The sequence below is a fragment of the Fibrobacter sp. UWB11 genome, from assembly GCF_900143015.1.
GTDB lineage: Bacteria > Fibrobacterota > Fibrobacteria > Fibrobacterales > Fibrobacteraceae > Fibrobacter.
The window spans coordinates 1-57671 of record NZ_FSRT01000004.1 but is presented as its reverse complement, the minus strand read 5'-3'; the positions used below and the strand labels follow the sequence as shown (position 1 = coordinate 57671).

At 47.1% G+C, this 57671-nt stretch carries 46 protein-coding genes, 4 tRNA genes and 1 rRNA gene (1 of these 51 running past the window's edge); 15 read left to right on the top strand and 36 right to left on the bottom strand.

The genetic code is table 11. The annotated features are described in order from the left end of the window. Positions 1–4044: the 3' portion of a hypothetical protein gene (locus BUQ91_RS14380; protein ID WP_254842385.1), read on the top strand. It extends 30 nt beyond the left edge of the window; only the last 4044 of its 4074 coding nucleotides appear in the window; its start codon lies off the left edge, out of view; it ends in the stop codon at positions 4042–4044. A gap of 83 nt (positions 4045–4127) precedes the next feature. Here the strand turns inward: BUQ91_RS14380 and BUQ91_RS14375 are convergent, their stop codons facing one another. After that, positions 4128–4529 carry an SPOR domain-containing protein gene (locus BUQ91_RS14375; protein ID WP_072830111.1) on the bottom strand — a complete coding sequence of 134 codons (402 nt, stop codon included), beginning with the start codon at positions 4527–4529 and terminating at the stop codon, positions 4128–4130. Positions 4530–4590: 61 nt separating this feature from the next. Further along, the gene (locus tag BUQ91_RS14370) at positions 4591–9276 is read right to left on the bottom strand and encodes a fibro-slime domain-containing protein (RefSeq protein WP_254842384.1); all 4686 of its coding nucleotides are present in this window, start codon (positions 9274–9276) and stop codon (positions 4591–4593) included. A gap of 357 nt (positions 9277–9633) precedes the next feature. Between BUQ91_RS14370 and BUQ91_RS14365 the strand changes: the two genes are divergently transcribed. Together BUQ91_RS14365 and BUQ91_RS14360 are read left to right on the top strand one after the other, a co-directional pair. Next, positions 9634–10512 carry a GGDEF domain-containing protein gene (locus tag BUQ91_RS14365; RefSeq protein ID WP_072830108.1) on the top strand — a complete coding sequence of 293 codons (879 nt, stop codon included), beginning with the start codon at positions 9634–9636 and terminating at the stop codon, positions 10510–10512. Positions 10513–10596: 84 nt separating this feature from the next. Further along, complete coding sequence (locus tag BUQ91_RS14360) at positions 10597–11982, top strand: MATE family efflux transporter (protein WP_072830106.1); 1386 nt, start codon at positions 10597–10599, stop codon at positions 11980–11982. A gap of 31 nt (positions 11983–12013) precedes the next feature. On the opposite strand, the gene BUQ91_RS14355 is transcribed toward BUQ91_RS14360, so the two are convergent. Beyond that, the gene (locus BUQ91_RS14355; RefSeq protein WP_254842383.1) at positions 12014–12811 is read right to left on the bottom strand and encodes a hypothetical protein; all 798 of its coding nucleotides are present in this window, start codon (positions 12809–12811) and stop codon (positions 12014–12016) included. Positions 12812–12829: 18 nt separating this feature from the next. Beyond that, positions 12830–14080 carry a Rossmann-fold NAD(P)-binding domain-containing protein gene (locus BUQ91_RS14350; protein WP_254842382.1) on the bottom strand — a complete coding sequence of 417 codons (1251 nt, stop codon included), beginning with the start codon at positions 14078–14080 and terminating at the stop codon, positions 12830–12832. 177 nt (positions 14081–14257) lie between these two features. On the opposite strand from BUQ91_RS14350, the gene BUQ91_RS14345 reads away from it, so the two are divergent. Next, positions 14258–15574, top strand: a complete 1317-nt coding sequence (locus tag BUQ91_RS14345; RefSeq protein ID WP_074209767.1) for a polysaccharide deacetylase family protein — start codon at positions 14258–14260, stop codon at positions 15572–15574. 137 nt (positions 15575–15711) lie between these two features. Here BUQ91_RS14345 and BUQ91_RS14340 read toward each other — a convergent pair whose 3' ends face one another. The 4 genes from BUQ91_RS14340 to BUQ91_RS14325 are packed head-to-tail and all read right to left on the bottom strand — an operon-like array spanning position 15712 to position 19240. Continuing rightward, complete coding sequence (locus BUQ91_RS14340) at positions 15712–16578, bottom strand: hypothetical protein (protein WP_074209766.1); 867 nt, start codon at positions 16576–16578, stop codon at positions 15712–15714. Positions 16579–16589: 11 nt separating this feature from the next. Then, positions 16590–17507 carry a hypothetical protein gene (locus tag BUQ91_RS14335; protein ID WP_074209765.1) on the bottom strand — a complete coding sequence of 306 codons (918 nt, stop codon included), beginning with the start codon at positions 17505–17507 and terminating at the stop codon, positions 16590–16592. Between the two features lie 17 nt (positions 17508–17524). After that, a complete protein-coding gene (locus BUQ91_RS14330; RefSeq protein ID WP_072830092.1) occupies positions 17525–18412 on the bottom strand; it encodes a hypothetical protein in 888 nt (295 codons plus the stop codon). Between the two features lie 12 nt (positions 18413–18424). Then, on the bottom strand, positions 18425–19240 hold the full coding sequence (locus BUQ91_RS14325; RefSeq protein ID WP_072830090.1) for a TIGR02147 family protein: 816 nt from the start codon (positions 19238–19240) through the stop codon (positions 18425–18427). A 233-nt stretch (positions 19241–19473) separates the two neighbouring features. On the opposite strand from BUQ91_RS14325, the gene BUQ91_RS14320 reads away from it, so the two are divergent. After that, a complete protein-coding gene (locus tag BUQ91_RS14320) occupies positions 19474–20046 on the top strand; it encodes an NUDIX hydrolase (protein ID WP_074209764.1) in 573 nt (190 codons plus the stop codon). Then, positions 20013–21059 (top strand): SDR family oxidoreductase, encoded by a 1047-nt coding sequence (locus BUQ91_RS14315; RefSeq protein ID WP_074209763.1) that lies wholly within the window; start codon positions 20013–20015, stop codon positions 21057–21059. The genes BUQ91_RS14320 and BUQ91_RS14315 overlap by 34 nt, the downstream gene beginning before the upstream one ends. On the opposite strand, the gene BUQ91_RS14310 is transcribed toward BUQ91_RS14315, so the two are convergent. From BUQ91_RS14310 to BUQ91_RS14300, 3 genes are all read right to left on the bottom strand, one after another. Continuing rightward, a complete protein-coding gene (locus BUQ91_RS14310; protein WP_074209762.1) occupies positions 21030–23459 on the bottom strand; it encodes an HD domain-containing phosphohydrolase in 2430 nt (809 codons plus the stop codon). The two genes, BUQ91_RS14315 and BUQ91_RS14310, sit on opposite strands and share 30 nt — an antisense overlap. Positions 23460–23575: 116 nt before the next feature. Further along, positions 23576–24370, bottom strand: coding sequence for a tRNA (N6-threonylcarbamoyladenosine(37)-N6)-methyltransferase TrmO (gene tsaA / locus BUQ91_RS14305; protein WP_254794465.1), 795 nt, complete (start codon positions 24368–24370; stop codon positions 23576–23578). Between the two features lie 153 nt (positions 24371–24523). Continuing rightward, a complete protein-coding gene (locus BUQ91_RS14300) occupies positions 24524–24898 on the bottom strand; it encodes a DUF805 domain-containing protein (protein WP_072830081.1) in 375 nt (124 codons plus the stop codon). 151 nt (positions 24899–25049) lie between these two features. Between BUQ91_RS14300 and prfA the strand changes: the two genes are divergently transcribed. Then, a complete protein-coding gene (gene prfA / locus BUQ91_RS14295; protein WP_072830079.1) occupies positions 25050–26117 on the top strand; it encodes a peptide chain release factor 1 in 1068 nt (355 codons plus the stop codon). A gap of 20 nt (positions 26118–26137) precedes the next feature. Then, positions 26138–27094: a peptide chain release factor N(5)-glutamine methyltransferase gene (gene prmC, locus BUQ91_RS14290; RefSeq protein ID WP_074209761.1), complete on the top strand. Its 957-nt coding sequence runs from the start codon at positions 26138–26140 to the stop codon at positions 27092–27094. A 70-nt stretch (positions 27095–27164) separates the two neighbouring features. Here prmC and BUQ91_RS14285 read toward each other — a convergent pair whose 3' ends face one another. From BUQ91_RS14285 to BUQ91_RS14220, 14 genes are all read right to left on the bottom strand, one after another. Continuing rightward, complete coding sequence (locus BUQ91_RS14285) at positions 27165–27401, bottom strand: hypothetical protein (RefSeq protein ID WP_072830075.1); 237 nt, start codon at positions 27399–27401, stop codon at positions 27165–27167. A 195-nt stretch (positions 27402–27596) separates the two neighbouring features. Next, the gene (locus BUQ91_RS14280; RefSeq protein ID WP_072830073.1) at positions 27597–28022 is read right to left on the bottom strand and encodes a septal ring lytic transglycosylase RlpA family protein; all 426 of its coding nucleotides are present in this window, start codon (positions 28020–28022) and stop codon (positions 27597–27599) included. Between the two features lie 7 nt (positions 28023–28029). Beyond that, positions 28030–29946 carry a tetratricopeptide repeat protein gene (locus BUQ91_RS14275; protein WP_074209760.1) on the bottom strand — a complete coding sequence of 639 codons (1917 nt, stop codon included), beginning with the start codon at positions 29944–29946 and terminating at the stop codon, positions 28030–28032. A 26-nt stretch (positions 29947–29972) separates the two neighbouring features. Continuing rightward, positions 29973–31694, bottom strand: coding sequence for a tetratricopeptide repeat protein (locus BUQ91_RS14270; protein ID WP_074209759.1), 1722 nt, complete (start codon positions 31692–31694; stop codon positions 29973–29975). 24 nt (positions 31695–31718) lie between these two features. Continuing rightward, positions 31719–32567 carry a sigma-70 family RNA polymerase sigma factor gene (locus tag BUQ91_RS14265; protein ID WP_072830344.1) on the bottom strand — a complete coding sequence of 283 codons (849 nt, stop codon included), beginning with the start codon at positions 32565–32567 and terminating at the stop codon, positions 31719–31721. A 57-nt stretch (positions 32568–32624) separates the two neighbouring features. Beyond that, the gene (locus BUQ91_RS14260; RefSeq protein WP_072830067.1) at positions 32625–32921 is read right to left on the bottom strand and encodes a DUF971 domain-containing protein; all 297 of its coding nucleotides are present in this window, start codon (positions 32919–32921) and stop codon (positions 32625–32627) included. After that, positions 32918–34045, bottom strand: a complete 1128-nt coding sequence (locus tag BUQ91_RS14255) for an Mrp/NBP35 family ATP-binding protein (protein ID WP_074209758.1) — start codon at positions 34043–34045, stop codon at positions 32918–32920. Before BUQ91_RS14255 ends, BUQ91_RS14260 begins: the two co-directional genes overlap by 4 nt. 149 nt (positions 34046–34194) lie before the next feature. Further along, positions 34195–34782, bottom strand: a complete 588-nt coding sequence (locus BUQ91_RS14250) for a DJ-1/PfpI family protein (RefSeq protein WP_072830063.1) — start codon at positions 34780–34782, stop codon at positions 34195–34197. Positions 34783–34910: 128 nt separating this feature from the next. Next, entirely contained in the window at positions 34911–35279 is a 369-nt protein-coding gene (crcB, locus tag BUQ91_RS14245) for a fluoride efflux transporter CrcB (RefSeq protein ID WP_072830061.1), read from the bottom strand. Positions 35280–35304: 25 nt separating this feature from the next. Then, complete coding sequence (locus BUQ91_RS14240) at positions 35305–36768, bottom strand: ATP-binding cassette domain-containing protein (RefSeq protein ID WP_074209757.1); 1464 nt, start codon at positions 36766–36768, stop codon at positions 35305–35307. Positions 36769–36825: 57 nt separating this feature from the next. After that, positions 36826–38217 carry a hypothetical protein gene (locus tag BUQ91_RS14235; protein ID WP_074209756.1) on the bottom strand — a complete coding sequence of 464 codons (1392 nt, stop codon included), beginning with the start codon at positions 38215–38217 and terminating at the stop codon, positions 36826–36828. A gap of 2 nt (positions 38218–38219) precedes the next feature. After that, positions 38220–39545, bottom strand: coding sequence for a hypothetical protein (locus BUQ91_RS14230; RefSeq protein ID WP_074209755.1), 1326 nt, complete (start codon positions 39543–39545; stop codon positions 38220–38222). A gap of 96 nt (positions 39546–39641) precedes the next feature. After that, entirely contained in the window at positions 39642–41081 is a 1440-nt protein-coding gene (locus BUQ91_RS14225) for an esterase (protein ID WP_074209754.1), read from the bottom strand. A gap of 244 nt (positions 41082–41325) precedes the next feature. Next, positions 41326–42105 carry a transporter gene (locus BUQ91_RS14220; RefSeq protein ID WP_072830051.1) on the bottom strand — a complete coding sequence of 260 codons (780 nt, stop codon included), beginning with the start codon at positions 42103–42105 and terminating at the stop codon, positions 41326–41328. A gap of 56 nt (positions 42106–42161) precedes the next feature. Between BUQ91_RS14220 and BUQ91_RS14215 the strand changes: the two genes are divergently transcribed. Beyond that, positions 42162–43196 carry a CofH family radical SAM protein gene (locus tag BUQ91_RS14215; protein WP_074209753.1) on the top strand — a complete coding sequence of 345 codons (1035 nt, stop codon included), beginning with the start codon at positions 42162–42164 and terminating at the stop codon, positions 43194–43196. Positions 43197–43291: 95 nt separating this feature from the next. Here BUQ91_RS14215 and BUQ91_RS14210 read toward each other — a convergent pair whose 3' ends face one another. Continuing rightward, a complete protein-coding gene (locus tag BUQ91_RS14210; protein WP_175566647.1) occupies positions 43292–43633 on the bottom strand; it encodes a hypothetical protein in 342 nt (113 codons plus the stop codon). A 488-nt stretch (positions 43634–44121) separates the two neighbouring features. After that, positions 44122–44784 carry a DNA alkylation repair protein gene (locus tag BUQ91_RS14205; protein ID WP_072830045.1) on the bottom strand — a complete coding sequence of 221 codons (663 nt, stop codon included), beginning with the start codon at positions 44782–44784 and terminating at the stop codon, positions 44122–44124. Positions 44785–44933: 149 nt separating this feature from the next. Here BUQ91_RS14205 and BUQ91_RS14200 point away from each other — a divergent pair, with 149 nt between their 5' ends. After that, positions 44934–45575 (top strand): hypothetical protein, encoded by a 642-nt coding sequence (locus tag BUQ91_RS14200; protein ID WP_074209751.1) that lies wholly within the window; start codon positions 44934–44936, stop codon positions 45573–45575. A 137-nt stretch (positions 45576–45712) separates the two neighbouring features. Here BUQ91_RS14200 and BUQ91_RS14195 read toward each other — a convergent pair. Further along, positions 45713–45785 (bottom strand) — tRNA-Cys (locus BUQ91_RS14195). A 117-nt stretch (positions 45786–45902) separates the two neighbouring features. Between BUQ91_RS14195 and BUQ91_RS14190 the strand changes: the two genes are divergently transcribed. After that, the gene (locus BUQ91_RS14190; protein ID WP_254842381.1) at positions 45903–46448 is read left to right on the top strand and encodes a lysophospholipid acyltransferase family protein; all 546 of its coding nucleotides are present in this window, start codon (positions 45903–45905) and stop codon (positions 46446–46448) included. After that, positions 46445–47092, top strand: coding sequence for a 3'-5' exonuclease (locus tag BUQ91_RS14185; protein WP_014546603.1), 648 nt, complete (start codon positions 46445–46447; stop codon positions 47090–47092). Before BUQ91_RS14190 ends, BUQ91_RS14185 begins: the two co-directional genes overlap by 4 nt. A gap of 194 nt (positions 47093–47286) precedes the next feature. Here the strand turns inward: BUQ91_RS14185 and rpmB are convergent, their stop codons facing one another. The 5 genes from rpmB to BUQ91_RS14160 form a co-directional block, all read right to left on the bottom strand. Further along, on the bottom strand, positions 47287–47508 hold the full coding sequence (gene rpmB, locus BUQ91_RS14180) for a 50S ribosomal protein L28 (RefSeq protein ID WP_072830039.1): 222 nt from the start codon (positions 47506–47508) through the stop codon (positions 47287–47289). Between the two features lie 67 nt (positions 47509–47575). Further along, positions 47576–48508: a 4-hydroxy-3-methylbut-2-enyl diphosphate reductase gene (gene ispH / locus BUQ91_RS14175; protein WP_072830037.1), complete on the bottom strand. Its 933-nt coding sequence runs from the start codon at positions 48506–48508 to the stop codon at positions 47576–47578. Positions 48509–48520: 12 nt separating this feature from the next. Continuing rightward, a complete protein-coding gene (locus BUQ91_RS14170) occupies positions 48521–49699 on the bottom strand; it encodes a glycosyltransferase N-terminal domain-containing protein (protein WP_074209750.1) in 1179 nt (392 codons plus the stop codon). Beyond that, complete coding sequence (locus BUQ91_RS14165; protein WP_074209749.1) at positions 49692–50330, bottom strand: methyltransferase family protein; 639 nt, start codon at positions 50328–50330, stop codon at positions 49692–49694. Before BUQ91_RS14165 ends, BUQ91_RS14170 begins: the two co-directional genes overlap by 8 nt. Next, positions 50323–51882, bottom strand: coding sequence for an ABC transporter ATP-binding protein (locus tag BUQ91_RS14160; protein ID WP_254842380.1), 1560 nt, complete (start codon positions 51880–51882; stop codon positions 50323–50325). The genes BUQ91_RS14165 and BUQ91_RS14160 overlap by 8 nt, the downstream gene beginning before the upstream one ends. Positions 51883–51964: 82 nt before the next feature. Here BUQ91_RS14160 and BUQ91_RS14155 point away from each other — a divergent pair. Together BUQ91_RS14155 and BUQ91_RS14150 are read left to right on the top strand one after the other, a co-directional pair. Continuing rightward, a tRNA-Glu gene (locus BUQ91_RS14155) sits at positions 51965–52037 on the top strand. A gap of 221 nt (positions 52038–52258) precedes the next feature. After that, positions 52259–52331, top strand: a tRNA-Glu gene (locus tag BUQ91_RS14150). Between the two features lie 880 nt (positions 52332–53211). Here BUQ91_RS14150 and BUQ91_RS14140 read toward each other — a convergent pair. After that, positions 53212–53296: transfer RNA gene (locus BUQ91_RS14140), tRNA-Ser, on the bottom strand. A gap of 364 nt (positions 53297–53660) precedes the next feature. Here BUQ91_RS14140 and BUQ91_RS14135 point away from each other — a divergent pair. Beyond that, on the top strand, positions 53661–56084 hold the full coding sequence (locus BUQ91_RS14135) for a DEAD/DEAH box helicase (RefSeq protein WP_074209747.1): 2424 nt from the start codon (positions 53661–53663) through the stop codon (positions 56082–56084). A gap of 387 nt (positions 56085–56471) precedes the next feature. On the opposite strand, the gene BUQ91_RS14130 is transcribed toward BUQ91_RS14135, so the two are convergent. Then, complete coding sequence (locus BUQ91_RS14130) at positions 56472–57392, bottom strand: hypothetical protein (protein ID WP_074209746.1); 921 nt, start codon at positions 57390–57392, stop codon at positions 56472–56474. 174 nt (positions 57393–57566) lie between these two features. After that, a 5S ribosomal RNA gene (rrf, locus tag BUQ91_RS14125) occupies positions 57567–57671 on the bottom strand; the annotation flags it as partial.

Sequence of the window (57671 nt, the reverse complement as noted above, 5' to 3'; positions counted from 1 at the left end):
GAAGCAGCAGCCTTTGAAACCAAAGACCGACTCCTCAGCTTCTCGCAAAAAAACAAGTTTCAATCCCCGCTGCTGTTAGACAACGGAGACCTATTTTTTGAGACTTGGCAAAATGAATCCAAGCCTCGCACTCTCGCGCATTTTTTCCCTGTTTCTGCCAAATATAACGAAGAAAGGCAAACAGCAGATCTCGAGACTTTCCGTAAAATTCTAAAATCAAAAGTCGAAGACTTTTGCAACCAAGACCTGTACATGGCAACGGGATTTATCAAGTGCGGCGAAAAGATGCTCGCCCCAGCAATCCTTATCCCGCTTACCTACGATACCGAGCACGATACATTAACCATTTCAGATTGTGCACCTATCGAAAATATCGCGCTCCAATCGCTCGATAAAAACATCAAGTTCCCAATAGCCTCGGATTTCTACAAGAACAAGACGTTCAACATCCAAAAATTTTTCGACACGCTCGAAAAAAAGATTGCAGCTAAAACAGATTGGAAGTTTACACGCAACGGCTATTGCATCACGTTTTACAGCACAAACAAAATTCTTCTCAAAAAGAAACTCACAAGCGAGTGCTGGACAACCGCAAAAGCAGCCAATAACGAATTTTTCATTGCGACTATCGGAAACGAAGGATTCTTGCCGCAGCCATCGCTCTTTGACGAAGAACCTTACGACCACGTTTTCAATCCAGCGGAACACTATTTTCCATACATTACGGATTCGCAAACAAACAAGGCTGTCATCGATGCACTAGATGAAAAATATTCAGCTTATGCCATCCAAACGCTCCCAGGAGCAGAAAAGGCTAAAGCCGCTGTAAACATAACCGCAGAGCTCATCCAGCAAAAGAAAAAAGTCTGTGTGATTAGCCGTAGGGCCATCACTAAGTTTAACTTTGAAAACGCCTGGAAGCCGCCATTCCGATCGTTTCAAGGTCCCGACCGTGATACGATTAAAAGCACGTTGAGCGAGCTCCGTGCAAAACTCGTCACGTACTACGATTCCGTCAACTTTCCGCTCAAACCCTGCGGTGCAACACTCACGGAATTGCTCGACGAAATTACAAAATTAAAAAACGTCAAGTCAAAATTCGCAAGTGACTTATTCAAGAACATTGCAGATGTCCGTTATGACAAATTCAAGGCAATACATTCAAGCCTTGAAGAAATGACTCAGCTATTTTTTGAACAAAACGGAATAGAAGTCTACAACGCATTCCAAGGAATAACGTTGCCGGCTGTTTCGAAAGAACGCAAAAATTTGATTGGCGAAGAGCTTTCTCGAGCAAAAGACTTAATCGAGACCATCAAGCCATTCATCGAGAGCGTCGTCAAATCTAAGCTCTATCTCGATGGATTCAATCTTTCGGACATTCTTACTTTGATAAATGTCTTCAAGAAAAATTTCGACAAGGATATGCCGGGCCTTGAAGACTGGAATCTCCATTCAAACGGATGGATAGCCTACCAAGATGACCTCAACGATTTGCCAAGTGCAGGCGCCCGTTGGTCTAGTTATCGCCGCAAGGGCTCCGACATCTTTTTGGAAGATGCCATTGACGTAAACATTGTTGCAGCCCGCAACGAATTTTACGATAGTCTCAATTCCGCACTCAAGTCGCTCTCGGATCACTACCGCAGACCCAAGCGCATTTTGCTTAGCGTTTTCAAGAACCCAAAGAGCATTACCTCCGATGACATGCTTATCGAGCAAATCGACAAGCTTATCGAAATGCAAGAATACAGACGCAAGTACAAAGATTCCTCTGTACTTGCCACGCGTCTGTTCGGTAAAGACTGGAAATACGAAAAGACCGACTGGAATGATTTAGCAAACAAGATCCGCCATTACTACGTGTTCCGCGCACGAATCAAGAACAGCGACCAGCATGATTATCTGATGCAGTTGCTTGCAAAATGGCACTTGTTCAAACCGTTTGCCGAGAATTTAGACAAAATCCAGGCTAGCGTCGAAGAACTGCTAAAGGCGCTCCAGAGCATCAGCAAATCGCTCAATTTAAGCGAATCCTTGGAATCGCAAAATATTGATTTGTGGACAGATAAAATCGAGCGTTGGTCCACCCAGTGGGACAAGCAAGACGTTTACTTGCAGATTTGCGAGCACATCGAAAACATCAACGATTCGCCATGTGAAAATCTTGCGCAATTCGTAAAGGATTCCAAGAACGCTAGTAAAGACGTTGCAATGGCATTTGCCCGTTCATGGACAAACAGCCAAATGCAAGCGGCTACCGCAGAATGTCCGGAATTGTTCAGTCCGTCTTCGAAGAACCGCAAGCAACAGGGCAAGCAATACAGAACATTGCTAGACCAATTCTCGAACGCAAACTTCCGTGCCATGCACGAAACGGTCGAAAAAAATCCCGCCCGATTGCAAATCGTTACTTTATCACAATCATACCATCCAGACTTTGAATCATTTGATGTCGCATTGCTATTGGATGCCGATTGCATGACGATAGCCGAAGCCATGCCAGGAATTTTCAATTCCAAGAAAGTCATTCTATTTGGAAACCCCTGCGAGCCAACGCTTGAGGCGCTCCCCATGGACGCCTGCAATATGGAAGTTTCTTCACAATCGATTTTCTTTAAAGACAACGTGCTTTCTGCAGCGCTTCGCAAGGGAATTCCTACACGCGTTATCAGTTATACAATGCAATACGCAAACCCGGCGTTGTTCCGTTTTGCAAATAACAAAATTTACAACAACGAAATTGCGCAATTCCCGAATTCAACGATTACAACAGGCAAGTCTCAGACCGTAAAAGTCGTTCACGACAAGATTTCGGCCATTGCAGAAAAGGCTATCCAACATGCGACAAAGAATCCGAGCCAAACACTTGGAATTGTAGCTTCTAGCCAGGCTCTTTGCAAAGAAATCGAAGTCGCACTACAAAATCATTTAGAAAAGAATCCCAACGTTGCCAAGTTCTTTACTCAAGGAACTCTGCAAAACAAGTTCTACATCAAAACCATTGAACGCGCTGTAGATTTATACCGTGACGAAATTCTGGTTTGCGTAGACATCGACGATGTTTCGAATGCTACAGAAAGCCGCAAACTCGCCATAGGCTCCACACTTGCAAAGCAGAGCCTTTGCCTGTTCTTGAACAACGAAGAATCAGACAAGTTAACAGAAAAAGAAGGTCTATTCCAAGAATGGGTTGTTTCGCTCAAGAGTAAGTCCACAAGCGAAAATGCAACGGGCACCACCAACGTCATCGACACACCGTTCAGCAAACAAATTAAAGAAGTTCTCAAGGCAGAATCCATTGCATTTAAGGACTACATAGCCCCATGCAACATACCGGTGGGGCCGGTCATCGTTGACGCCAACAATTCCAAGCGTTTCCTTGCGGTAATCGAAAGCGATTGCAGCTACGGACTATACAACGAGTCGATTGAAGATCGCGAATACACTCGTCCGAATGCATTTACGAGACTCGGCTGGAAGGTCCTCCCCATGTGGCTTCCGCTCTGGAACATTTCGAACGCAGACGAAAAAGAAAATCTGATTGCCACCATTGCAATTGAACAGAGCGTCGCACCGCCACCGCAAGAAGACCTTTCTATTGACGATGCGGAACAGAACAGCGATATTCAAGCCGAGCCTTACAATGTGGTCCACTTTGCAAAGGAAGGCTCCGGAGACGATTTGCCCATTCAAGAGCTCCCGGTGGACAAGCTTATCGAACAGCTAAAGTTCTATGTCGATAGCGAATCCCCGATCCATGGAGAATTATTGTTGCAGAGACTTCTGGAATTGCACAACGTTGAACACGCGACACCCAAGATTACTGCCGTATTAAGCGATGCCATCAAGCAAGCGCTGCACCAAAAGCAATTTGTCAAGACAGGCCCATTCTTCTACTCGCTCAAGAACAAAGCGATAGTGCTCCGAGACCGCACCAAGAGGCCCGACAACGAGCGCAAGATGGCTTACGTGCCCCCAGAGGAACGTGCGCTGTTAAAGCTAGACGACCACAGCATCAAGCAGATTCTTGGCGTGCTGTAGGCGCCTACGGCGCAATTCTGAATTAAAAAACAACAAGAGCAGGCCTAGCCTGCTCTTTGTGCGTTTAGCGCTTTTATACGCGCTTATCGGATCTTTACAACAAAGGCGTTGATATTGTACGCGGAGAGTTCGCGAGCCTTGTCCTCAGCGACCTTGCGTTTGTTCCATCCACCGCCGCGAAGCTTGTAGAACGGTGTATCGAACACGACCTGGATGGTATAGCCGGTGCTAGCGGAGAGCTGAGCCTTGCGCCTCTGAGCGGCGTCAAAATCGCCTACAGCTTCGAACTGGAGCATGTAGAACCCATCACCCTTGTCATTCTTGCCAGAGACCTTGGCAGGTACTGCAGAATTGCTTGTCGTATCGCGGAGCGATGCACTAAGCGTCGGCTTGTACTCGTTTCCGCGGAAAAGAGAGTCCATATCAGTTGGCGATCCGGCCCAAGCCATAGCGCATAAAGAAGCTGCAATTATAAACTTTCGCATGTATAGAAATATAGAAAAAGCCTCCCCGAAGGGAGGCTTTCTGAAACCTTAAAGATCTCTATTACGGATTGGCCTTGTAGACCGGGAAGCTGCCAATCGTCTTAGCGTTATGGCGGACGCCCCACATTTCGGTCTTGTCGAACTTGTTCTTCTTACCGTGGTTATCAAGCTGGACGTAAGTCTTGAGCTTGGTGATGAAGGCGCCAGAACCAACGAGGCGGTTCTTGTCGGACTTCATGTTCCACACGATGTAGAAGTTCCTACGGGTTTCAACGCAGTTGTGACCTGCACCACCGAAGTAGTACTTCTGGTTGACTTCAAAGTTCTTGTCGTCATCGCAGAAGATGCGGCCCTTCTTTGTTGCCACATGAGAGCCCAAGTTCGTGAAGAAACTGAGTTCGTAATCAAAGAACACGTTCTTCTTGTTGGAGTTGACAAAATCTTCCTTGGATTCGATCATGGCACCCATATCGGTCTTGACATACCAGCCATGCGGAATAAAGCCATACTTTTCAAATTCGCCCTGACCAGCAAGGATGTCTGCTCTGAAGTTGTCGTCATCCTTGTTTGCGTCGTAGGTAAAGATGTCGAACGCATCAAGGTTAGCGGCTTCAGCCGGAGTTCTCGGAATGCCACCCATTGCGGACGGAATGATTCTGACAGCGTAGGCACTCACATCACCAGAGATCAATACCCACGGAGACGGGAGACGTCCACTTGCATTATAGCCCGGAGCAATGTTCCAACCATAAGTAGCATCATCAGCCGGACGGAGAGTATCGCCACCAGGATAAGTTGCATAGTCAGACTGGTCCGTAAAGAGGCCCACACCTGCAATGCTACCGAAGTGGATATAGTCACCAGACTGCGGGAACAAGCCATTTGCGCTGTAAAGCAAATTCATGGTGTTCGAGTTCGTAGAAGGCGGAATCGAAGAACCCGGGTTCAGCGGTATATATTCGGTAAACTGCGGCTGCTTTCCATTGTTAATGTAGAAGGAAAGAACTGCATCACCCTTAGCATCGCCTTCGGTCGTTTTCTGAACAGGTTCAGAGAATTCGATCTTGAGCTTAGCCAAGTCAACACCGCCCATAGTTTCGGTCATAGCTCTTGCAGAGACGATGATCGGGGCAATGCGGTCATAAATTGCGCAAGAGTAGAAGTTCGTCACAACAGTACCGCGAGCCGTGTAAGTAGCCCAAGACTTGAGCTTACCCTTACCAGAGGTCTTCACATTCTTGGAGAGTTTCTTGCCACCGAGAGTGATTCGCGGCAAGCAGAGAGAATCAGGCAGAGATGCAGCAGCACCGCAAACAGTACCAGCCTTAATTTCAGCCTTTTCAAAGACCACAGAATCCTTTTCATCTTCATCCCAGAAGACTGCAATCTTATTCGGGAGGGAGTCTTCGTGGTTGATAAACGGACGGTAGTAGTAAATAGCAAGGGAGTCACCAATACCATCGAGGTATTCCGTCTGCATGCTGAAGTATTCAGCCGGGATGTTCATCGAAGAAGCCGGAAGTTCGCCATGGACGTCGAAGATATCGGCCAAGAGCGGTGTCGGAACCGGCGGTTCAATAAACTGCAAGTTGACAACCTTAGCCTGCATCATAGTAGCACTCGGGCCCTTCACATGGAGAGTTGCAGAAGAAGTCGGCAATTCATAAACCATAGAAGACTTGACGGTAACCGTTGCACGACCATTCACAACGTGAACGGTGGAATCAGGACCATAAAGGATTTCCAAGCCCTTAGAGAGTTCAGAACCAGCAGTCACCTTAAAGTTGCAAGCATCACCGCACGGAGAGTTATTCTTAGTCGGGTCAAGAGCGATCAAGTAGAAGTCAACTTCTTCGGACTTCAAGTGAGTTACGTTATCCGGTTCCGAAGTCTTAACAGTCAAAGACGTTTCAGATTCAACGAACGCAATCGTCGGCACGAAGAACGAGAGCGTAGCCTTATAAGGACTATCCTTTACACTGATGACCACAGTCTCATTTTGAGATGTCGTGAACTGGTTGAACGGGATAGTTGCATAAAGGGTATCAACACCACCGGCACCAATCTTACGATTGTACTTGACCGGGTCAACCATTGAAAGTTGTCCGTTTTCCAACTTGTAGAAGGTAACCAGAGTAGAAGCATTGCCTGCAGCGTCCTTAACATCCAAGGAATATTCAGAACCAACAGCAGCGCTCAACTGGACCGGCTGGGTGCAAGTAGCAGAAGGTGTACCACCACACGGATCCGTAATCGGAGCAATGTAGAGCGGGATAAGCTGGTCAACCGTAACATCGGCTGCATTTGTAGCCATTGCAGAACTCTTGAACGGCATCACCGGGCTCTTGTAACCAGTTGCGTCAACAATAACGGCATCACGGTTAGCAACAGCAACGCTACCCTTAATTTCCCAGGACATAATATAGACATCAGTACCAATCGTAATGCGCAGATAGTACGTATCCGGAGTAAGTCTCTTCTTCAACTTGATTTCGTTAATCATCGGTTCACCCGGTTCTGTGACATCGATGATGCCATCTAACTGAACCGGATTAGCTTCGAATTCTTCTGCAGAAATAATCGTCTTGGTCGGGTCAGAACCACTCTTATCAGTGGTGAGCGTATAAGTAATCTTATAGCCTGCATCCGTAATCTGTTTGCCTTCCAACACGACTGCAGTACCTCTTGCAGCAGCGCAGCTACCACCACCAGACTGAGAATACTTCAGCTTGAACTTGTTGTTACCACCAGTCAGCCTATAGTCTTCATTGCTATTCTGGTGACCTTCGGCCTTAATACCCACGGTCTGTTCAATGAACATGTTCGTCTTGATACGGACGTTACTCATCGTAGTACGACGGTCGCAGAAGAAGATATCGATATCATAGGTGGAATCAGCCTTGCCATTGGGCATAAACGTATCCAAGTCCACATAGCCCGGAGCAGCGAGGTGAGTACCACCAAGGTCCACAGCAAGCTTGTTATCAATATAAACCCAAATGTCATCGTCACCACGGAAGCTGAACTTGAGTCCCTTCTTGAAGCGGAATTCAGCATGGGATTCGAAGCAGAAATGCTGGTTACGACCGGCATTGCCCTTACCGCCTTCTTCGGACTTCCAACGCGGGCTACCCGAAGCAGCAGAAGTTTCAGTTCCATCCACAAAGAATGCCCAATTTGCAGGAGCCTTATCCGGGCAGCTCCAACCAAAGACGCAAGCACCAGTGTTAGCCGGGCTAAGGCCAGTATAGAAGGCTTCGGTGCCATCGCCATCAGCGAAGAGACCATCGCACTTATGACCGCCCTTCCAACCCGGGCCATTGCAAATCACGTCAATCATCGGAATCTTTTCAGTCGGGTGAAGTTCACGAAGATTCGGACCATAGAACACAGGACCTTCTGCAGTACGCTTTGTACGAGCTAACGGAGCAGCTTGCTGCGTAGAGTCAGCATCCTTGAGTTTCTTTTCATCGGTAGCTTCAACCGGGTAGAAACCACCCTGAACAGGGGTTTCAAGACCAGGGCTTGTATAGAAGTCAGAGTCAAATTCCCACTTGCCATCGTCAGCACGGGTAAACGGCATATCAAAGCAAGTCACTTCGTTCACACCAGGAGTGTAATTGAAAAGCATGTTGAAATACTTCTCATCAATAAAGCACTTTTTACCAGCAGCCGTGAGCTTCGGCTTCTTAGTGGCGCGGTCAAGAGTCGATTCCACAATGCCCGGAGTCACACCGATACAGTCATAAATAGCATTAAGAGCGACAGTCGGATTTGCACCAGCAGCAGCATTCGTTTGGTCTACTTTCTGGCAACCGTCATTAGCCGGGCCATCACCAGGACCACTATAGCAAGAGAATGCCGGATGCAACTTAGCATCGGAGTCATAAATACGAGCTGCAAGGTTATAGGAGCAGCTACCATTGATAGCCGGTCTTTCAACATACCACCCAGACATTATGCTGGGAAGTTCAGCAGCCTTCTTCTGGTCAGCAACAAAGAACAATGCGCCACTATAGCCCGGTTCGCTATTGAAAACACCATTAAACAAACCGTCCAAGTCAATCTTTTCAAGCGTTTCAGCACCTTCACCTTGCATACCGATGGCATACTGCAACGTTTCGTCATCATCTCTATGGATGAAGACTTCCGTCGGAAGGGCTTCATCGACATAACGTCTGTAATACCAACCGCAGTTATCGGCATCGATATCCATTTCTTTATCTTTGCCGTTTTCGCTAATCATCGGCACAGAGCTCTTCCAAACCTTGTCATCCGGCAAGAACACGTAGAAATACTTTACGTCTGGAGGATCTCCCTTGACATAAGGCTTGGTCGGATCCGTGAAATCCTGTTGGATCCAAAGTTCATTCGTCTTTGAGCCAAAATCGGCGCAAGAGAAGCCCTTGCCATTAGCAAATTGAACATTGGCACCAATCTGAGTCGGAGTAATACCACCCGTCTGGCCATAGTCATTCAAAGCCTTCGAGATGTAGAAATCAGTCGCTCCGTTTGTACCACCGATTTTAGCAGTGCTAATTTCATACCAGCCGGTATACTTAGTGCTCTTCGAAAAAGCAACAAACTGACCACCAGCAGCGGAATAAGCGGCAGTCCATCCATCAGGAAGCTTTAGATAAACGGTTCCCTCACACCCGGTCAATGTTGCCGATGCACTTTGCACACCTGCAATGAGCATAGCACAGCCCAATACCCATAGTTTTAAGGATTTAATTGTGTTCTTCATTGTGTTTCTATCCATTTTGGTTCTCTCTGACCACGCAGAACATCAAGAAGAAGCCCTCCTTGATATACTACACCGCATGAAATCTACTTTTTTAATTGAAAAAAGGAAATTTTTTCTATTAAAGATATGTGAAAAAAAATTTATGTAAGCCAATCCGTGCTTTTATTCACACTTTTTCAACACAAAACTTACGTTTTGAAAATTTGTTTAAACATTGTAAAAATCTACTTACAAAACAAGGCGTATCATGCCTGTATTATATGGATAATTCGAAGTTCAAAGTTCAAACTATTTCAAACCAATCTTAAAACTACTTCTATATTTTAAATAGGGATAGCGCTAACGCGAGGGATTATTATGGAAGATGAAACCATCATCAATAAAGACAACACCATCATGTTTAACCCGATGGTCATTCATCCACATTTAATAGTTCTGTACCCGCAAAGCGCGTTTGCACAAATACCTCTCGAAAAGGGGACCGTGATTCTCGGACGCGGGCAAGACGCCGACATTCGTTTCGAAGACGAACTGGTAAGCCGCAAGCACTGTTCCCTTTCGTTTGACGGACAGAATGTCACGGTCGAAGACCTTGGCAGCACAAATGGAACGTTTGTCGACGGGAACTTCATCCACAAGCAAATTCTTGATTCTGACAACAGGCTTCAGATTGGCAAGATGGTTTTAAAGGTTGCCTACAAGGACCCGAGCGAAGAAGCTTTTAGCCGTGAGCTCTACGAAGCAGCGACCATGGATTCACTGACAGGCATTTTGAACCGCCAAGCATTCATGGACCGTTCGGCCGGAGAACTTGTATTTGCACGCCGCAACGACACGTTTGTCCATGTCGTGATGATCGATGTAGACAACTTCAAGCACGTGAACGACACTTGGGGGCACCAATGCGGGGACCTCATTTTAAAAGAAGTGGCCCGGTTGCTGAACGACGAAAAGCGTGATTCCGACCTGCTCGCCCGCTACGGCGGAGAAGAATTTTTGCTGCTCATGAGCGATATTTCTCCAGAAGATGCCAAGAAGCGCGCCGAAAAATTGCGTTTTACCATCGAGCGCCACATTTTCTCATGGATGGATACGATTATCCCGGTGACGATTTCCCTTGGGCTTGCATCGCAGAAAGGGGCCGACGTGACTCAAATCACCGAACTTATCGCCCAAAGCGACAAATTGCTGTATGTAGCCAAAAACTGCGGCAAAAACCAGGTGGCTGCGCCCTAGCGAAAAAGGTAAAAATATAGCTCGGCTCGGTAATGCCAATACAAGTATTGGCGCTACACTCGCCTTTTGCTATATTTGGGCGCGATGAGTGAATTTTACTCCGAACGCCTTAATTCTTTTGGCACAGCAAGCATCCCGAAGCTTGTCTTGCAGTTTTCAGTTCCCGCCATCATAAGCATGTGCGTGAACGCTCTCTATAATATTGTAGACCGATTCTTTGTTGGCCAGGGTGTCGGAAGTTTGGGCATTGCAGGCATTACGCTCTGCTTCCCCATTTGCCTATTTATCATGGCGTTATCGATGATGGTCGGCGTGGGCGGCAACACGCTTTTTGCCATTCGCCTTGGGCAAAAGAAATACATCCAGGCGAGCATCATTTTAAACAACTCGTTTTCGCTCCTGATTATCATGGCGATTCTCGCTTTTACATTTGGCGAGGTTTTCATGACTCCGCTCCTCAAGCTTTTCGGAGCTAGCGAACAGACCCTCCCCGTTGCCGAAAGCTACATGCGCATTTTGCTGTGCGGTGCCGTATTCCAGACAATCGCGCCCGGCATGAACCACTTTATCCGTTCGATGGGTCACCCCAAAACCGCCATGTTCCGCGAAATCGCAGGCGCCGTGACCAACATTATTTTGGACTGGCTGTTCATCATGAAGTTCCACTGGGGTATCGAAGGCGCCGCCTGGGCAACCATCTGTTCGCAGTTGGTCGCAAGCAGCCTGATTACGCAGTTCTTCGTGAAAAAGTCTTCGCCCATCAAGATTCGCTGGCGCCACATGAAACTGCATGCCGCCTACGTTCGCAAGATTTACATTTTGGGATTGCCGCCTTCGGTAATGCAGATTTGCAACAGCCTTATGAACGCAATTCTCGCCTGGAGCCTCACGACTTACGGAAACATCAGCATCAAACCGACCGGAGTTCTCTCGGGTGGCGATTTGGCGATTTCGGCATTCGGCATTATCAACAGCGTTGTTTCGATTATAGTGCTTCCGCTCTTGGGATTTGTCCACGGAACGCAACCGATTATCGGCTACAATTACGGCGCTAGGCTCAATGGCCGCGTTCGCGAAACGCTCAAGTTCTCGTTTATTTATGCAGGCGCGTTCATGTTCATTTGCTGGGCCGCCGTGATGTGGAAAGCAGAAGCATTCGTCGCCCCGTTCGCCCCGAACGATCTCGAATTGCAACAAGTTTCCGCTTGGGCCATGAGAATCTTTACCGCCGCATTCTTCATGATTCCTTTTGGCATGGTGTCGGGAAACTTTTTCCAGGGAACAGGAAAGGCGCTCAGAGCTATGTTCTTGAACGCGTGCCGTCAGGTGATTCTCTTGATTCCGTTCCTGCTCGTTTTACCGCACTACTTTGAATTGAAAGGTGTGTTCTTAGCACAGCCCATTGCCGATACAGGCGCAGCCATCATCGGCATGGCAATGATGATGCACGAACTCAAGAAGCTGAAATAAGTTAATCAGGGCTCACCGCCCATCATAACTCTTATCTTTTTTCTAGGATTTTCAGCGCTCTTTCGATGATATCCGGCGATAGTTTGAAGATGTCGCTGAGGGTTTGGACGCGGTCGGCGGGCTCGATTTTCGTCATTTTTGAACCAGCCGCATCGCGAACGACGAGGTTTCCCTTCTGATAGTAATACTGGATACCCTTTTCGCGGTCAAGGCGGTTCAAGACCGGGTAGGTCATCATTTCGCGATAGAAGCTTTCGTTCCAATGGTGCTTGAATTCTTCGACGGAAACGCCCTCCACAGGGTACTCGAAACGGAGCTTCATGGGCGCGCCTGCGCCACCCGTCCAAAGTTCCATGGATTCCATGGTCGGACGCACGAGACGCACGCAGTTCGGGGAAAGCGGGAAAAAGGCTTCGCCAGTGCCAAACGGCTGCGGGAGGGGCATTGGGAGCGGGTCGAAAATCAAGTAACCGGGATCGAGTAAGAATTCGGAATTAAACGTGAGTGGCGACCCCGGAACGGCGTCCGGGGTGACAATGCTGCCGTCGGGGTCGGGCAAGATGAGGGCGCAGTGGATGTTACGTTCCTTGCGCTTGTGCCCCATGACAAGACGCGGCTTGAAGCCCATGTCCATGAGTGCTTGGAACATGTGCCACGTCATGCTAAAGCAAGTGCCCCCACCCATCCAGGAATCGATATCATTCTGGTCGCTATCGTCGAGTTTGCGCGCACCGGCGGCACTTCCCGTCTGTTCCAGACGGATGATTTTCGTCAAGTTCTCGTAGGTGATGTTCGAAACTTGATTGCAGAGGTCTACGACCTTTTTCATGTTCTCGGGGGTCATATTTTAGTCCATTTCTGTGGGGATGCCGCCAAGCATGCTGCAAATTTCAGGGCCGATAACACCATTTTGAATGGCAATGGTAAGCAAGCGCTGTTCAATTTCTTGCGGAGGGAAACGGAGACCTTCATCAATAGCCGCGCAATCCGAACCGCTTTGGGTACTGCCGGCAGCCTCCTGCACCAAGCGTTCGGCAAGGGCCGCATGGAGCGCAAGCGAAGTCTCGATATACTTGAGATGCGTCGGTTCTTCGAGAATAAAATTCAAAGGACCTTTGGCATTGAGCACCTTTTCGACGGGAACAGCTTCACCGTATTCATCTTCGACGCCCATATTCGCAAGAACAGCCGATGTCGAAAGGAGCGATTTTTGAAGTTCCGGGGCAGCAAGAGCATCTTTTATGCCCGTTGCAGTCACCACAAAGTCAGCCTTTTCAATCAGCGCGGAGACGGTCGCATAGTCATGGCAATCGACCACATTGACACCATTTTGCTCTAAAACCGCCGAAAAATCACCTGCAGGCATCGAATTTGCGGCATTTTCAGGAGCGTTTTCAGGAGCGTTTTCAGACGATGCACGATTCAGGTCCGTCACTACGGATACAGCGCAACCGCGGCGCACACCCTGGAGCGCAATTCCCGAACCGACCTTGCCACTACCAAAAACCAATAACTTTTTTCCTTCGAAATCGGCGCCAGACGCATTTTCGCCTGCACCCAAGCCGAGCTTTTCAAGCGCCCTAAAATAGCCATCACCGGTGCCTAAAGACGTCTCGATCCGCTTGACGATTCCGCTATCGGCAACAAAAACGGGCTTTTTAGCGTTTTGGTAGTACTGAACGCCCGAACGGGTGAGTTCCACAAAGCCGATTTTCGGATGGAGAGCCGCAAAAGGTCCCGCACAGTCGAGCACCAAGTCCACAAATTCACCACGGGACTCCGCTTCGAGCATTTCTGCCGGAATCACGACGGGAATGCCCCAATCTTTCAAAAAATCGACAACATCGGGGTCGTTCATACCCGAAAAACCGACCAAAAGCGATGCCCCACCCGCCAAAAGAGCGCGATACTGAGTCATCGTATTGCGGTAAATCGGGGTCGCCACCAGCACACGGAGCCCTTCGAAAGGGCGCGTTTCGGACCATTCAGCTTCGAGCGCGGCTAATGCCGGATATTCGTTTTTTTCGTAGACTTCGTCAAGAACGGAAGAAAGAATCGACTGCAAATCCATAAAGAGAAATATAGGATTTTTAGACAAGAAGCCTACTCCGAGATCCTTCGACTCCGCTCAAGATGACACTAGCAGGGAACTGTGAAAAATAAAGCTTATTGGTAAAGTTACAACAGAATACAACAAAAAGAAAATTTACAAAGCCCATTTAATATGGATAATCTTAGATTAGAGTTACATAATATACTCTCAAAGGTGTGGATAATGAATAACAAAATTTCTATCGCTGCGATTACAGTTGGAATGTTTGCGGCAGGCTCTGCTTTCGCTCAGGATGCCGAAATTGCAACTTGGTCTGGTTTCCGCAAGGGCGCCGCTTCCTTCACATTTGACGATGGTGCTCCGAGCCACGTGACCGACGCTGGTCCGATGTTCAAGAAGTATGGCTACAAGGCTACCTTCAACCTGGTGGTGAACTGGAACCCCAACTGGAGCGGATTCCAGGGTCTGGCCGACGAAGGGCACGAAATCGCAAGCCACAGCAATAGCCACGGCAATAACATGAGTGGCGAAGAAGCCTCCTCGAAAAAAAATATCGAAAGCCATATCAAACAGAAATACGGTATTATCACTGTCGCCTACCCGAACTGCAACGTGCCTAACGAAAGCGCGGTCAAGCAGAACTACATCGTGGGCCGCATCTGCAACGGCAGCTGGAAGGGCATGGGCGACGAAATGGGCAAGGACGGTCCCTCCAACTGGGCTCAGGTCCCTGCCACCATGACCGGTGCCGAAGGCCAGCTCAAGAGCACGAACGACTTTACCGGCAGAATGCAGAAAGTCATCCAGAGCAACGGCTGGGCCGCATTCCTCACCCATGGTTTCCAGGGCAAGCAAAACGGCAACGCCAACTACTCGCCGACAGATATCAACGCCATCGATGGTGCCCTCAAGTGGGCCCAGCAGAACGATAAGGACATCTGGGTTGCCCCGATGGGCCATGTCGCCATGTACCTCAAGGAACGCAAGGCCTCCAAGGTCGAAGCAAGCAGCAGCGGTGGAAACATCACCGTCAAGCTCACCCATAACATCGCCGACAACATTTCCAAATACGACTATCCGCTTTCCATCCGCGTGAAGTATGACGGTTCCAAGGCCGAAGTCAAACAGGGCGACGCAAAACTCGAATCCAAGATTGACGGTGGATACGTTTACTTTGACGCAGTTCCGAACGCAGGCGACATCGTGATTTCTGGCGGTGAAGCTCCGAAGCCGGAATCCAGCTCCAGCTCTGAACCGCCTGCAAGTTCTTCTAGCAAAGTTGAAGAATCTAGTTCCAGCGGCACAAGCGCACTCCCAACACAAGTATTTGACGGTCGCCACCTCGCTGCATACGTAGACGCAAGCGGCTATATTACCGTTCAGGGCGCACAGGGCTTGAGCATTACCGTGTTCAACAGCCTCGGTAACGTTGTCCGCACCACGAAGGGCATCGGCTTCGTGCAAAAGGTCTACACAGGCGCCAAGGGCATGTATGTCGTGAAAGTCGGCAACCAGGCCAAGGCCGTAAATATCAAGTAATTCAAAAAAGTTTGTGGTTTAGGGAAAGCCCGCTCCGATTGGAGCGGGCTTCTTGTTTATTGATAGGGTAAACATGAATAGCCCCCGCTCACATGAACGGGAGTTTACTTTATTTCAGGAGATATGGGATACTATATTTATTGGAAATTTGGGCATCCGTCATCGGGACAGGGCATAACAATAAACTTTTCGACTCCCTCATAATCAGATCTACAATTGTCGGCTACATATGTAGCATACTTTTTCCAAAGCGGATCTTTATAAAGAGTCCCCGCTCTTTGTTCTAGGGGAATATCGCATGAATAGGCAGGATACAATTCAATATGTTCATTGGCTGTTCCTTTGTCAATTACAAAAGGATTTCCCGTCGACTCTAACTGACCATTTTCGAGAGCACAATCTTCCGTAAACTGAGCCAACATAACAGAATCTTTAGAGCGAATTTCCATATGAACTGATTTTGATGTGACACCAAAATTATAATGTTCATCTATTTCATAAACATCATTATTTAGCATATACCACTTGCTTTCATTAAAGCAATAAAAACCTTTAGTAAAAATACCTGGTTGCGTAATACCTTCTGAAACCATAATTTTTCCATACATTACGCCATTTTCATCAAACATTGAATAATAATGACTCATTTTGCTTGAGAAATGATTGTCAGACGAATGCCTCCATTCTTCTTCATTTTCAAACGAAGTTGCAACAGAATCATTATCAATCATAGCGCGAATTGCATTATTATAAGTTTCATGCGCATTAACTGAATCGACATTAATTACATTATCGTAAGATAAAATAACTGCAGTAGCGACATTAGGTTTTGATATTTGTTTTAAATTGGCTAGAATCTTGTCATATTGTTCGACCAGTAAATTTTCAGCCATCGTGTTAGCTTGTTCATCAGCACCGACAACAGCAGAATCAGAACAAGCACTTAACGCACCTGCGACACTCAACGCAGCAAACGAAAGCGGAATGATTTTTTTGATATTCATAAACGACTCCTTTACATAAAGTTTTTAGGGCGGCTAATAACGTCCTCAAAGTCTCGAGCTAATATGCAACTTTCTATCATATACGTAGCATACTTTTTCCAATAAGGATCTGTGTAAGTTTCAACACCATCCTTCAATTCAGCCTTGACTAAACAAGCCTGTTGGATATCATCATTAGATTCAAGTACACCATTTTCGAGAGCGCAATCCTTTTCAAATTCCGCTTTGATAGTAGAATCAATCGTAACCAAATATTTTATAGCAGTAAGTTCTTTATGGAAAGGATGCGATTTGTCGTTAAAAAAGACTTCATAATGAGTTCCAAATCCCCCACTGAAATCGCAATCATCAGAATTTATGCAATCTTCGAAACTCATTTGCACAATGCTCCCGTCTTTTTTTTCAACATATGGAATTCCACAGCCAACGTCTATTTCACGTTCAAGGAAAACCATACTACCTTTACTAAAACGAATATCTCCATGAACCAAACCTTCCTCGTCCTTCATTACCACGTAGGTTGTACGATTCATTTTATGTATACCATACCAAGCATCATAACCGACAAGTTCTTCATCAATAAGATGCACAGTTGGATCGACATCAAGGATTGTCTGAACAGCCCTATCAAAAGATTCATGAGCCGTAACCGAATCCGTTTGATAACTAGACTCACCAGCCACATGACTAAAAGTCACTGCGGTTCCTTTACCTACACTTCTTAAAGCGGCCAAAGCTCCTTCTTCATTTAGATACGGAATTCCATTTAGAGAATTTGACGAGCCCGGTTCAGTAACAGAGCTTGAACTCAAAGCCACCGAATTGCCCTGAACATCAGCGCCGACAACGGCAGTATCAGAACACGCACTTAGCGCACCCGCGACACTCAGCGTAGCAAACGTAAGTGGTATGATTTTTTTGTTATTCATAATGTTTCCTCCTCACATTATTGTTCCGACTCTTCCGAATTATCGGAATTATCAAAAAGATCAAGCTCTAAAAGGTCTAAAGAATCAGCAGGAACCACACAACGGTTTATAACCTGCGATACATATTTTTCCCAATAGGGGTCCGTATAAGCGACATCGCCTTCGGTTGGTGTAACAGAAAACGCGCACGTTGCGGTAGAATCACTATACGCAAAGGAACCATTTTCAAGAGAACAATCATTTTCAAATTGTTCCACTATTGAAGAATCATAAATAATCAAAGATTTCTTTACGCGGTACTCGTTCGCGGGGCTTGGCGCCTGGAGGCCATCCGTTGGCACTTCTACAGCCTGCACATTCAATTCATAATGTCCAGTTTTAGCAAGCAAACTCTTGTCGAGACGCGCTAAATCACATAGGACATATCTATGTTTCAAATGCATTTCAAGCAGTTCAATGGGGCCATGAACAACATTATTTTCATCGCGATATACACCAGAAAACACATTAAAGTAAGGAACTGTATCCCCAAAATTTCCAACAGCCGGCGTTTTCACAAATACACCGCTATTTTTCAAAGAATCAACAACGTTATCAAATGTTTCTTGAGCCGTAACAGAATCTTCAACAAGCTCATTTTTCAAAACATTTACAACAAAAGCAGTATCGTTCGAAACTTGTGTAGTAGCCACATCAGAGACAATTGCTATAGGAGCCTCAGACTTACGTTCTTTCACTCGGGATATCATTTTTTTCAGAATAGCCTTTGAATCATAGGCATTTTTATCCGAAATAGAATTATCCTGGATGTCGGCACCAGCAACGTGATTTTCAGAACAACCGCTTAACGCCCCCACGACACTCAACGCAACAAGCGAAAGCGGAATGATTTTTTTCATATTCATAATGTTTCCTCCTTACACTTTTTCCGAAAGCGGGAAAAGTTGTAAATTCAAGCGATAGACTTGATCGATTTTATTACATTCGCTAGCAATGTCAACAACTTGCTTGCGGCAAGCGTTGACAGCATCCGTAATGCGCTTAAGAGCATCCGCATTGACGCCAACAGTCACACCCGAAACATTACGTTCGGCAGGATCAATTTTATCAATGGCTTCACGAGCGAGATCAATCATCTGGCGGTTCATGGAGCGAAGCGCAAGTGCAAGGGAATCGCAAGAACCAGTAATTACTTTATTCGTCTGCTCGTAAATATTTTCGCCTTTAGTCTTTAGAAAATTCAACTTCACCAAAAGTTTTAGCGAGTCGCGGATTTCCTGAGCCGTAAAATTGTGCTTAATCTTTTTGGCAAGATCACCTGGGAGCGCCCCCGGCATGAGCGGAGCAAGTTCACGAACAATTGAATTCACCGCAGATTCGTAATAGTCGAACGCATCGGCATTCAAAACACGCGCATGCTGCTCGTTCGCAAGTTCTTCCATTTTGCGGAAGGCAATTTTTTTCTTGTCATCGTCTTTTGCATTCGTGAAATCGACCATGTGCTTGAAATATTCACACTCAAATTCACTCAATTCCATGGCGGCAGCCACTTGCAGCACACCCACGCGACTCAGGGAACTTTTTCCATCGCATACTAGTTTCAAATACGATGGCGAAGAGAACCCCGCCTGTTTCGAAAACTCGCGCCAAGAAAACACGGATGTTCTTTTGCGCCAGTCAAAATAATCAAGCATGTACTTTCGGTAATCTTGATATTCTGTTATCGGTTTCATGTTTAACCTCCTTACAGGCACAAATATACCTCATTCGATATAGCCTTGCAATAGATAAAATGATACAAAGATTTCGATTTTTAGCAGAAATTCGCAAATTTTGCAAATTTCGAAAATTTTTAAAATTTAATGAATCACTAGTAAATACAGATGAATCAGAGGTGATATTGGAACCGAGTAAGGCGCCCCCGCAACAAGTGCGGGGTGACAACGCTTTTTTCTAAATTTGGAGTATGAAACCGTGGAAACTGTTAAATTCGGAATTTTTGGTGGATGCGCCGTGGCTGAAGGTCGCAAAGGAAACGTGCGAACTGCCGAACGGCAAGATCATCGACGATTTTTATACGTTATGGCAACCCGACTGGGTTTTAATTCTTGCTCGCACCACAGAAGGCAAGTGGGTCATGACGGAACAGTATCGCCACGGAACGGGAAAGATTGCGCTTGAGTTCCCTGCCGGGATTATTGACAAAGGCGAAACGCCGGAAGAAGCAGCCATTAGAGAATTGCAAGAGGAATGCGGGTACGGGGTAAAAGGCGCCCCCGGCACTAAGGCCGGGGTGACAATGTATCTTGGTTCTTTTCCGGTGAATCCGGATAGGCATCGCGGAAAGTTTCATGTGGTGTTTATCGACGACGTGGAACGCTTGGGCAAAACGAGCTTTGACGATACAGAAGATATCGAGACGTTTTTGTACACGGACGAAGAATTTCAGGCAAAAGTCGCCGACGGCACGTTCAATCACCCGCTTCAAATCGCAGGCTATTTCAAGTGGAAATTATCGCAATCCGCCTCCCGATTTTAATTCTCGGGCTGAATGGCGTTCCCGGTTTTGCACTTTTCAGGCATTTCAACAAACTCTACGGGGCAACAAATGCGCAAGGCGCCCCTGGTGTCGTTGGCATACGCCCCATCAAACACCCTTGCGTTTTTGGCGACAACGTTTATGGAATCGATGCCGAAGAAACGGAACGCTTGGGCGAACTTTTTGAAAAGTTTCATTTCGGGACCGTCATTGACGCGAGCGGAAACTGCGCCCTGAAGGCCTGCGAATGCGACCCAGCCCGCAGCCGCCTTTTGAACTACAGCCAAGGCGTCGATGCCGCCACATTCGCCGCACGCTACAACGCGACACTCATCCGCATTTCTGCAGACATGGTCTTTAGCGGTGACGAAAAGACAAAGCCGAACCGCCCTTACGTCGAAACCGACCCCAAAGACCCCATCCACAATTACGGCAAGCACCAGGCAGAAGCCGAAGATGCGATTTCTGCCATCAAGCCCGATGCCGTGATTTTGCGCGTGCCGCTCCCGATGGACTATGCGCCCGGCGGATGCGCCGGCGCCATTGACTGGATTACGTACCGGTTCCGCCCCGGTCGCCCGGCAACCTTGTTCACGGACGAATTTCGCAACCCGCTTTCGGGCCCAGACCTTTGCCGCACCGTGCAATACATTCTTGAACATAAATTCCCCGCAGGCATCTACAACTGCGGCGGGCCGCGTCGCGTTTCGCTTTACAACGTCGGGCAAATCGTGAATGCCGTTGGCGGCTACCCCGCAGAACTTCTCCATGGCGTGCCGCGAATCGAAGGTGGCTCCATGCCCCCGCGCGTCGGCGACATCAGTATCAATTCGAGCAAGCTTTACAAGCTATTGCCGCCAGGGTTCATCAAGCCGTGGCCTGTTTTCGATTGGCTCGTGCCCGACAGTTTCGACTGGCACAAGACTTTTGGACGTAATATTAAAGACAAAAGCAAAATGGGCAGCGACGAAGCGATTACAAATTTACTCGTCAACGGGATTGATCCCCTGTAGATTCGACATTAGTATTTCAGAACGCGTTTCGTGGCTTGCGGAATCGTACACCACCTTGCCAACACAAATAACATTAATGACAGTCCCGTCCTTACGTTTAACGCGATGCGTACAATACGCTATAGGATTATTCGCCAAGGTTTCCGATACAAAGCACAGGTATTCCGTCAGGTCTTCTTCCGGAACCAAATCCTGCTGTTCCATCGTTTTTTCCTTGATATCATCTCTAGAATAGCCCGTAATTTTTTCAAATTTATCATCAACATCTATGATAACGTTGCGCGAATTCAGCACATAGCGGCTATATTCGACTTTGTGCACATTATGTCTGCCACTGTGGTCAGGCACCAGTGTTTTTGTTTTTTCGACAATCGTATCCACCGGAGTTTTAAGTTTTTCTTCGTCGGGAACAACATTTCCGACCATGTCACGACATATCGGTACAAATTCCTTGACCAGATAAGGATCGAATTGCGTTCCTGAACAACGTTCCAGCTCGGCAACGGCCTCGTCAACAGACTTTGCGGCCCTGTAAGAACGGTTACTTACCATCGCATCGAAAGCATCGACAACGCTTATGATTCTTGACAACAGCGGAATTTCATCTTCCTTGAGTCCATCCGGATAACCCTTGCCATCCCAACGTTCATGATGGTGCAAAATCATATCGGCAATTTCGTTCAGGCCCTTGGAACTCTTTGCAATTTGGTAGCCCTTATGCACGTGGGTTTTAATATAGTTCCATTCTTCATCGGTCAGTTTTCCTGGTTTATTCAAGATATCTAGCGGCACACCGATTTTACCAATATCATGCAGTAAGCACAGGAGCGAAAGACTACTTTGTTGTTTATCGGTAAGTCCAATACGTTTTCCGAGAGCAGCCCCCATGCGCTGGGTACGATGAACATGAGCCTCGGTATCGCTATCACATTCTTGTAAAGCCTTTTCGAGCGACGTTAAAAGTTCGGAACGGGCAGAACCTTTATCCAACAGTTTTTTCTGGTTCAGTGTCTGCGTGGCTGATTCTATAACGACAACAAAATCAGAATTATTCGCTGAAAGTTCATCAACTGCATACTGTAACTTGCAATTAATGGAGCGTTTCACTTGAGCCATAATTTGTTCGACAGAGTTCAAACTCATACGTGGCGCAAGCACCACAAGTTTTGCATCTTCCCCACGAACAAAATAAGAACCTTGCGGAAAATTATTCTTGAGAGTCACTGCCAAATTGCGCAACAAGCGGTCTCCCACATCGCGTCCTTTGGAGTTATTCAAACTAGAAAGGTTGTTCAAGTCACAAACAATCATGGTCAAAGGTAACTTCGTTGCAAAGGAATCTTTCTCGGCAAAGTTCTTGAAGCTATCCCAACTGCTAAACCCCGTCAACAAGTCCGTTTTCACTGCAGGATCCGAGATAACAAATAAATTTGCAAGTCCACGACCTTTTCCGTCTTTAATTCTGTGAAAATCAATGCGCATCGGTTTTATTTTATTATCTATGTCAATGTAGCATTGCGCAAAATAAACATCCTTGGAATCAGGAATTTCAACATTGCAGGATTTTACAAAAAAATCTTGAGACAGGAACTCATCGAACGAAATACCGGCCAGAAGTTTTTCTGACCTGACATTATGGAAAATCAACGCACCTTTAAAATCAAACAGAACAATTCCCTGTTCTATTGTTTCAAACACGTTATCTTTAAAATAATTCAAGATATCCATTACCGCATACCGGCTAGACCAATACGCGCTTATCGGAAGCAAACAGTAAAAATGAATTGAATACTCGAGTTCAATAAATCTTTTGAGTAAAAAATTCAGCAAAATAAAAAACAGCACCGAGACAATTATGCCCTGATAACGCTTTCTGAAAACCTTCGGAGCTTTTACGAAACGATAGAACAACATTCCCATCGAAAAGAGGAATATCAAATGAGCCAAAATCAAATGGTAATAATAAAGGGCACCTTCGTGAGCCGATTGAAAAAATGCAATACCCGAACTCGGTTCGCAGCCCAAAGCCCACCCACAAAACGGATTCACAATCCAAATTACCACATCGAAAAGCAACGCGACTAAGAAAAACCGAAGCAAAAGTTGAATCCAATAAACGCGAGCCATGTGGGCGTAAACGTTTACGAACAGCATAAAGAAATATATCGAAGCGGCAATGCTGGTAAAGCTAAATGACGATAGCGTTATAAACGCTCCACTCTCATCGGAAAAGATTCGGCAAATACAAAAGACAACCGACAAGGCTCCAAAGCACGCACTAGCAGTAATCCACTTCAAGTCGCTCTTTTTGGATTTCAAAGAAACCAGTCCCACATATAGCGATGCAACGACAACAATAATCGACAACGCGATAAACGTGATTAGACTTCCATTTTCCATAATGCGCTCCCAGACATTATTAGGTCGACCTAATAGAAAACTAATCTTTTTTCGCCCGTATTGCCCCCCCCAGTATGGGCAAAAATCATTCAAAAAACGCTTTTTTAAGGGAAAAACTAGAATTTTTCGATAAAACCCCGATGCAACTGTTTATCGCCGTACTTATCTTCTGCATTTTGCAATTCATCGGCAGTGTAGCCGCTCATGATTTTTTGCAGACAGACCTTGCGTAAAGATTCGTCATAGGAAAAATGAATACGGAACGTGCGGTAAGCAAGAACTCCTGTCTTTGCGTTTTCGTCAACCGTTAAACGACGGCGAGAGCTATCAAAGACATCCTTCGAGAAATTTCCGCGCGAAAGTTGCACCTGAGCAAAGCTCTCCAAGTCAAACGCACTGCGTTCTGCAATCCAGCTATTTTGAGCTGTAAAAACATCGGATTTTTCGATGGCCCACAAATCGCCGACCTGTTCTTCGACCCAACCCGCCTTCGCATCGGGGAATGCATCGGCCATCGGAATGTACGGTTTGATATCAAGAATCGGAGTTTCGTTCAAAAGGTCCGCTTCATCTACAAATAAAGTAAGACCCTCAATTTTGAGAAGGCGTACGCAACTGAGTCCAATCGGATTCGGGCGGTAAGGACTGCGACTTGCAAATGTGCCCACGCGGTCTTTGCCCTTGGGCGGTACAGGTGGTCGCGTTGTCGGTCGCCAACCCGCATTTTCGTGAAATTGAAAAATCACCCATAGGCGTTCAAAGCCATCGAGATCGCGAAGCGCCATTTCGAAATTCTGTCCCGGATTCAGCACAATGCGCCCAGGATGCCCAGCAAAAAGGCGCCCTTGGCGCGGAGCATCATACTTGTAAACGGCATCGCCGAAAAATGTACCAATGGGAGAAATTTGCATGCAAGGAAATATAGAATATTCACTACAGGAGAAAAGCCCCGGCAAAACCGAGGCTTTAAATCGTCCAAATCAGGATCGCCACAAGAGAAATCTTTGACAGAATAGACGAATCAACCGTTTGCAAAAAAGGCTCCCGCGAGGGGAGCGTTGTAATTAAACACCTTTCGGATTTGGACCGTACTTGTTCGTGCCTGGCTGACTGTCCAAGAACATGAATACAAGCAAAATAATACTGCCAATGCAAGGCACTAAGCTAATGAATATCCACCAGCCGCTCTTGCCAATATCGTGCAAACGGCGGAAGAGCACTGCCAATGCGGGCAAAAGAAGACCAAGCGAGAGCAGTACAATAAGAACAGAAGACACAATGCCCGCTGTTCCGAGAATATAGTCCACCAAGCCACCCAAAATAGAGACGAGAATGATAGCAATCATCTGGAACAAGGCGAAGAACCAATATTCCTTTCTCCTCGCACGCCCGTTAAAGTCCGCATAATGTTTTAGGATGCAGTTTTTGAAGTATTCCATTTTTTTCTCCTTGTGATTATGGTTTAAGACTTCGAAAAAATTCCTTTCCAAAAGATACATTCTTATTACGAAAATTTTAACGTTTCAAATATGGATATATATAAAATTTGTAAAAAGTCAATAAAAGGGAAATATTCTAAATTTGGGCACGATGAAAGAAAAGGCTAAAAAACTCATTGAAAAGTACGAAGAACTGGAATCGGAACTCGGCAACCCGGATGTTCTCGGTGACCAGGCTCGTTACAACAAGATTCATAAGCAGTACAAGGGTATCGAAAAGGCTGTTTTGAAGGCCAAGGAATACCTGCAGATGATGGACGATCTTGAAGAATACAAGATCGCTCTCGGCGATTCCGACCCGGAAATGGTCGCGATGGCCAAGGCCGAAATTTCGGAGATCGAAAAGAAGCTCCCCGAAGTGACGGACGAACTCCAGATTTTGATGGTGCCGAAGGATCCGTGGGACTACCGTAACGCAACGCTCGAAATTCGTGGCGGAACGGGTGGCGACGAATCCGCACTTTTCGCAGGTGACCTGTTCCGCATGTATCGCGGCTACTGCGACAAGATGGGCTGGAAGATGACCATCCAGGACTTGAGCGAAGGCACGGTGGGAGGCTACAAGGAAATCCGCGTGTTCATCGAAGGCGACAGCGTCTATGGAACGCTCAAGTTCGAAAGTGGCGTTCACCGCGTGCAGCGCGTGCCGGAAACGGAAACGCAGGGCCGTGTGCATACGTCGGCAGCAACAGTCGCTATCCTCCCGGAAGCAGAAGAAGTCGACGTGGAAATCCGCGAAGCCGACATCCATATGGACACCTACCGTTCTTCGGGTGCTGGCGGTCAGTACATCAACAAGACGGACTCCGCCGTGCGTTTGACGCATATCCCGACGGGTGTGGTGGTGAGCTGCCAGACCGAACGTAGCCAGTTGCAGAACAGACTCCACGCCATGGAAATGTTGCGTTCCAAGATTCTTGACGCCGTCATCGCCAAGAAAGAAAAGGAAGAAGCGGCAAACCGCAAGGCCCTCGTGGGTACAGGCGACCGTTCTGCCAAGATTCGCACTTACAACTATCCGCAGAACCGCGTGACGGACCATCGCATTGGCCTCACCGTTTACAACTTGGACAAGGTTGTCACAGGCGATCTTGATGAAATCATCAACGGTCTCCAGATGGCAAACGCCCAGGAAAAGCTCGGAAAGTTCAACGCGTAAGGGGTCGTGAGGTAAGTCCAATGCCACAGCCGCAGATGACAGTTCTTGAAATTTTGAACCGTACCAAGGTCTTCTTTGAAAAGAAGGGCATTCCTGATGCACGTCTCGATGCCGAGTACATCATCAGCTACGGTCTCAAGATGAAGAACCGCATGGACTTGTACCTGAACTTCGAAAAGCCGCTCACGCCAGCGGAGCTGGACGTGCTTCGCACGATGGTTGCACGCCGTGCAACGCGTGAGCCGCTACAGCACATCATCGGCGACACCAGCTTCCGCGGATTCATTATCAAGTGCGACCGCCGTGCGCTTATCCCGCGCCCGGAAACAGAATCGCTCGTTGACATGGCGGCAGACAGTTTGAAAGGCATCGAAAATCCGTTCATCGTCGAAATCGGCACCGGCACAGGTGCCATTTCAATTGCTTGCGCCAAAGAAATCAAGGGCGCACGCGTTCTTGCAACAGACGTTTCCGAAGACGCTCTTGCGTTAGCACGTACAAACGCTGAAGCGAATGGTCTCGCGGGCAATCCTGACGCGGCTGGAAGCGCGGACACTCCGACGGACTCGCAAACCGCAGCAAGCACATTGACCTTCGCCCAGGGCGACTTGCTGAACGCCGTCACCGCAGATGTTATCGCGAAAGTCGCTGGCGACACCTCTGCCAAAATTGATGGCCTTATCGCAAACCTCCCCTACATTCCGGACAGCGAAAAAGACAAGCTCCAGCCCGAAGTCGCAAAGTACGACCCTGCACTCGCCTTGTTCGGCGGTGCTGACGGCCTTGACCTTGTCCGCAAACTTTTGCAGCAGACCGAAGGCAAGCTCAAGCCAGGAGCTTCTATTTTGCTCGAAATCGGTTCGGAACAGGGCGAAATGCTCAAGGCCGAAGCAGAAAAATATCCGTGGCTAGAATTCACGGGGATTCACAAAGACTTCTGCAACAACATCCGCTTTGTCAGCTATAAAGCAAAGTAGCGACAACATTGGAGATTCCCCATCAAGTGGGGAATGACATGTCATAATGCGTGCGGCAATGGCCGCTTTTTTAGTATCCGGTGCAGCCGAGAGCGGAGAGAACAAACGTTTCGCTTTCACCCATGCGGTAGAACGGAATTAAATCATCGTCGTCTATTGCGGAATCGTCATTGCCATTCAATTGCATCAGTTCCCCAATGCGGCGTTTGAAAATGGAAAAGCCGGAATCTTGCGAAGAAGCATCCCAAAGAGACTGTTCAGGGATTTCGACTACATGCTTATTGACCTTAACTGTTTTGCGCTTCATTTTTCACCTTCAGTGACTTAGTGTTTTTACGAGCACTAATATAGAATCACAAGGTGTCAAAAGCTGACATTTCAACAAATCGCAAAAAAAATGTGTAAGGCGATCCCGTCCCCATTCGCGGATCATGACTACTAAGCAGCAAAGCTGCAAGTAGTCAAAGACAACAAGTGCGGGATGACTGTAGTGACAAGCCGCCTATTCTACGACTGTAGCTTTGATTTGTCCATGGCCGGCTTTATCAAGCCCAATGGCCTTTGCGGCAGCTTCGCTCAAATCCAGCACACGCTTTTTTGCATAAGGGCCACGGTCATTTACACGAACAATAACAGATGCCCCCGTTTTAACACGGACAACCTTTAACTTAGTCCCAAACGGGAGTGTTCGATGAGCGCAAGTCAATTCATCCCTATCAAAGATTTCGCCACTTGCAGTTTTCTTGCCATCAAACCCCTTACCGTAAAAACTAGCATCACCCGAAAAGGTATAACCTATTTCGGCCTTTTCCTGAACTCGAGATGCTTTTGTAACGCGGGTATACCCTTTGCGGTGAGTGGCGCCACTGCACCCCGAAAAGGCGAACATGACACACAAAAGAATTACGACAAAACGGAGAGAATGCATACAACCCTTATTCAAAATCGTACATGCTGTTATATGTATTCTCGAGGATTTCGTCTTCTTTGCTTATGATTTCAGCCTTCTTTTCTTCGGGCTTGGCATTCAATTCTTCGTAATATCTAGCAGAATTTCTATCCAAATTCTCAATAGTTTTGGCAGTACGCTTGCGCAATTTGGCAAGGTCATCATCCGTTGTCGTAAGGCGCGTATTAAGCACGTAAGCAGCCTGCTTGCCCCAAGCGGTCTGACCATGATGATCGCGAAGATATCGATAAATCGCAGCAGCGCTATCCAATCTTTCAGGATTCATCTGGAAATAAACGGCCTTCATGTAAAGAGCCTGCACACCGGACTGAGTCTGCGGATAGTCCTTATAGACATTGTCAAACGCATAGAATGCAGTCGCATAAGCGGAGTCCACCAGCTCCATCTTGTTCACCGGCATTTCCGAAGCCACCGTCCACAGGCTTTCAGCCTCCATGTAACGGTCACGAGCTTCGTCTTCACGCGTTTTCATTGTCACGCGCATGCCAATATTTGCCTGGGCCTGCTTAGCGTAATCCGTATTCGGGTATTTCTCGATGATTTCCTTGTACAGTTCTTCGGCCGTATCCGGATCATGCAAAAATTCATCATAGATAAAAGCTCGTGCATAAGAAGCACGCATCACGCTTGCCGTGTCGTCGGACTTTTCAATCACGTTCGTAAGCCTTGCAAGGGCGCTATCCGCTTCGGAAAGCTTGAGCAAAAAGAGTTCCGCAATCATAAACTCATTCTTGAAGAACGACTTCATATTGGGGACAGAATCTTTGCTTTGGAGAATTTCCTCGTTGCGGTCACGCATCGAAACAAGGCTTCTCAATGCATAGCGACGTTCACGGGACTTTCTACCATATTCGCTAATTGATCTTGCAATATAACTGCTGTCGTAATAAGACATGGCAAGGTCGTAATTCAGCGTCTTGGTCTGTTCATAATCGCCCATGTTAAAGTAACTGCGCGAAGAAGGTTCCGTCTTGGGATACTCCGTATTGACCTTATTGAAAATCACGTAGGCATCGGCTTTGCGACCGGCCCAAAGCGTTGTTTCACCTATACGGACCAGGTAAATTGCACGTTGCTTTTCATAAGCATCGTTCTTGTACAGTTGCTTGAATTCGTCTGCGGCCTTGAGGTATTCCTTCGAGTTCACAAGGCATTCCGCCGACTGCTCGCCCGCCGTCTGGCGTTCGCGATCGTTCAAGTTTTCGATTTCCTTGGCATTATAATGATGGTGGGCCTTTTCCCAATTTTCCATCTTGAAGTAGAGCCCGGCCAAACGGAAATGAGCCTTGCCCTTCATGTACGGAGTTCCGCTTGTATCGGCAAGCACGGCTTCCAAAGCGGCAATCGCCTGCTCGGGCGCTTCAGATTTTTCATCCAAAAGCGAAAGGAGGTTCAAACCCTGAAAATAGTAAGGGTGGTTCTTATCGGCAACTACGGGTTCCAGCGCAAAACGGCTGATATTGAATTCCTGGTTACGATAAAGGCAATAGGCACGCTGGTATTCTACGGCGCGCATAGAATCGTTATCGGCAAAATAACGTTCGTATTCATCGTACTTGGTGATAGCCTTGGGCCAATCGGCCTTATGTCTGTAAGACTCCGCAATGAGGAAAACGGCCTCGGCGGTGCGCTTCTTGTTTTTGGGGAAGCGTTCCAACACACGGGAGCCTTTTTCGATGATTTTTTCGTACTTCTGGGATTCTTCGCTGCCCGGGTAAGACTGAGTTTCGTCGGGGACGCTATCCAAACGCGCAGTACGGAGTTCGGTCGCTTCGTCATATAGCCGCTCTGCATTGAACATGTGATTCAAGTAGGCGCAGCAAGTGCAACCTTCCAACAACGCAGCAAACAAAACTAAAGCAAAAAAACGACCACGGAACATATAGCTACAAAATAGATAATTGCGAGCTAAAATTCCATAAGAAGCGGCAGATAATCGCAAAGTTTCATGCCTGACGGGGGCAAAGTTTTGCGATCGAGGCGAACCATGCGAACTTCGGCCGGTTTTCCGACAATGCGGGCCAAAATTTCGAAGTTATCGCGGGTTTCCCAAACGGCTGCATCCAAGACAACGCCGTTTCCACAATCCGTTTCACCGGTGTTATTGCCGATTCCCGAAATTCTGGAATTCTGCTTGAGAAGACGAGAGAAAATCTCAGGAGCAACCCCCAAATGGTTAGAATTCGATGCGGAATCAAAAACAACCACATGAACTTCCTTAAAGCGGTTCAACGAATCAAAGACGACCGTATAGGTATGGTGGTAAGGATTTTCATAGAAGGATTCCTGCCACACAAAACGTTTCACTTGTTTAAAATTAGCCGGAGAATACTTTCTAAAGAATTCCTGCGAAGATGCACCGTAACGAACAAGATAATGGCCCAATTTCGTCGAGAAGTCATGTTTCTTTTCGGGCATCATGTTTTCACGAAGGCTATCCACAGCGCGGTTCAAGTTAGCGGTAAGGCCGTTATTGTATTCTTCAATGGCGGCCCTGCGGACTTGTTCAAGTTCACTGATGCGAGCCTTGATGTCCGGGTATTCCGGGTCGTTCTTGAGGATGTAGTTGAACTCGCGGCGAGCCATATCGAACATGTGGCCTTTAGTATAAGCGATGCCAAGCGCTTCGCGGAGCGGCAAGTTTTCCGGGTAACGTTCTACGAGCGGAGCGAGAATGTCGCATGCAACCTGAGCACGATCCCTAGAAGACCCCGCGTACATTCCGTTCTTGCCGGGAGGAGTCTTTTCACCAATCGTCGCCATGGCGCGGCGGGCCTTTTCAAAATCGGGACGGAACGCAATAATACGCTGGTACGTCTTTTCGGCCTCATCGAACTTGCCATTGTATTCGGCAAGATGTCCACGCAACAAAAGCAAATCCGACGAAAGCGGGAACTGCGTCAAAGCATAATCGATAACAAGGGCTGCACTATCGAGCACGCCTTCGTCATGATAAATCTTGGCCAAAAGTTCAAATGCACGTTGCGAATCGCCCGAAGAAAGACTGATGGCGGCGCGACATTCGCCTGCGGCTTCCCTCATGTTTCCATTCTTGAGCAGGAGTTCCGCATACCACAGTCTGATTTCGTAAATAGACGGAGAGCGGTTGCTTGCCATTTTTGCAAGTTCAACGGCAACGGTCAAATTCCCAGCAAGGAGCGACTTGCGGCTATCGAGATAAAAACTGATTCCCGTATTGGGGTAACGAGCCATCAGGCGCCCGATCAACAGTTCGGCACGGTCGCGCATCACTTCCGTTACGGAATCCATGTGGAATAACGTATTGACTTCGCCCCAAACAGCAGCATCGACATTCGGGTACAAAAGTACAAGCGCATCGTAAATTTCATAAGCGGCCTTAGTCGCCCCGCTACGAGAGAGTTCACCTGCACGGCGGAATTCGGCTTGAGCCTGCACCGGGAGCCTTTCGACATCGGCTTTGAAGTTCGGAGCATCTCCATTCAGCACAGACGTGCCAGATTCAAGTCCGAACGGGATTTCCCCCACTACAATTTTTGAGGGACCATATTTATTGTAAAGTTTGTACCCACCATACGCAATCAGCGCCCCAAAGAAACAAAACAGAAAAAGGTACGCTGCAGTGCGAGAAGCAGATGAGGTTGTCGCCATCAGAATCCCTATTTAGAGTTCTAATTAAATTTCCAAAAAGTCAGCCAGTTTTTCTTTGTGCTCCTTGCTCTTCTGCAAGCGGCGCAAAGTCTTGTTCTTGATCTGGCGGACACGTTCACGGCTCAGTTTCAAATCTTCGCCAATGTCCTTGAGGGTCGTATCTTCGACGGTATCGAGACCATAGAACATGCGGAGGATTTCTTCTTCACGCTGCGGGAGGGACGAAAGCGTTTCCTGAATGAGCTTTTTGCGCTCTTCGCGTTCCATGTCCTCGTCCTGATTGCCATCGCTACCGAGCACGTCCATAAGCGTACTCACGGAGTCGGCACTGGAAACACCGGCATCGTCGCCAATCGGAGCATCGAGCGAAATATCAACAATCTTTTCCATGACTTCGACGATGTCGCGTTCGTACGGAGCAAATTCTTCCATCGAGATGGTCTTGTCGTAGTCACCGCCGTTCTGCATCAAGGCGCGCTTGAAGCGATTTACAAGAGCAAGCTTGTTAGGCGGAATGCGGACTGCGCCCACCTGTTCGAACAAAGCCTTCTGGATAGACTGACGGATCCACCACACGGCGTAGCTGATAAACTTCACGTCCTTGTCCATATCAAAGCGCTTAGCCGCCTTGAAAAGACCGAGGTTACCTTCGTTAATCAAATCCAAAAGGGAAAGGCCACGACCTTGGTACTTGCGGGCAACACTCACCACAAATCGCAAGTTACCACGGATAAGGCGCTGCAAGGCAGACTTTCGAATTTCTTCGGTTTCACCGTTCTTGATGATTTTCAACAGCGCCGATTCCTCCTGCGGAGTCAGCGTAGGATACCTATTCAAGTCACGAAAATAAAGAGCTTCGTTAAAATCACTCATAAAAACAACACCTTTTGTCTTGGACAAACCGCCATCGACAGTTTAAAATATGGTTTTTTATGCAGATTTCGTCAATTCCTTGAGTTTATCATACGGGTAAATTCCCGAACGATGTCCATCGCTAAAAGAGAGCCCCACTGCATAGCGGCCAATCGACTGGATATGTTCAAGCTTTACATCCAAGGGAACTGTTGATTCGTCCAAGAGCTTTTCGCCTGTATGTTCATCAACGCAGAGCGCACACGGACAAGCTAAGCGGAGTTTGCGGACATCGCATGCGGTGCGAGTTCCATCGTTCCATTCAAAGCCAAGTTTGCCCTCTTTTGTTCTGAAAACTTTCTTTGGCTGGATCATACTTCCTCCACAGGTAGCTGTTCGAAATCGTAATTGAAGTTTTTGAGGACTCCATCGCCTTCGGATTCAAACACGGCAAGAGTGCGGACTACAGTTTCTGCCGTATCCATAAAGACCTTCGCCGATTCGGAGTTCGGATAACGGAGCACAGCAGGAGTACCTTCATCGCCGCAACCCGCAACAGCAGGTTCTAGCGGGACCTTGCCAATAAGCGGCACGCCCCATTTTTCAGCAATTTTCTGACCGCCACCCGCAGGGAAAATATTGTGATGCTTGCCGCACTCATCACAAATGAAATAGCTCATGTTTTCGACGACGCCAATCACAGGAACGCCCACGTTATCGAACATGGCAAGCCCCTTACGGCAGTCCGCGAGAGCCACCTCCTGCGGAGTCGTCACGACAACCGCACCTGCCATCGGGCAATTCTGCGTGAGCGTCAGCTGGATATCACCGGTTCCTGGAGGAAAATCCACAAGGAGATAGTCGAGTTTGCCCCAACGCACATGGTGAATGAAGTGCTGGATCATTTGCGAAACCATCGGTCCACGCCAGATGGTCGCCTTATCGGAGTCTGCAAACATGCACATCGAGACGATGCTAATGCCACCCTTCGCTTCGACAGGAGCAATCGTATTGTCTTCGAAAACTTCAGGCGCCTTGTCAATGCCAAACATGAGACCCATGGAGGGGCCGTAAATATCCGCATCGAGAATTCCCACGCGAGCACCAGAAAGGCTGAGCGCCATAGCGAGGTTCGCCGTCACGGTCGATTTGCCCACACCGCCCTTGCCACTCGCCACTGCAACCACATGCGCAACTTCGCCAATGTGCGAATTCTGCGGAGCCTTTGCAGCGGAATTGTCTTCGCCCACGCGACCCTGCGAAGAAGTGAGCGAGACTTCAACTTCGGTTGCACCAAGGCTTTTCACGATGGCAATGCACTGGTCCTTGAAACGGTCGCGAATCGGGCATGCCGGGGTCGTGAGACGCAAATCGAAAGAAACCTTAGTGCCTTCAATTTTTAGGTTTTGAACAAAGTTTAGTTCTACAATATTCTTGTGCAAGTCTGGATCTTGGACTGCACGCAAAGCACTTAAAATATTTTGTTCATTCAGTTGCATAGGCTGTTAGAAGTAGACTGTAAGAAGTGATTTTCTTGACGGAAATTTAGACTTTTTCACAAAACAAAAAAGACATATACCGATGGTACATGTCATTTTGGAGAAAACATTTTTTTTCTGCGCCATGAAAATACAAAAGCGCGCAAAAATTAAATCTTGATTTTTGCACCCATGAGTTTCACGAATTCGCGAACAATAGCAGTGTCGCCAGGCCATGCCGGTGCCGTAACCAAGTTGCGGTCCACAACAGCTTCGTCAACATTCACAGCCTCATACTTACCGCCAGCAAGAGTAATATCTGGGCCAACAGCAGGATAAGCCGTAGCCTTGTATCCTTTCAGCACGCCCGCAGCAGCAAGCACCTGCGGACCATGGCAAATAGCAGCCACAGGTTTCTTGGCCTTGAAAAATTCCTTCACAATCTTGATGACCTGCGGATTCAAGCGAATGTATTCCGGAGCTCGACCGCCCGTAATGAACAGGCCTTCGTAATCCTTAACATTCACTGCATCGAAATCTGCCGTAAGGGCAAAGTTATGGCCTCGAGATTCAGAATAAGTCTGTTCGCCCAAGAAATCATGGATTGCAGTAGCAACAGTTTCGCCAGCCTTCTTGTCAGGGCACACGGCATCTACCTGATAGCCAAGCATGGACATAGACTGGAACGGAACCATCGTTTCGTAGTCTTCGGTAAAATCACCACAGAGAAGTAGAACTTTTTTAGCAGCTTTTGCCATCACGCACTCCTTATGAAACGTTATTTTAAGAATGTTATTTTGTATTCTACAATCAAATTATGATTAATTTACAAAATACATCTAACGTTATAAAAAAGCACGCATGTTTGTAAATTTTAACAAACTATTTAACGATTGAATCCTGCGATATAAAAGCCTGCAGCGCAGGCGGCAACACCAAGTACAAAGCTAGCAAGTGCGTATGCAGCGAACATTCCGACTTTTCCGCTTTGGAGGAGAGCAAGGTTCTCGTTTGCAAAAGTGCTGAACGTCGTAAAGCCGCCGCAAAAGCCCGTCACCAAAAAGAGTTTGAGGTTTGGCGACAAGCTACCGCATTTAAGGAAGAGTCCCGAAAAAATTCCAATGCAAAGGCAACCCAAGACATTTGCGACAAAGGTCGGCCACGGGAATCCCGCAACCTTGGGAATCACCAATGAGAGGAAGTAACGCAATACGCTACCGAGAGCACCACCGATTGCCACGTATAAATAATTCATTTCGGGACCTTTTTAAAGCAACCTACTACAACGAGAACTTCGGCATGCGAAGGAGATGTGTCATGCAGGGCGGCCATTCTTCTTCATAATGGCTCACCAAGATGAGCGTCGTTTCCGTTGAAAGCAATTGCAACAGGTGGAACAACTTTTCGCGATATTCGCCTTTAAGACCTTGCGTCGGTTCGTCAAGCAACAGCACTTTCGGCGGGCGGATTGCAGCACGAGCCATCAGCACCAAGCGTTTGTCAATCGGTGAAATCTTACGGATAGAAATCGAAGTATCTTCAAAGCCCAAATACGTAAGCCATTCGCGCGCCTTCGCCTTCTCTTCCCATGTGATGTTTTCGGCACGGCAGAGGTTCGGCGTAAAGCCCGTGCAAAGCACATCCAAAAGGCTCAAGTCTTCGCGATACTGGAGTGCCATTTCTGGAGAGAAGAAACCAAGCTTTGCTTTGTGATCCCAAATGTTAAGACCATGCCCCGGGCGTTCACCGAGGAGCGTAATGTCGTTGTTGTAAATCTGCGGATGGTCAGCAGTAAGCAAGCCCAAAAGCGTACTCTTGCCAGCACCATTCTCGCCCATCACGGCCCAATGTTCACCCTTGTGGACCGTCCAGTTCAAATCCTTGAGCACATCCGTGTCGCCAAAACGAACATTCACGTGCTTAAGGTCAAAGAGGATTTCAGCATCCGTGTCATTCTGAGCGGAGCCGTTAGGCGAAGTCGAAGAATCCAAAGCTTTTTGAGATCCTTCGACGCACTTCGTTTGCTCAGGATGACAATGCGCGCCGCCTCTCAAATCAACAATTTCGTAATCCTTGAGTTCTGCTTTTTTGAACTTCGGAGTTGCAGCGGCTTTTGGGAGTTCACCCGCATACTGCGTGAACGTCTTGTCCGCATAAACAAACGCCGGAATTTCCGGGAGCAGTTCATCTTCGCGAGCGAGGCGCACCACAACATTCAAGCCAGGGCGCTTTGCAAGGTCAGCAACGCAGCCTGCCAAATGCGCACGGTACTCCGGATCAAGTCCGCCAAACAAGTCATTGAAATAAACCCATTCCGGCTTTTCCATCCACATGCGGGCCAAGAGCACTCGGCGCAACTCACCATTCGAAAGGCTCAACAATTTACGATCGAGAATCCCTTCGGCAAGGTCAGCGATGTTCAAAGCTTCGCCAAGCTTTTCGGGGTCGGTCAGCGGCCACGCCATATCGTCAATGTAGCGGTCCGTCTGCAAAAAGAACTTCTTGTCCAAAAGCAGGTTGCGCACCAACGGGGCTTCCGCATCATGCAAGCTGATAAAACGCTGCTGGAAGAACGGGGCCAACGCCTGCTGGATTTTACGTTGCATAGCCTCCGACATCGTGGAGACATTTTTACGTTGATTCAAAAAATGAGTAATGACTCGGTCAAGATCTTCGCCCTCAGTGCTGAAAATTTGCACCTGCGGAAACATCTCAATCAGAGCTTCAAAGCGCTTGAATTCCATGCGCCCAAAGATAGAAAAAGGGGCGCCAAATGGCACCCCTCAAAAAATTGACATTTTTTATTCTTGCGGATTCTCCGGCTCTTTACACTCTTTGATTTTTTCGAGTTTCCCCTTCGAATAGACAACCCGATGCAATCCATACGGGTATGTATTCCGTACCTTCTGAATTTCATCTTCGCTTTCATCCGTTATCGAAATCAATTGACCGGCATCATCGTAGGCAAACACGTACCTTACGACCTCGTTTCTTGATTCCGACTGTAGCGGGATAAATACGAACGGGAGCGGTCTAATAAAATGTTCCTCGAATTGCACATATTTTTGGGGTTTTCCGTTTTCATCATATTCCCATTTGATGATATCAGCGTAAGAATCCGTACGCAGCCCCGGGAAATAAGCATCTTCATAAAAAGCGGAATCCAGCACAATGTCGCCAGTTACATTAAACAATTTTACACGGAACATCACAGACCTGTAAAAATCAAAATTCTTTGAGGTTTCCTTGACCAATTTTCCGTTTTCAAAGTAACGATTAATTTCCTCTTCATGGCGGTCCGTTCCGTATTGGACCGTTTCGCGATTACCCTTAAATTTTCTCTTATAAAAGCCGACCTTGCGTCCCGACTTATTAAGAATTTTCACGCTGTAATTTGCAGTATCACTTGAAGAATATTCATAACGGAAGATCCTGCCGTCCATATTCAATTCGACAAGTCGCCCCAAGCTATCGAAAGATTCCTTATCGGAATAAACATTTTTCACTTCATACAAACTTCCTTCGATATAGGTCTCTCGCGTTTTGACAAAAGAACTGAGCAATTTTCCCGAAACAGGGTCGAATTCTATCCGGCTTTCGTTAATCACACTATCGCAACGACCATCCTTTAATTTACACACAATACATTCTGTCATTTTTCCATTTTGGAGTTTACCCACATACAAATGGGATGTACCCAGCGGTTTGTCTAATTCGACTACGACCGCAGAATCCGCAGATTCTGCTTTAATCTTTTTCGATGCGCGATAGCAACTATCTTCTTTTACATATTGGGTAATTACGGTTCCCTTGCCCCACCTCGAACGAAGTTCTCCTTCCAGCGAATCTTTTTCGTATCGTTGAGTGATTTCAGATTTTAGGCGTTTTTCATTGATATCATACGTCTGATAAAAATATTCCGCAGAAAACCCCGCTTCCAAATAATCCAGCGGATCCAAATAATCAGCCCTCAAATGACTTGGCAACGTTCCACAAGTAATTCCATTTGCCAAATAGCTTGAACCGAGCAACATGTTAAGCGCACTTTCAGGATCCGCAAAGTTATCGCCCGACAAGTTGAATCCCGGATCCAGAGAAATCATGCGAAAAATGTGATAACCGCAAAATGCCGTAAAAAGCAAAAACGGAGCGGCAATGATTAGCAGGATTTTCAGGACAAACTTCTTACGCATTTTTATTTTTGCGAATTATCTGACGAGTCCGATTTTTTCGAGTTTTGTTTTTCCATAACCTTCATCAACGCCTCAATAACCCTAGATAAATTTAACGATTCTTTACACTCATTGATATTTTCAATATTCCCTTTATAAAATTTAAATTCGTCAATTCCAATTTTTTTCAACCCCAAAGACTTCCACGGAGATTTAGACTTAGATCTATAAAAAGGCTCTTCATAATGCACTATCTTTTCGACTTTTCCATTGGTTCCATGTTTCACCTTATCAACATACGAAATCGCTATAGATTTTTCGTCAGATAAATATTCTTGTTCACTATAAGATGAATCGTAAACGGCGGCACCAACAGAATCATAATACGTTGCTTTAAAATTATTTGAACGGTAAAAATCATCGCTTGAACGATAAAAAACTTTTTCGATCAAACCATAGGCAATACTCTCAACCGAAATTTTTAACTTTAATTTTCCATTTTCATATATTTCTTTTACTACCTCGTTGCTATTTTTTTTCTTGTATTGAACCGTTTTTTGACGTTCATCCGTTTTATACGTTCTCTTATAAAAGCCAAGCTCCCGTCCTGTTTTATCAAACATTTTTACATCAAGATCCGCCGTATCATTCGTAAAATGTTCATAGCGATAAACGTTCTCATCCATTTTCACTTCAACAAGCCGTCCCAAACTATCGTAAAAGAATGTTTCCGTATTATCGCTATACTTGGTTTTATAAAAACGTTTTTCACGCTTTCCTGATATTGGATTCAATTCGATTCGTTCAACAGAAATCGTATCTTTACAAAGGCCATTCTCCATTCTGCAAACCGAGCACTCCGTCACAATAGCATTTTGGCGTTTTCCGATATATCGTGTTGTTTCACCCCATACATTATCAATTTTCGTAATTTTTACGGAATCAGCATCATCCACTTCAATGAGTTTTATACTCTGAAAGCAACTATCATATTTCGAATATTCACTAGTTATAACACCCGCACCCCACTTTAAACGTTCGTCACCTTTAAGTGAGTCTTTTTCATATCGATATTTCCCGTTGTTCACATCAACAACAGAACCTATTTCCAAATCATTTTCAATTCGATTTAATGACCCTAGATATGACAGCCCAGTCCCACACCAAATTCCTTTTTCCAATTCCAAGGAGGATGCAAAAAAATTCATGGCTTCCATACCCTTGTTCTCTACCGCCCAATATTCACTACGTTTATAATCTAGATATATTTGAATACCGGCCACAACCAAGGGTATTACAATCGACAAAACAATCTTTAAAACAGTTACATTATTCTTTTTCTTACGCATTTTTAGAGTTCCTTCCAAATAATGATTAATTATAGCAATCAAAAAACTCCCGGCTGTTACACCGAGAGCTAAGTGAGGGGGAAAGATGTTTATGAATTAGAACTTGTTGAAGAAATCCCAAGTGGTCTTCGGCACCCAAGACTGGTTCGAACCCGGATCCTTGTGGTCCCAAATGTGGCCGCCGTTCTGCGTGCACCAGCGAACTGGGAAGCGTTCTTCGACAGTCGTGTAGTCATAGCAAACGTGCGGACCGTTGCCACCGTATTCCTGAGCACGCTCGTTCTTGGCCTTGCCACCTTCGGAGTTGAGTTCCAAGATGATATCGCGAGCTGCGCGACCCATGACCGGAGTGCAGAGGTTATCCTGCAAGCCGAGCACGCCCATCCAGCCAATGCCCATCTTCTTGCGCTGCGGGAGCCAAATATTGCGTTCAGCGGTTTCGTACACGGCAACAGCGCGGAGCACGTCCTGATGGTTCCAAGAAAGACCATTAGAGAACATAGAGCCGTAGCTAAAGCCGGTCGAGAACACGCGAGAAGAGTCAATGCAGAAGTTGCCTTCGAGGTATGCAAGGAGTTCATCGAAGAGCGTGTAGTCATCCTGACCCCACGGGGCCTGGTTTCCATTGCCTTCCGGAGCGACGAAGATAGCGGTATTTTCCGTATCGAGCGGTTTCAGGCCATAGTAACCTTCATCCTGCACGCCACCGGCCCAGCCGCCCATACACTGCATGCCGAAAATGAGTTTGTACGGTTTATTCTTGTCGTAATTCTTCGGAATGTCAAGACGCACGGTACGCGAACCCTTGCTCCACTTGAATTCGATATACGGCTTATCACCACGATACTTGTAGTCAAGCTTCGTATCCTTGCCGCAACCGCGTGTAGGAACCGGATCGTTCTTGAGTCCCCAACCGTAAGCGTATTCCGGCTGCTTGACGGTCTTTTTGAGCTTTAGCGTCACATTTGTATCCAAGTTAGAAAGAGCAACTGTCAACGTATCATAATCCGTAGCAATCACGCGAAGCTCGTCGCCTTCGCCTTCTTTCGCAAGACCACGAGCAACAGCTTCACCGAACGAGGCTTTGTAATTGCCATTAGATGTGAAACGGAAGTTGCTCTGTGCACTGCCAACGCTCACGCGGGCAAAATACGCCCCCTGCGAACGCACGACAGACTGCATATCTAAAGTGCCCGAGCCGTAAACGGTTTCGTTCAAGACACGGGTACCTACGGCATCAAAAACTTGCACGCGGACGGGTTCATTTGTACTCTGAGAGTAAGAAAGTACGCCGTTCATCACGCTCACATAACCGAGCCTCGGACGCACAGCGTGAATGCCAATCGTTTCCTTAGCAAGCTTAAATTCACCCTTTGAATCGGTCGTCGTCTTGAGACCTTCCTTCAAAAGTTCTACAGAGGCCTTTTCAATGGCCTTGCCGCTTTCGTCACTTACTTTACCCGTAAGCGTAAAAGCCTGAGCCGATGCCGCAAAAGCAAGTGCCAGCGCAGCACACTTCATACCAAGATATTTCATACTTGTTCTCCTGTTGTATCATTCCTAACTCTTTTTCCCGATGGGACAAGTCCTCCAAACTGATTTGATACACGCAAGGAGATACACCACGTAACTGCGTGGCTACACAAAACCAAGCATGAACACACCAGTGTTCTTCCTAACTAAACCCACTTATAATATATCTTCGTTTGTGAGTCAAGTCACAAAGCACAAACACAGTATCATGGATAATTAGTCAATGGCGCGAATGAAAAACAAGCATTTAAAAATCGAGTAAAAAAGCCAAATTAACGATTAGAAGGTTATCGGGGTAATCATGCATGTTGATACATTTACCGAATCGCAGCGAGGCATCAACAGAAAGCATGTCCAGTTGTTCAAAGTTATAGGTAACACCGGCATAGGGCCCTAGATAGACACCCCCTCCATCATGGGAATATTGGTAACCATGATCTGTAAATCTACCCAGAAATAGATTAAAATCCAAGCCAACGTATGCAGTAAATTCTTCTGGAATAATTTTAAAATCAAGTTCTACAGCTGTTTTCATTGATATGGGAGCTTCTTCATTTTCGCCTTTAGTCGCAAAATTGAACCCAAGCTGAGAACCGAAGTTAAGCAATGCGTTAAATTGCGTGGAATATTGCAAACCAACATCGAAGTTCCAATCGTCATCCTCGTTATAGGACTTGTCACCAACAGGGAGAGACACATCAAAAAAAGCGTTCATAAAAGGGATAAATTGATAACGTGTCGAAAAACCGATATTCCCAACACCATCCATTTCCGCATCGTAGCCCTTTTCGTGCGTAAACACGCGATAAGGAACATTGAACGCGATTTCCCAACCGGGGTATATAGAGCTTCGCAAACCGGCATAAACATCGAAAGCACCGAAATCACGGTCTTCGAATTCATACGTAGAGAAAGATGCTCCGATTTTAACCTGGCCCTTATGGTTTTCACGAACCGGGAACAAGTCCCAAGTGGCAAAAGACGAAACCGTTGCGAGAGTACCCGCAAGAACGATTTTTTTGAACATGTTAATGTATCCTCCTTACAACTTAAAAATACAAAACTTTGCTATTATTCAATGTAATGAATTCTTTGCTAAAAAAAGCTATTGATCAAGAACGATTGACACCAGTGGAAGGTCTCGAAATTTTGAGAAACGTGCCATGGACAGAAGTCGTCGAGGCGGCCGATACCGTGCGCCAAGCAAAACTCCCCGGAAACCGCGTGGGTTATACCGCATTTCGCATCGTGAACTACACGAACGTCTGCGAAGTGACTTGCAGTTTTTGCAGTTTTTGCCGAAGTGCCCACAGCCCCGAAGCATATGTCTTGAGTTTAGACGAAATCCGCCAAAAGACTCTCGAAGCCAAGGCAAAGGGTGCCGACCAGATTTTTCTGCAAGGTGGCGTCAACAAGGAAATTCCGCTCAACTATTACACTGACGTTCTCAAGATGCTCACGCAAGAATTGGGCATTAAGGTGCGCGGATTCTCGCCGGTTGAACTTGTCCGCATCGCGGAATTCAACGGGATAACGCTCGACGAACTGCTTGACATTTTCAAGGATGCAGGCCTCAGTTCCGTTCCAGGCGCAGGCGCCGAGATTCTCTCTGACCGCATGCGTCAAATTCTGAGCCCCAAGAAGCTCCCCGCGCAGCAGTGGTGCGACACACTTGCCGCCTGCCACAAGAAAGGCCTCCCCGGCAGCGCGAACATCGTCATTGGCAGTGCAGAAACCGCCGAAGAAGTCATAGAACATTTGGAATACGTGCGCAAAACGCAGGACATCGCGGGCGGATTCAAGAGCTTTGTCGTCTGGACGTTCCAGCCGCAGACCGACAAGTTCCCCATCCGCCATGTGCGCGGCGACGAATACCTCAAGTTGCTCGCGCTCAGCCGCCTGTACCTCGACAACGTCCCACACATTGAAGTTTCGCTGCTTGGCATGGGACTTTCGCTCGGTGAACTCGGGCTGCACGCTGGCGCCGATGACATCAACAGCATCGTCATCGAAGAGAACGTGCTTAAGAACCACGGGCTCACGACCATCGAGCAAGCCGAAACGTTCATCAAAAACGCCGGTTTCACCCCCTACCGCAGAAGTCTCAATTTCGACTAAGGCGAGTGTTGTGAAAACAAGCAAGCTTGTTTTCATAACCGAGCCGTCACAAAACGCACTACGCTAGTAGTGCCACTTTGATTAAGGCGAGCGTTTTAAGTTTTTTCAAACAAAAATTTCAAAGCCGGGAATTCCGCTGAAGAAATACGCATCAATCGCATGCGCACATGCACTATGGCATACCACGTTTTTCCATAGTCCACATAGCTCAGCACTTTTACATCATCAATATTCACGCGGATTTTATTCCGGCAAACATAGACAAACTCAATTTCATCACCATCAATATTTATCCTTACCGGGTTAAGGTTCAAAATCAAAAAGAGTATAAAACCAATAAAAACATAATACACGACAATGAACCATATAGATAAATGTTCTCTAATGTCGTCAAAATCATTTACAATAAAATCGTAACCAACTTGAACTCCGAACACAACAAACACAAAAAGTGCAGGTATTAAAAAAAGGCAAACACCCACTAGACTTTTCGCTTTGTACGATTTTTTCGCTTGTTTTTTCTTCATTTACAAGCAATATACATTTTAATTAGACCATTTTCAGCTCAAAATTATAGACTTATTTGCCCGCTTTTTGTTTAAATTAAAGGAGATGCCCCATCAACGTGGGGCATGACAAACTCACTTAAAGAAGGAGATTCTTATGAGCTGGGAATGTAAATACCTCAACGAGACGTTTTGCGAAAAACGCAAACAGGAATGTGACCCGGGGGCAAAAGGTTGCGTCCTTCAAGGCAAGTTCGCCTTTCCGCTAAAGGAAAAAACGAAAGCCGAAAAGAAAAGTAAATAAGGGAGATGCCCGCTCGGTGGCGGGCATGACAATACACAAAAAAAAGACCCTCTTTCGAGAGTCTTTAAAAGCCGGAAATTCGCAAATTTTTGCGATTACCCCGTCAATACCACACTTAAATGAGGCGGAGAATTTCCTGAGCCGTTTGTTCAGCAAACGCGTTGTCTTGGACAAAGCGACGTACTTCCGTCGGATTAATTCGTGCGTATTCCGAAAGAGCACGACCAATGCCATTGCGAATGTAATAGTCGTCGTCCTTCGCGCAAGTGAGGCAGAACTGGCGCAAAAGCGGCCAATCCGTGCGGTCCTTGTACTGCACCTGGAAGATGATCGCACTACGGCGAACCCAGATATTCGGGTCACGGATCCAGGATGCAATTTTTGTACGCAGCGCAGGCAAACGGAGCGCCAAGTCACCCAAAACGCAAGAAGCGAGGGTATCAACAGTGTCGCGCCAAGCCCTAGTCTTGATGAGCTTTTTCAAAAAATTCAAATGCTGGCCACCGAGAAGCACACGATGACGGAACAGGTAGTCACAAGCCGCGTACTGGAATTCCCTATACGGCTGTGCCCACATGTCCTCAACCCTCGATACGAGTTCGTCCCCGTCCTTTGGCGGGTACTTGTCGAAAATCGGGTACGTGACTTCACGACGGGGAACCAATCTGATTCCGAGAAATTCAAATTGCTCCCTAGCCTTCTTAGACATTTCATGCGACTCTTCTTCATTAGCGATAGAGCGCAAAGCGAGAGATATTTCTTGTGTAAACCGAAGCATGTACACCAAAAATAGTCCATAAAGAATTTTTTTTCTAGACCTTGACAAGCATTTTTTTTAAATTTTTTTAAATTTTTCTCAGATTTTTTGCAAAAAAAGTGCAAAAAAAACCTTGACAAAGCTAAAAACCGCTTAAAGACCCAGAAATCATGACTGATTCCACTAGAAAAGAGGCTCTTCAAATCACTGAAGTTCCGCCCGAACTGCGTGGTCTTTCCGATGAAGAAATCATCAAAAACTCGGAAAGCAAAGAGAAAAAATTTATCGGTAAAAAGCACAACGGCGCAAAACGCCCGTCCAAGCGAGAACGCCAAAAGCTCAAAGAGCAAAACGAAAAAGCCAAGTTCAATTCGCTTGCGGCCAAATACAACAAGGCCGACTCTTCCAAGTCTCAAGAATCTGAAAACGATGCCGAAATCAAGAGCATCCTAAAGAAGATTCACGCCAATGCACCGAAGAGCGAAGATGCCGAAGTCAAGAAAGCCCCCGTGCAAGCAACGCCCACAGAACCGCCCAAACGAGTGCTCAAGAGCGTCATTTCAGAACCGCCCAAACCACCTTCTGGACGCGTCCTCAAGGGCTCGTTCGGAGTTAAACCGGGCGACAAGCCAAAAACCGTAATCGTCTCTGCAGCAGACCTCGCACGCCAGCGCATCGAAGAGCGCGCCAAAAAGATTCGCGAAGCGCTCATGGCAAAGAACAAGGCTCTGCACCCGGAAGCTGCCGCCGAAATGCCTGTCAAGCGTCCTCGCGGCCGTCCCCGCAAGAATCCGCTTCCGCCGGCAGAATAAGTTTCACAGCCCGCCACGTTAAGTGCGCGGGCATTTTTATTTGAGCACGCAGGTATTTTTTACCGAATGCGCGACTCCCGCGAAAACAAACAAGAACAAACAAAAAGCCCTTCTGCTTTCACAGAAGGGTTTTTCAGAGGCAACGGGCGGACTCGAACCGCCGAATAAGAGTTTTGCAGACTCGCCCCTTACCAACTTGGGTACGTCGCCATAATTGCAGACGCAATATAAGTATTTATTTGAACTTATACAAGGGGGCAAAGTAAAAAAAGTCAAAAAAAATTCATTTTCATTGTTTAGACCCCCTCCATTACCTATTTTTTACGCGTGAAACAGCCCTCGATTAAGACCAAACTACTTGCGACGCTCGGCGCCCTCTGGATGAGGAGTCTCCGCATCCGCCTTCGCGTCCCAGAAGACTTCCGGCCCGGCATCCTCGGACTGTGGCACAAGGACCTGCTCGCAAGCTGCGCAGCCTTCAAGGACAAGAACGTCCACATTCTCGTCTCGGAATCTAGTGACGGGGAATTCTTCGCCCAAGCGGCCAAGCAACTCCACTACGAAGTCACGCGCGGTTCCGACACACACGGGGCAACAAACGTCCGCCACCTACTCAAGTCGCTCAAAGAAGGCCGCTTTGTCGGCATGGCGCTCGACGGCCCGCACGGGCCGGCACTCCAGGTGAAACCTGGCTCGCTTTGGCTTTCCAAGGCAAGCGAGCGCCCCCTCTGGCTTTTTTGCATCAAGTACGGCAGGCATTTTCGACTGAACGGGTGGGATAATTTCATAATTCCGCTCCCGTTGACAGCTATTGACATCGAAATTAAGTATCTTTTGCCCGAAAATATTCAAAATAAGGAAACACAGCCGTGATCGCATTACCTCCAAAATTCGTCGCATTCGACTTAGAAACGACTGGTCTTGTTAACCGCAAAGACGAAATCATTGAAATTGGCGCCGTAAAGTTCACTGTAGAAGTGAAAAACGGTCGCGTAGTCCCGAAGCTCATCTCGGAATTTGACACGCTGGTAAAGCCCAACATGCTCATTCCCGCCGAAGCTACGAACGTGAACCACATTACCGACAAGATGGTCGAAAACGCACCTCCGGTCGGCGAAGCGCTCAAGCAGTTCACCGCATTCTGCGGCCCGGGCTCCATCTTGCTCGCTCACAACGCAAACTTCGATGCGAGCTTCTTGCGTACCGCCTACGAACAGAACCCGCAGTTCACACCAGGCAACCCCGTCGTCGATAGCCTCGCCATTTCCAAAACCATCATGCCGGAACTCGCAAACCACAAGCTCGGTTTCATGGCCAACATGTTCATGAAGCGCGGTGAAATCTCGATGACCATCGATGAAGAAAAGATGCACCGCTCCGTGTACGACTGCGAAATGCTCATGGAAGTGTTCGTAGCCCTCCTCCGCCGCCGCCTTAAAGAAAAGGAATGGGAAATGGGGAGCATCATGCAGGCCATGGCCAAGTACAAAGGCGTCCCGCAGTTTATCAGGAAGTAGACAGTACTTGTCATTCCCGGCTTGACCGGGAATCTCCTCTTTACAAACTCCGCCTCGGTTTCAGCACCGGGGCTTTTTTGTATAAAAAAGGCGACCCCGCAACAAGTGCGGGGTGACAAAGCCAACGTCAATAAATACACAAAAGACCGCCATGCAGAGCATAGCGGCTTTCGTCAAACCTTTAATCTAAAAAATTAGATTCCGAGTTCCTGAGCAACAGCCTGGATGCCAAGCTTGCTGATCGTGCGGAGACCAGCAGCGCTAACGCGGAGGGTCACCCAGCGGTCTTCTTCAGGAATGTAGAAGCGCTTCTTCTGGAGGTTCGGAAGCTGCTTGATCAACTTCTTACGATTAGAGTGGGAAACCATGTTGCCCACGAGACCGGCTTTGCCGGTGACTTCACAAATGCGGCTCATATTAAACTCCGTTGTTTTTACAGGCAGCAATTTTAGCTAAAAATTTCAAAATTGTCAAGGCTAAAGTTTAATCTTGCAGTGCCTTTGGCAAATTAAACTTGGTATTTTCCACTAATTTTACAAGATTTCGGACTTCAATGGGCCCAAATTTTTCTTTCAGCCAATCGACAACACCCTGAACCAGCACTTCCGGTGCGCTAGCCCCGCTCGAAAGTCCGACCGTTTCAATTCCATCGAACCATGACGAATCCAGGTCGTTTACATCAGCAATCAGATGGCTCGGGAGGCCCTGTTCAAGCCCCAGTTCCATCAAGCGCGACGAATTAGACGAGTTCTTTGCCCCGACGACCAAAAGCATATCGACCTCAGAGCAGAGTGCCAGGACCGCAGCCTGACGGTTACCCGTTGCATAGCAGAGATCACCCGCTTCAGGACCAATAATATTCGGGAAGCGTTTCTTGAGCGCATCAATAATCTTGCGCGTTTCAGCCACAGAGAGCGTCGTTTGCGTAATGTAGGCGAGTTCCTTGCCTTCTGGCACCTGCACCGTTTCAGCATCAGCTTCGTTACGAATAAGCGTAATAGCACCTTCCGGGAGCTGTCCAAGAGTTCCAATCACTTCGGCATGTCCAGCGTGTCCAATCAAAATAATATGGCGGCCGGCATTGAAATGACGTTTGGCACTAAAGTGAACCTTGAGCACCAGAGGGCAGCTAGCATCGAGTACCTTCAAATGACGTGCCTCGGCTTCTTCATAAATGCTTTCGGCAACACCATGAGCCGAGAAAATCACCACGGAACCTTCCGGCACCTGATCAAGTTCATCGACAAAAACAACACCCTTGCTTTTGAGCGTTTCTACAACAAACTTATTATGCACGATTTCGTGACGCACATATATCGGCGTACCAAACTTTTCGACTGCTTTTTCAACGACATGGATAGCGCGGTCCACTCCAGCGCAGAATCCACGAGGGGTAGCCAAAACGAGTTTTTTCATACTTCACCTAATTTACTTTAACAAATTTTTCAAAAATTCAATCAATTGCTGGTACGAGTCGCTAATTTTCGCACTTTCGTGAGCAAGAAAAGTCTGTACCAAGCGAACATCGGGCTTATTCCGTTGAGAGAATCCATCCGTCGATTGCAACTGAGCTATAATGCCTTCACGAACAAGTGTCGCGACCGTTTCCTTTTGCCCTTCTGCATACGGCCCCACGCAAGTGGCAACGCCCCGTTGGAGAGGTTCCCAAAAATCATGGACTCCAAGGCCACGCGCAAATGAGCCGCCCACAACAGCTGACTTAGAAACCGCAAAAACATCTTTCGTCACGCCAAACTGCGAAACGATGGATACGGCTCCCTTTTGCACTTTAGGCCAGTCAACAACGATAATTTCCTGATTCAACAACGACTTGCGAAAATCGGCCACTTCAGAAAGACGACGCGGTACAAGCACCACCGCTTCCTGACGCTTAATTGACGATTCAATCATGCGGTAAACGCTTGCCCATTCCTGAATATGCATCGAGATAAACGATGTATCGACAGTCGGATTTTCAGGAGCCGAAACGTTTTCGCCAGAGCGCACCCACGGCAAAAGTTTCCAGTCACCGCCAATCATCATGCGCGAATTGTTCGCACGCGCAGAGACGCTAAAAAAGCGCGAAAGGTCAGATCCGGTTTGCATACTCGCAAAGCCAATCGCCGAATAGTCCATTCCAGGAATCGCCCTATGGAAACGACCCGAAATAACGGCCACGGAAGGGCGCATCGAAATTTGCAACATCGAAGAGAGATAACCGGGCCAAAGTTCATTTTCGGCAAGGATAAGTCCAAGCGGTTTCACAGACGAAATAAAGTATTTCATCGTCGTAGGCGTATCTGCAGGCGCTATACACGCCGCAACATCAGCACCCGATTCCTTGATATACGAAAGCACTTCGACTTTTTGCGTCGTCACCAAAAGACGCGGACAATTCGGCAAATCTTCCTTGAGATACTTCGCCACATTCAGAAGCATCTTACATTCGCCTAGGCTTGCACCATGCATCCAAAGGAACGGACCTTTAGGCCACGGGCCACGCAAGCGGTCTTTCACATGGTACTTGTTTTCTATAACAGGAACCTTGGCTGCAACTTTAGCTACAGACCCTAAAGCTTCACGCGCAATGTCCATTACCTTAAACATAGAAAGCCGCCAATTTTCTCAATACAAGTAACAAATTACAAAACAAAAGCCACAACCAAGTAGAGGAATCCGCAAAAAAAGCCTGCCAAAAGGTTCTTTGCGGAGGAACGTGCACTGAATCACAAGAAAAAGCACGCGAAACACTCAAGCGAGGCAACATCGCAGGGGTTTTCAATGCCCAAGCACGCCACACATCGCCAAATTTCTGTTCCAAAAAACGGTCTTCAATTCGAGAAAGAAAAACTTCAAACGCAATAACGACAACCATGAACGGAACAGTCCAAAGCGATGCGCCCAAATGAAAAAACGCAACACCAAGAGCAAAGCCGGTATTGGATATATAAAGCGGATGCCTGACCCAAGCATAAGGGCCGCAAGTCACCAGAGCATCTGCATCATGAACGTAACCGCGAGTATGTTCGCCAATAAACTGCCGACTCCGAACACGCAATAGAGCACTTGCCACATATAGCAGGGACGCAACAAAAACGCCCACGATACAATCATTTATACAGAATTGTTCCGAAAAAAAACTCGGAGGGGCACATACCAAAGCAATAGCAATCACCCCCAAAATATATCCGCGAAAACGATACATAAACGTTGAAACAGCATGCTTTGCACTAGGCATGATCCATCTCCACGATTTCAAAACGTTGTTCTAATTCACGAGTCAAAACATCGTGACTTACAAGGACAACCCATTTATGCAAAAGTTCCGCCGTATCGAGGAATGCCGTCAAAAGAGGTTCGCGGTCTACAAGTGCAACTGACGCAAAAGGTTCATCAAGCAAGACCATAGCACAATCAGAAGCAAGTGCCCAGGCCAAAGCAACACGAGCACGTTCACCGCCCGACATTCCTTCTTTATCTATAATCTTATCAACACGGGCAGCACGGGCAAATTCGACAACCGCAACAGAATTTGTTTGTGCAAGAAGTTTTTTCAACAAGTGAAGCGGAGGCAATTCCAAGTCCTGCGCAACAAAGAATACATTATTTTTGAAAGGCAAAGAACAAGTAATTTTACCATGATCCCAGTCTTCTAGGCCAGCAAGCAAGCGCAACAACGTCGATTTACCCACACCATTGCGACCACGTACAAGTACAGGCTTTTTCGTATTCCAGCAGAGAGAGAAATTGCTGAACAGTGTTTCAAAAGCACCTTCGTACGAAAAATCGCCATGGACAATTTCCAAATTTTCGGTATCTGGCGAGCAGCAGAAATTCACCGAACTAGAATCCGATTTTTTCGAAGGCAACGCTTCGAAACTTTCCAAAACATGAAGCGCACTCATCGCCGAACGAGCCTGCGGCATCACACGTGCACATTCTTTCACAGGTTTATAACAAAGGAGGACGGCCGAGCAGAACAAAACAAGCCCCGTCCCATCCATCCAGCCTTCCGAAATCAAAAGCGCACAGAAGGCAAGCACAAAAATCATCGCGAGAACCGATACCGATTCCATCACCAGCGATAAAGTTCCCTTACGGAACGATACTTCTAGGCCATCATCCCGAAGATCACGCAACTGATTTACCAGATTATTTGAAACTTCCTTACGTTCGAACCGAGAACTCCAACGATGGAAAATTTTACGAGCAAGATAAAGCGAGCCACGAAAATTCGAGCGTTCCGTCAAAACACCTTCTTCTGCAGGTCCCATCTTATGCAAGCATCGTTGCATCCAGCTCACAAGAGGTACAACGACAACAAAGAGGAACAACGTAAGCGGCCAGGAGATATAGAGCAAAACCGGCAAAAACACAAGCAATTGGAGTACGGCCTGAACAGCTTGGAAAAACACACCTCCATTGGACTGCAACACTAGAGTCGATTCATAAGCAGCCTCAACCTTAGCATCCCCCTCCGGCGTATGGAACACTCGCGGCGAAAGCGACCGAAGAGTCCGCAAGAACCAAGCCATTACATAAGCGCCTGTTCCGAAAAGCCATTTTTCAGAAACATTCATTTTCAAGAGGAAAAACACAAAACGGAGCACTGAAAGAACGACCATCAGCGCCAACCATTGCGCAAGCGAAAATACGGTTTCACCTTGAAGAATCCCCATAAACGAGCGAATCCCCCAAAGCAACGCAGCGTCAGCAGCACTCGCCAAGAGCGCCACAGGCAAAAAGCGCAAAATGCACCACCAAAGATTCTTTTTCAGCCTTTTTTTCAAAATCACGGGAGAAAAATAAAAAAATCAAACAAACACCCTTGACATAATTCTACAAAATCCTATATTTGGCGCACACTAAAACGCCCCTATCGTCTAGTGGCCCAGGACTCGGGATTTTCATTCCCGCAACAGCGGTTCGAAACCGCTTGGGGGTATAAGGAAAAGGCTTGCTTTTTAGCAAGCCTTTTTCGTTACCCTCGAGCAAACCGCAACACAGGGTATAAAAAGGACTTGTCGGAAGACAAGTTCTTTTTTTGTACTCCCAAGCCAACCGCAACACAGGGTTTAAAAAGATCAACGCCCCTTCTCAAAAAAAATTTAATCAGCCACCCTTGACATTATTCTATAAAATCCTATATTTGTCTCCACACAAAACGCCCCTATCGTCTAGTGGCCCAGGACTCGGGATTTTCATTCCCGCAACAGCGGTTCGAAACCGCTTGGGGGTATAAAAAGCTCAACCGCAAGGTTGGGCTTTTTTTGTACCCACAAGCCAACCGCGACACAGGGCATAAAAAGATTCTCTGAGAAGCCCCTCCCTACTCTATTTATCCAGCAGTCAAAAATTCAATTAGAGATTGCCGCGTCGCTACGCTCCTCGCAATGACGAGAAAGACAAGCACCGCTTCTATATTGAGCACCCTATAAACGGGAAGTCGCCCTCGATTGGAGGGCGACAGTAATTTACGAGTTGGAATGAGAGACTTTTTGAATAAACTCCAAATACACCAAAACCGTATTTACGGTTCCTTGTCTCGTGATGTTTATTTCGTTTAAAAGCGGATTTGCGTTTGCATATTCGCAAACAGATCAAAGCTCCCCTCTGATACGTTCACGTAAGAAATATAGCATATTTTTTTCAAAAGAATACATTTTTATTACACAAATTCATTTTTTGACCAAAAAAGTGCTAAAAATCACCACTTTTTCGTATAAATTTTCTTTAAAATTTCGGAAAAAGACCGCGACGAGCAAGGAAAAAATGATTTTTCGAAAATTTTTTTGGTTTTTAGCTTCGCTCTCGCGCGGTCTATCGAACCCTCTGCGAGGGTTCTCATCCGCTTCCATTCTGTTGAAACAAAAAGGAGAGAGAGGGATGGGACAACCCGATCATTCTCCCTTCTCTCAATACGAGAGAGGGATTAGACAAGACGTTCACTTCGTTTCACGTCTTGCCCTACGGGTTACGGCCAGAGGCCGTAATCTCAAACTCGCCTGCGTTCGCTTCGCTCTCGGCGAGTTTGTCGAACCCTCTGCGAGGGTTCTCATCCACCCATTATTTCACTTGAAACAAAAAGCGAAGCCTTACGGCTTCGCTTTTCGTTTCAAAGGAGAGAGAGGGATTCGAACCCTCGGTCCTGTGACAGACTCCGGATTTCGAGACCGGCCCATTCGACCACTCTGGCATCTCTCCGAGGTTTGCATAATATAGTATAATTCATTTAAAATGTCTATGTTCATTAACCATTTCCAACAATCTTTTACTCCCTTTTATAGAAAACCTTGCACAAATTACTTTTTATAAGCAATGAACCCATCCCATAAATTACACTACTAATGGCAGCATAAATTCCATTTTACTTATTTCAGAGAGCGGCCTTTTAAAAACCTTTGATTTCAAATCTTTATTTTCTACATTTGGCGCACAAATTAGGGGACCCAACAGACTTCAGGTTTATAAGTGCGAGTGCACTTCGGGGCTTATTGAATGCTCGACAGAGCAATGTGATGACGCGGCAAACGCTGCAGATGAAGTTTACGGATCCCGAAGGTGACTTATGGCAGAAAATATTTCTAGCAATACGGAAGATCTGTACCCAGACAACAATTCCAACATGAATCTCGAAGCCGATGCGTTCTTGAACGCTATCGCAGGCGGAGCAGACGAAGACCAGGCCGACGAAGCGGCTTTCCTCGCTACCAATCCCAACGGCGTTATCGTCGATGATAATGGCGAAGTTCTCAAAGCTGGCGCAGAATCCAAGATTTGCGAAGGCGAAAAGGTCGAATTTATCGACGATGATGAAGCGACAAGTGATGTCGCAAAAGAGAAGCCCATTCAAGCCGAAGATGACACAATCGCAGAAGAAGCAACCGACGCACCGACTAGCTCGGCAACCTTAAATGAAGACTCCGCAGACGAAGAAGATGTCGGTGACGAATCCTTGGTGACGTTCGACGATCTCGGTCTCTCTCCGGAAGTTCTTGAAGCGGTCAAGCTCGCCGGTTACGAAACGCCCTCGCCCATCCAGGCTAAGGCCATCCCGGCGCTTTTGCAGGGTGCAAACCTTCTCGGAACAGCACAGACAGGTACCGGCAAGACAGCAGCATTCTCGCTCCCGCTCCTTTCGCGCATCAACTTCAACGGACGCGAAACGTCCATGCTCGTGCTCACGCCGACACGTGAACTCGCCATCCAAGTTTCGGACGCCATCCAGCAATACGCCGTCAAGATGCCGAACATAAGCGTTGTCCCGGTTTATGGCGGTCAGGATATTTCCATCCAGTTGAGAGCCCTCAAGCGCAAGGCAAACATCATCGTTGCCACGCCGGGACGTTTGATAGACCACATCAAGCGCGGTTCCATCTCGCTCGGAGCGGTCAAGGCAATAGTCCTCGACGAAGCCGACGAAATGCTCGACATGGGCTTCATGGAAGACGTTGAAACCATCCTCAAGGAAATTCCCGCCGATGCTCAGCGCGCACTTTTCAGCGCTACCATGCCGGACAGCGTGAAAAAAATTATCGACCAGCACTTGGGCGAATACGAAGAAGCCCGCATCGAAGGCAAGACAACCACAGTCGAAAACATCTGCCAGCGCTACTTGCTCGTAAAAAACGAACACAAGATCGAAGCGCTCGCCCGCGTCCTCGAAGGCGAAGAATTTGACGGCGTCTTGATTTTCGTGCGCACCAAGCAGAACACCACAGAAGTCGCCGAGAAGCTCGAAAGCCGCGGATTCAACGTAGCCCCGCTCAACGGAGACCTCGCCCAGTCCATGCGCGAACGTACAATCAACCGTTTGAGAATGGGCAAGCTCGATATCGTCGTCGCGACAGACGTCGCCGCCCGCGGTATCGACGTGGATCGCATTTCACTTGTTGTAAATTACGACATTCCGTACGACACGGAATCCTACGTGCACCGCATCGGCCGTACAGGCCGTGCAGGCCGCAGCGGTAACGCCATCTTGTTCATCACACCGCGCGAAAAGCGCATGCTCAAGACCATCGAGAAGGCTACACGCCAACCGATTGACGTGATGGAAATGCCGACTTCCGAACAAATTAGCAAGAAGCGCGTCGAAGCATTCAAGGCTAAAGTCAAGAGTGTCGTAAGCTACGGTGAACTCGACCAGTTCAAGGAACTTGTCCGCACGCTCGTCGCCGAAGGCTGCAACATGAAGGATGGCGTCGCCCTTGAAGATGGCTCCGTCAACGAAATGACTGCCGAAGACATCGCTGCCGCCGTCATCAAGATGTACCAGAAAAAGCAGCCGCTCTTCCCGAACCTCCCGCCGCTCGAAGCTCCGAAGGAACGCCGCGAAAAGGTCCGCACAGGCAGAGACTTCCTCGGCAATGGCGAAGATTTCGGCCTCAATAGCGAAGAACAGAAGCGCATGCGTAAGGAACGCAAGGAAGGCCTGAACGGCGTCGAAGAAGGCTTCTTGCGCTATTACCTGGGCGTTGGCCGCATCGACCATGTGACCCCGCGCGACATCGTGGGAGCAATCGCTGGCGAAGCGAACATCAACAGCAGCAACATCGGCCGCATCAAGCTCTTTGACAAGTTTAGTACCGTTGAACTCCCGAACACGCTTCCGCAAGACGTTCTCGACATTTTGTCTGAAATGACCATTCGCGGCAACGACGCCCGCTTCCGCGTGATGACCGACGAACCGCCCGAGGGTCCCGCACCAGGTACAAGACCGCATGCCAGCCGCGAAGAACGCCGCAGCTTCCATCGCGACCGCAAGGGAGGCTTCCGCGACGATGAACGCCGTGGTGGATTCCGCAAGAATCGCGAAGGTGGCGACCGCTTTGGTGACAAGCCGTTCGAAAACCGCAAAGTACGCCGTGAACGCGAATTCGCAGACCGCAAGCCGGGCAAGTTCGATGACAAACCCTTCCGCAAGGACCGCGATGAACGTAGCTTTGGCGACAAGCCATTCCGCAAAACTCGCCGCTTCGGCAGACATTAAAAAACATGGGCGACCCTCATGGCCGCCTTTTTTGCATTTACAAAATGCCAATAAAAAAAAAGCCCGTTTCCAACAACAACGGACTCTCTTTAAATATTAATCATTTTTCAACCGCCAATAAAAATCAGCGCAAAGCTAGACACCAACAGAAGAACACCCCATACGGTCTCGACAATTGGCCCAACTTTCTTGATTTCGATTTCATTGTTTTCCATGTTCTTATCCTCACACCCTAGGCAAGCAACATCGCTCGTCTACGTTTCATAATGTATAATCATGAACGATAAGGATAAACTACAAAACAGAATGTTTCTTGGACAGTTTATCAATGTGGTAAATTGGAATATTCAAAGTCCAAATATTGCAGGTCCGCATAACGGCGCGGTTTTAATCCAAATCAAAAGCAAATCTATACCCGTAAGTATTTAGTTTTTTGACTATGGGGGCAATATCTTTCATCAGCACGTCTTTTTGAAAAACTAACATTACTTTATTTGGACCATGAGCATTAGCAAGTAGTCTTAAAACTTTATCCTCTTTTTTACCTGGCATATTTCCAATTTGACGATCCACTTTCGAACGGATATCTTCTATAAATTTCCACAAATCAGCATCGTTGTTAAATGTATAGAAGTTATAGCCATCAAACCGGCTACCCTTATTGAAAAAAGTTTCATTCAAACTGACAACATAGGCGATGCCATCATCTTTACGGTAAAACGACAATAGCAAATCAAGACCTTTATATTCTTCAACGCACTCTCTATCCTCAACATCTATCTCAGACATTTCAGAGAGCGATAACTTTTGACGGTTACGCAAGTACTTATATCTTAGACCTTTCATTCGCTGAATAACAAGGCCACACCACATATAATCGGTTCTAGGAATACTTAATTGAAAAACATCCTTATAATTAGTCCCAATCGCAATGTTGAAATCAGAATATCCACAGAAGTACATTGAAGATAAGGCTTTATAAAAATCTACGTAGGAAAGGTTATCATCAACATGTAACTTGGCTAATTCAAATATATCTATAGACTCACCATTCCCTAAAGCTTCTTCCAAAAACTTTCCTCTTGTGTCACACAATTCTTTGTAAAGAGGCTTGTCAATGACATCATCAATAACGGAAATATCGGTAGCAGTCTTACCGAGAACCGTTCCATTCAATGAGTACTCTTCTGTATTGATATCGAGGAGTATTTCACCCTCTTTCAATGTCTCGAATTCCTTCTTCGCGCTGTCGCAGGCCGCAAGGAGGAAAAGGGAGAGGAACAGGATGTATGCGGAGATTTTAGACATTTGTACGGAATATACAAAATTGCGACTGAAACCGTGTATGCAAGGGGAACCGTGCAGGGTGGCCCCGGAACAAGTCCGGGGTGACAGCGCGGGAACGGGAATTCCCGGGGAAGCGCCACGTGCTGTATAAAAAGAAAAAGCCCCGCTCGCCGTGTTTCGGCAAGCGGGGCGTGAATCCAGCGGCGACCTACTCTCCCGGGCCCGGGGGCCAGGTACCATCGGCGATCTGAGGCTTAACTTCCGTGTTCGGGATGGGAACGGGTGTGACCCTCACTCGAT

Coding starts and splice junctions, on each gene's coding strand:
- BUQ91_RS14375 (WP_072830111.1), bottom strand. CDS start 4,529: ATGCGAAAGTTTATAATTGCAGCTTCTTTATGCGCTATGGCTTGGGCC.
- BUQ91_RS14370 (WP_254842384.1), bottom strand. CDS start 9,276: ATGAAGAACACAATTAAATCCTTAAAACTATGGGTATTGGGCTGTGCT.
- BUQ91_RS14365 (WP_072830108.1), top strand. CDS start 9,634: ATGGAAGATGAAACCATCATCAATAAAGACAACACCATCATGTTTAAC.
- BUQ91_RS14360 (WP_072830106.1), top strand. CDS start 10,597: ATGAGTGAATTTTACTCCGAACGCCTTAATTCTTTTGGCACAGCAAGC.
- BUQ91_RS14355 (WP_254842383.1), bottom strand. CDS start 12,811: ATGAAAAAGGTCGTAGACCTCTGCAATCAAGTTTCGAACATCACCTAC.
- BUQ91_RS14345 (WP_074209767.1), top strand. CDS start 14,258: ATGAATAACAAAATTTCTATCGCTGCGATTACAGTTGGAATGTTTGCG.
- BUQ91_RS14340 (WP_074209766.1), bottom strand. CDS start 16,578: ATGAATATCAAAAAAATCATTCCGCTTTCGTTTGCTGCGTTGAGTGTC.
- BUQ91_RS14335 (WP_074209765.1), bottom strand. CDS start 17,507: ATGAATAACAAAAAAATCATACCACTTACGTTTGCTACGCTGAGTGTC.
- BUQ91_RS14330 (WP_072830092.1), bottom strand. CDS start 18,412: ATGAATATGAAAAAAATCATTCCGCTTTCGCTTGTTGCGTTGAGTGTC.
- BUQ91_RS14325 (WP_072830090.1), bottom strand. CDS start 19,240: ATGAAACCGATAACAGAATATCAAGATTACCGAAAGTACATGCTTGAT.
- BUQ91_RS14320 (WP_074209764.1), top strand. CDS start 19,474: ATGAAACCGTGGAAACTGTTAAATTCGGAATTTTTGGTGGATGCGCCG.
- BUQ91_RS14310 (WP_074209762.1), bottom strand. CDS start 23,459: ATGGAAAATGGAAGTCTAATCACGTTTATCGCGTTGTCGATTATTGTT.
- tsaA (WP_254794465.1), bottom strand. CDS start 24,370: ATGCAAATTTCTCCCATTGGTACATTTTTCGGCGATGCCGTTTACAAG.
- BUQ91_RS14300 (WP_072830081.1), bottom strand. CDS start 24,898: ATGGAATACTTCAAAAACTGCATCCTAAAACATTATGCGGACTTTAAC.
- prfA (WP_072830079.1), top strand. CDS start 25,050: ATGAAAGAAAAGGCTAAAAAACTCATTGAAAAGTACGAAGAACTGGAA.
- prmC (WP_074209761.1), top strand. CDS start 26,138: ATGCCACAGCCGCAGATGACAGTTCTTGAAATTTTGAACCGTACCAAG.
- BUQ91_RS14285 (WP_072830075.1), bottom strand. CDS start 27,401: ATGAAGCGCAAAACAGTTAAGGTCAATAAGCATGTAGTCGAAATCCCT.
- BUQ91_RS14280 (WP_072830073.1), bottom strand. CDS start 28,022: ATGCATTCTCTCCGTTTTGTCGTAATTCTTTTGTGTGTCATGTTCGCC.
- BUQ91_RS14275 (WP_074209760.1), bottom strand. CDS start 29,946: ATGTTCCGTGGTCGTTTTTTTGCTTTAGTTTTGTTTGCTGCGTTGTTG.
- BUQ91_RS14270 (WP_074209759.1), bottom strand. CDS start 31,694: ATGGCGACAACCTCATCTGCTTCTCGCACTGCAGCGTACCTTTTTCTG.
- BUQ91_RS14265 (WP_072830344.1), bottom strand. CDS start 32,567: ATGAGTGATTTTAACGAAGCTCTTTATTTTCGTGACTTGAATAGGTAT.
- BUQ91_RS14260 (WP_072830067.1), bottom strand. CDS start 32,921: ATGATCCAGCCAAAGAAAGTTTTCAGAACAAAAGAGGGCAAACTTGGC.
- BUQ91_RS14255 (WP_074209758.1), bottom strand. CDS start 34,045: ATGCAACTGAATGAACAAAATATTTTAAGTGCTTTGCGTGCAGTCCAA.
- BUQ91_RS14250 (WP_072830063.1), bottom strand. CDS start 34,782: ATGGCAAAAGCTGCTAAAAAAGTTCTACTTCTCTGTGGTGATTTTACC.
- crcB (WP_072830061.1), bottom strand. CDS start 35,279: ATGAATTATTTATACGTGGCAATCGGTGGTGCTCTCGGTAGCGTATTG.
- BUQ91_RS14240 (WP_074209757.1), bottom strand. CDS start 36,768: ATGGAATTCAAGCGCTTTGAAGCTCTGATTGAGATGTTTCCGCAGGTG.
- BUQ91_RS14235 (WP_074209756.1), bottom strand. CDS start 38,217: ATGCGTAAGAAGTTTGTCCTGAAAATCCTGCTAATCATTGCCGCTCCG.
- BUQ91_RS14230 (WP_074209755.1), bottom strand. CDS start 39,545: ATGCGTAAGAAAAAGAATAATGTAACTGTTTTAAAGATTGTTTTGTCG.
- BUQ91_RS14225 (WP_074209754.1), bottom strand. CDS start 41,081: ATGAAATATCTTGGTATGAAGTGTGCTGCGCTGGCACTTGCTTTTGCG.
- BUQ91_RS14220 (WP_072830051.1), bottom strand. CDS start 42,105: ATGTTCAAAAAAATCGTTCTTGCGGGTACTCTCGCAACGGTTTCGTCT.
- BUQ91_RS14215 (WP_074209753.1), top strand. CDS start 42,162: ATGAATTCTTTGCTAAAAAAAGCTATTGATCAAGAACGATTGACACCA.
- BUQ91_RS14205 (WP_072830045.1), bottom strand. CDS start 44,784: ATGCTTCGGTTTACACAAGAAATATCTCTCGCTTTGCGCTCTATCGCT.
- BUQ91_RS14200 (WP_074209751.1), top strand. CDS start 44,934: ATGACTGATTCCACTAGAAAAGAGGCTCTTCAAATCACTGAAGTTCCG.
- rpmB (WP_072830039.1), bottom strand. CDS start 47,508: ATGAGCCGCATTTGTGAAGTCACCGGCAAAGCCGGTCTCGTGGGCAAC.
- ispH (WP_072830037.1), bottom strand. CDS start 48,508: ATGAAAAAACTCGTTTTGGCTACCCCTCGTGGATTCTGCGCTGGAGTG.
- BUQ91_RS14170 (WP_074209750.1), bottom strand. CDS start 49,699: ATGTTTAAGGTAATGGACATTGCGCGTGAAGCTTTAGGGTCTGTAGCT.
- BUQ91_RS14165 (WP_074209749.1), bottom strand. CDS start 50,330: ATGCCTAGTGCAAAGCATGCTGTTTCAACGTTTATGTATCGTTTTCGC.
- BUQ91_RS14135 (WP_074209747.1), top strand. CDS start 53,661: ATGGCAGAAAATATTTCTAGCAATACGGAAGATCTGTACCCAGACAAC.
- BUQ91_RS14130 (WP_074209746.1), bottom strand. CDS start 57,392: ATGTCTAAAATCTCCGCATACATCCTGTTCCTCTCCCTTTTCCTCCTT.